This window comes from Paenibacillus sp. GCM10023250, assembly GCF_042653205.1.
Classification (GTDB): Bacteria; Bacillota; Bacilli; order Paenibacillales; family Paenibacillaceae; genus Paenibacillus_Z.
This window is the reverse complement of the sequence record NZ_JBHSHY010000037.1, coordinates 1-46333: the sequence shown is the minus strand read 5'-3', so window position 1 is coordinate 46333 and position 46333 is coordinate 1. Positions and strand designations below refer to the sequence as shown.

The following is a 46333-nucleotide window of genomic DNA, read 5'->3' as shown; positions in this document are numbered from 1 at the left end:
CGCAACCGGCACCTACAGAAAAATATGTCACAGCTACATGCTTTCTCCATCTCTCGAAATGGTGGATGGTTGAAAATCTAAGAACGAGTGAGAAAACGTGAGAAAACATTAAATTATAGTGGGAGGGATGCCCATCGGTCGTCACGTTTGCTTGCGAGGTTCGATATGAAATCAAGCTGGGCCTCAGCCGGCCCGGCACAAACCCACGAGGAGGAACTAATTATGTCTTTCGCACGAAACGTTCAACGCGGCAAGAAGAAGCTGCAGCTCGCCGCCACGGCCTCCATGGCCGGTTTGGCGCTGCTCGCCGTCATCAAGCCGGCGATGGCGGACACGCCGGATGCGACGGTGAACGGCGTCGTTTTCACCGATAAGAATGGCAACGGCAAGCAGGAACCGAACGAGAAGGGGCTTGCGGGCGTTCGCGTCTCCGACGGCTTGTCGATCGCGACGACGGACCAGCGCGGCCGGTACTCGCTGTCGGTCAACCCGGATCGGCGGGCGACGGATATCGTGTTCGTCACCGTGCCGACCGGGTACAAGACGAAGACGAACCCCTACCAGATTCCGCAATTTTATCAAAACCTCGGGCAGCTGCAGTTGAACGAGACCCGCGAGGCGAACTTCGCGCTCGAGCCGGCGCCGGAGTCGCGCAATCCGAACTTCGAATTCGCCGGCATCGCCGACGTGCACGTGCAAGCCGGAACGACGAACAACCGCGAGCGGTTCACCGGGCAGCTGGCGCAGCTGAACGCGCTTACCGGCTCGCCGGCGTTCATTACGATCAGCGGCGATATCACGAACGGCGCATCGGACGGCGAATTCAGCGACTTTCTGGCAAGCACGGCGACGTCCAAGCTGCCGGTGTACCCGGCCGTCGGCAACCACGACTTCACCGGCGGGGCGGATTTCTCGGCCCGCATCGACCGGTACCGCACGTACCTGGGGCCGGAATGGTACTCGTACGACTACGCCGGCAAGCACTTCATCGTGCTGGAAAATAACCTGGGCATGCGGGAAGCGGATCAGCTGAATTGGTTGAAGGCGGATCTGAAGCTGACCGGCAAGAAGCAGGAGATCGTCGTGATCACGCATCGTCCCTTCAACAATCCGCAGACGCCGGACGCGGCCGAAGCGAAGAAATACATCGATTTGCTGGGGCAGTACAATACCCGTCTCGTCTTGATGGGGCATACGCACGTGAACGACGTCGCGACCGATACGATCCCATCCGCGAATCACGTCGTCACGAACTCCAGCTCCTACACGATCGATCAGACGCCGAACGGCTTCCGCGTCGTGTCGTTCAAGGGCGGCCAGGAAACCCACCCTTACAAAATGTACGGCGTCGATAAAAACCTGGTCATCGTCAACCCTGCCCCAGGAAGCCGCGTGCCGCAGGGCAAGGTCGCGATCCAAGCCAACGCCTACAACACGACGAGCCGGGTGACGGAAGCGAAGTACCGGATCGACGGCGGCGCGTGGCATTCGCTGAAAAGCAGCGGCGAGATGACCTGGTCGGCGGAGTGGAAGGCCGGCAAGGAGAAGCTCGGCACGCATACGATCGAGGTTCGCGTCACGGACGACGGCCGGCAGACCTGGTCCGAGAGCAGCTCCTTCACGCTCGTCAAGGCGAGCGCGGCGGCCGACGTGCCGGCGCAAGGCGCGGACTGGCCGATGTTTCACGGCAACGCCCAGCATACCGGCGAGGCGATCGACGCGCTGGCGCCGGATCTCCAGCTGGCCTGGAGCCGCCTGACGGAGGGCACGATCCTGACGTCGTCGCCGGCCGTCGTGGGCGGCAGCGTCTATATCGGCACGCGCGACGAGAACGGCACGGAGCAGAACAGCGTTCTGGCGCTGGACTTGCAGACCGGCGACAAGAAGTGGAGCTTCAAGCCGGACGCGCAGATTCAGTCTTCCCCGGCCGTCGAGAACGGCATCGTCTACGCCTCCTCGATTCGCGGCACGCTGTATGCGCTCGACGCCAAGAAGGGCAAGAAGCTGTGGGAGAAGACGATCGGGCAGGCCGACGTCAATCGGGCGTGGATGTACTATTCGCCGACGGTTGCGGACGGCGTCGTCTATCAGGCGTACAGCTCGCAGGCCGGAGGCGAACTGATGGCGTTGGACGCGAAGACGGGCACGACGCTCTGGACCGCCAAGCTGGCAGGCGGCTGGATCGTCGAAAGCTCGCCGGCCGTCAAGGACGGCAAGGTATTCGTCGGCGCGGACGGCGGTTATCTGATCGCGCTGAATGCGAAGGACGGCACGGAGCTGTGGCGCAAACAGCCGGCGGGCGGCTGGATGCACGCCATGCCGGCGGTGGCGGACGGCAAAGTGTACATGGCGTACGGCGGCGGGCTGCTCGTCGCGCTCGACGAAGAGACGGGCACGGAGCTGTGGCGGTACAAGAGCGCTGGCACGTCCTATATCGCCGGCGACACGACGGGATCCTCGCCGGCGGTGGCGGACGGCATCGTATACATGGGCTTCCCGAACGGCAGCGTAGAGGCCGTCTCGGCGGAGACGGGCGGGAAGCTGTGGAGCACGCCGACGGGCGGCGGCATCATCTCGTCCCCGGCCGTGTCCGGCGGCACGGTGTACATCGGGTCCAACGACGGCAAGCTGTACGCGCTTGACAAGCAGAACGGGCAGGTCCAGTGGTCGTACAAGCTCGGCGCCTGGGTGGCGTCCTCGCCGGCGATTACCGGCAACACGCTGGTCGTCGGCGCGTTCGACGGCAACGTGTACGCGTTCACGTCCGCGGGCAAATAATAACCGGAAGCCTTCAAAAAGTCCCGGGCGTCTTCGGCGCCCGGGGCTTTTCGCGCCCGGCGGACAGGCGCGGGCGAATTGGATAGGACGCTTCCATTATGCATAGACAGCGCTTTCATGCTGTGCTATATTGCGAAGTGAAACGGCTTGGGCAGGATTGAACCCTATTAGATGCGCGGAGGGGAAGCGAATGTCGACGAATGCGGCTTTGCCGGGATTGAAGGTCAGCGAGAACCGGCGTTATCTCGTGACGGAGGACGGCGCGCCGTTCTTCTGGCTCGGCGATACGGCGTGGGAGCTGTTCCACCGGACCACGCGGGAGGAAGCGGCCCATTATTTGCGCAATCGCGCGGAGCGGGGCTACACGGTCGTTCAAGCCGTCGGCCTGGCGGAATTCGAAGGCTTGACGAAGCCCAACGCGTACGGGAGGGTGCCGCTGCTCCGATCGGCGGACGGCGCTTACGATCCGTCGGCGCCCGATACGGCCGCGGAGCCCGGGGGCTATTCGTATTGGGATCATGTCGATTACGTCGTGGACCAGGCGGCGGAGCTCGGCCTCTATATCGCGCTGCTGCCGACTTGGGGGGACAAGTACCATATCGCCTGGGGCAAGGGACCGGAGGTCTTCACGCAGGACAATGCCCGGACGTACGGCCGCTGGCTCGGCGAGCGCTACCGCGACCGGCCGAACGTGATCTGGGTGCTCGGCGGCGACCGGGCGCTGACGAAGCGGCGCCATTTCGAGATCGTGAACGCCATGGCCGAAGGGCTTGCGGCAGGCGACGGCGGCCGCCATCTGCGGACGTTCCACCCGATGGGCGGACACTCTTCCTCCCACCATGTGCATGACGAGCCGTGGCTCGACTTCAACATGATTCAATCCGGCCATGGCCTCGGCGAGCAAACCAACTACAAGCTCGTGGCGGCCGACTACGCGCGGACGCCGGTCAAGCCGGCGCTCGAGGCGGAGCCCTGCTATGAGGACCATCCGCGGGGCTTCAAATCCGTGAACGGCTATTTCGACGAGGCGGACGTGCGCAGGGCCGCGTATTACGCCGTGCTGGCCGGCGGGCTCGGCATCACGTACGGGCATCACTGCGTCTGGTCGATGAACGCGGAGCCGGGAAGCACGTTCATCATGACATGGCAGCAGGCCATCCTGCGGCCCGGCGCGGCGCAGATGCGGCATGTGCGCGCGCTCGCGGAGTCCCGCCCGATGCTGGAGCGGGTACCGGACCAAGGCTTGCTCGCCGCGAACGAAGAAGGTGCCAACTACGCGGTCGCTGCGAGGGGCGAGCGGCACGCGTTCCTGTATACCCCGAACGGGCTCGCGCTGCGCGTAGTCATGGGCCGGATCGCCGGCGAGGAAGTCGCCGCCTCCTGGTTCGATCCGCGCACGGGCGCGACGACGGCGATCGGCCGGTTCCCGAACGCGGGCGAAACGACGTTCCTGCCGCCGCAGTCGGGAAGGGGCAGCGATTGGGTGCTCGTGCTGGATTCCGTCTAGAACGTCCGGAAGCGGTCCGGCGCCGCGGCACGCGCAGCCCGGCATGCGGGGCTCGACACGCGCAGCTCGGTATGCGCAGCCTGGCAAGGTAGCAGGCGCACTCCCTGCCGGCGTTGTCCGCCGTCGTTGAAGCAAGCTCCGGGGCCGCCGCCCCGGAACTTTTTTTTGCCAGCGGGGACCCGAAAGGCCGCGGGGGCGCGCCGCCGCATGGTATAATGAGGCAAAAAGCGCCGGGGGGATCTATGCGAATATTTCGATGGCGAATTGTACCGCTGCTTGGACTGTTGGGTGCCCATTTGCTGCTCGCCGCTTGCAGCGGCGCGAACGATCCCGGCGCCGGGGCGGACGGCGGCGCGAAGGCGCCGGCCGATAAGGAAGCCGGAGCGGGCGGCGCGGGAACCGGCGATGCCGATGCCCGGCCGAATGCTCTCGCCGGCCCGGGCGGCGAGCCGTCCGGACCGGCGGAAGGCAGCGGCGCGATCGGCGTCGCGGCCGACGGGACGCGGACGATCACCGACATCGCCGGCTGGGACCATCCGGCCAAGGCAATGCTGCAGGACGCGCCGTTCTTCGTCACCAAGGTCGAGCTGACGCTGGACGCGAGCTACTCGGCCTATTACGTCGGCTATCCCGGCGATAAGGATCTGGCGGACCATGCGTCGCTGTGGCGCACGCTGCGGGAGCTTGCCCGCGTGAACGGGTATCAGGACTTCAAGCTCGTGAACGGGCAGGATGGCGTGACGGTCGAGATCGCATGCGATCGCGCCGCGAAGGCGGTGACCGGGGTGAAGGTCAACGGCGTCGACTACCCGGAAGCCGCGGCGGATGCGTCGCAGGCCGGGCCGAAGTTGCCGCAGGCCTACCTCGACTTCATGGCGGACCGCCATCCGCTGCCTAGCGGGAGCGAGATCGGCTTCTTCGTGGAGACGGACCTGAACGGGGACGGCGCATCGGAAGCGGTGCTGGGCGTGAAGAACAACGCCCGGGACGAGGACGGGTTGTACAGCGCAATCTACGTGCTGGAGCAAGGGGAACGCGGCGTTGCGCAGCTCGGAGGCAATCTGGCGGAAGGCACCGGCTACGGCGTCTACGAGGTCGAGCTCGTGCGGCTGTCGGACCGGAAATCGCCCGTCGTGGAGACCAAGCTGACGAACGGCGTCTCGCTGGAAGGCTTCGAATTGATCGCCCTTCCGGGCAAGAAGCCGATCCGGCTCGTGAGCAGCGCTTCCCCGAGCGGCGTCGGCGAGGATGCCTTGATCGACGCGGACCAGAACGGCGATTACGACGGCTACGTGCAGCGCCGGACCAGCTACGACGTGCTGTTCTACGACGTGACGCGCACGTACTCCCTGCAGCGCGGCGCTTTCGTGCACACGGGCACGATCGTGGCGCTCCCGGATTACCCGGCGGATGCCGAGGGCGTCGTGCGGCAGTATATGTCCTTGAAGGCGCTGGCCGGCTTCGAGGACGCCCCTGAGGCGGATCAGCGGCTGGAGGCGCTGTGCCCATCCTGTCCGAAGGCGCAGACGGACCTCGTCGGCGGCCCTTGGCTGGAGGCGTTCAGCGGCTCGGCTCCGCTCGCGGAGGACCTCTTCGACATTCGGATCGAGGGCGGCGGCCAGACGGACGCGACCGCGAGCGTCGCCTACGCCAAGGACGGCGGGCGTACGTACCGGCTCGAATTCCGTCTCGCGCGGCCGGACGGCGCGTGGATCATCGACGCGATCAGGCGGCCGTCCGCCCAATAAGCGAAGCGCCGGACGATTATGCTATAATGGCCCAGAGAAACCAAGCAAAGGCGGTCTTACGCATGTTAGTGAACATCGCATCGCGGCTGGACGAGGAGGCCATCCGCGAGCTGCTGGAATGGTCGGTCTTCCCCGATCCGGAGCATCTCCGGCGGGCGGTCGAGCTTTACCGCAATGGCTCCGGGCATACGCTGCTCGGCTACGAATCGGAGGGCGACATCATCGGCCTCATCGGCTACCATCGGATCGACGGCGGCACGATCGAGATCGATCATATCTCGGTGACGCCGGAGGAACGGTACAAGGGCTACGGCAGAGGGATGATCCTGGAGCTGCTGGCGTTGGAGAATCCGACGGCGCTCGTGGCCGAGACCGACGAGGACGCCGCGGACTTCTACCGGAGCAGCCGCTTCACGGTGGTCAGCCTCGGCGAGAAATATCCCGGAACGGAGCGGTTCCGGTGCACGTACGAAGCCGCCGAGACGGAAGAGGAAGACGATTAAGGCGCCGTTGCGGCGCCTTTTTGCATTGCCGATGCTTAGTCAAATATGGGGGAGTCACGCGGACGCAGGCAAGGTTGCCAGGCGGCTGCGGGAAGCACGGCGAACGCCCCTGTTCCGGCCTCCAGATGTTGTGCACGCTTCCAAATCTTGATTCCCGGCGACTCGACGCCGTCCGTCCCGCGACCGATGCCGCGCGCGGCGAATGGGACTACAATGGACGAATAAGCACTGCACCGAAGGGGGTGATCCTCATTGTTCGAGCTTCATGACGCGCTGCTGTACGCGATTTCCATCTGCACGCTCGTATCGCTGGCCTACCTGTGCCTATTCGCGGTTCCGGCATCGGCGGCGAAGGGCTGGACCGCGTACCGCGAGACGGCGGGCGGTCCGGCGCTGCCCAAGCTGCCGGCGATCGCAGCGCCGGTCCCGAGCCTGCGGCTTGTCCGGCTGACCAAACGCAAGGAAGCGCCCGACGATGATTCATCCCCGTGCACGACCCTGTTGATGACGATAGACGCACACCATCAACAGGGAGGATGTTCACGATGTCCAGTACGTACGCGCAAATCGCGGTATTCCATGATTATTTCGTCTCGCCGTTCACTTGGCTGATCGACCATTTCGCGGGCTGGTTCGACGGCAACTTCGGCCTCGCGCTCGTCGCGATCACCGTCTTGGTCCGGCTCGCGCTCATGCCGTTCATGGTCAACCAGTACAAGCGCCAGCAGGCCATGCGGCGGAAGCTGGCCGCCATGCAGCCGGAGCTCGAGGCCGTCAAGCGCAAATACGCCGCTAGCGCCGCCCCCGACAAGCAGCGCAAGCAAACCGAAGAAACGATGGCGGTCTACGCCAAGCACGGCTACAGCCCGCTGAACGCCGGCTGCCTGCCGATGCTGCTGCAAATTCCGATATTGTCCGGCCTCTACTTCGCGATCCGGTCGAATCCGGAGCTGGCGCATCATACGTTCCTATGGTTCCAGCTTGGAAGCCCGGACCCGGTCCTGCCTTTCGTGGCCGCGGGCATCTACCTGATTCAGGCGCGCTTGGCGCAGGCCGCCCAGCCGCCGATGAACGGCGCGAAGGGCATGGGCCTGCTCCTGTACCTGTCCCCGGTCATGATGGGCGTGTTCTCGTTCACGGCGCCCGCCGCGCTGCCGCTCTATTGGAGCGTCGGCGGCCTGGTCATGATCGCGCAGACGTGGATCTCCAAGCGGCTGTATCCGCAGGATGACACTGGCGCCGCGGTCGGCACGGCGTAAGGAGCCGGCGGCGGCTGCCAGCAGCCGGCTAGCGTCGAAGCCGGCTAGCGTCGAAGCCTTCACCCCTTATCGGGGGCGAAGGCTTTTTGTCGCGGCTCCGGGCCGGGGATTCCCGGACCATTGCGGCTTGCCGGCGCTTCGCCGTGCTTGTTATAGTGGGACCAGGTGTTAGAAGATTCGGGCCGGCGAGCCGGAGGTACGGCTCCCGAGCCGATAAGGGGAGAGGCGAAGAGATGGCGAGCGTCATGGAGGATTTTTTGTCGCAGGGGGGCATGGCGGCGATTTGCGAGGCGGCGCGGTTGCCGGCGGATATCGCGGACGCGCTGCGGGACGCGGCGGAGGCGGTCCGCGCCGGCGATGAGCTGGCGGTAGCGGCGGGCAGGTTCCGGCGGGCTTTGTTCGAGGACGCTGTCCGGCCGCCGGACGAGGTGAACCGGGAGCTGCTCGCGTTCGGCGCGGACGGCGCGCTGCTGGCGGCGGTCGTCTACGCGGGCGCGATTCCGCTGCTCGCGGCACGCTATGCCGCGCGCGGCTGGCCGCACGAGGTGCTCGTCGACACGGTACACGATCTTGTCATCTGGATGCGCGTGCATCGGGGCCGTCACGGGCGCTGGGGACTGAGCGAGCTCGGCTGGCTTCATCAACATATGAGGGGGGAGCTGTTCCGGCTGGGGCGGCTGCAGTTCCACTTCGTCGCCAGTCCGTTCCCGGTCAAAGCGTTCCGCCGCCGGGCAACAGGCGACGTCGCCGTGCTGTCGGAAGGCGGCGTGCGCTATCGGAGCGACGGGCAGCTGGACGGCACGTGCGGCATCTTCGACGCCGAGGGCGGCTGGGTATCGGCGTATGCGTTCGACGGCGCGCGGCATGAGGGTCACTCCATATCCGCGCTCGGCGCGGCGGATCGCAGGACGGTCCGGCTTGACGCGGACGAATGGGAGCTCGCGCTGGAGAAGGGCGATCCCGTCCTGAATGTCCACGTTCCCGAGGGCGAGCGGCTGTCCCCCGAAGCGTGCCGCGATTCGTACGCGCGGGCCGCGGCCTTCGCGGCGGCGCATTTCCCGGACCATCCATACCGCGCGTTCGTCTGCGATTCGTGGCTGCTCGCGCCGGCGTTCCGGACGCTGCTGCCGGAGTCGTCCAACATTGCCGGGTTCCAGCGCGATTATCACTTAGTGCCGGTCCTGTCGAACGAATCGCAGACGCTGGAGCGGGTGTTCGGCTTCGGCACGACGCTTGCCGACCTGCCGAACGCGAAGACCGAGACGTCCCTGCAGCGCATCGTGCGCGGCCATCTCGCCGCCGGCGGGCGAATGCATAACGCAGGCGGTATTCGCCTGGCCTAGTCGCTGTTCGTGCCCGTGCTTAACGCAGATCTGACCGAAAGAACGCGATGACGCCGGCTCAACCCCGCGCATGAAAAGGCCGCCATCCGGTCGTGACCGGACAGCGGCCTATTCGTGTTCGTGTCATTAATTCAGCTAGCCTTCAACTAGTTGATAAAATCGAATGTCGCCTTTTTCGGTTTCGGCGATCAGGATGTCATTTCGCTCTTTGACACGGAATATCTTTGTTCCCGCTTCCAGCTGATTTGCCGTTCCGTTTTGAAAGTCTGTCCCAACCTTGCTTTGGCGACGGATTTCAGTTAATTGTACGTCTTTGGTTAACTGTAACGCCTCTACCCATGGAACTCCTGCATGATAGATGGTGTCTTCATACATCAAAATATTAGCATTCGCATCCATGCTTAAAACGTCTTGAGCAGTTGGATTTCCAATTGCATTCATCTCACTCTGCTGGTCTGACATCTGCTTGGCGGGTTCTTTTCCGCAACCCATCAACAAAGAGAAGCTGAAGCTGCAGAGTACCACATACATCATCATCCTTTTCACCAAGCTGCCCCCCTTTTTTTAGAAAATCCATTGATTGGAAATTAGACGCGGAAATCCTTGCGAAGGTTGCAGCCTTGATTCAACGCTCTTGCCCGTTAACGTGTCCGGCAGTTGGCGTGCACGCGAATGAACGTCAAATAAATTTCACTTGAGGCGGCGTATGGAGCAGCTCCTTCATCGCGTCAGCTATTTTTTGGACCCCGGCTTCGATTCGTTCCTCCTCCACCTGCGACACACTCAGGCGGATGACCGAATCTTGCTCGAACTCGGGCAGGTACATCTTTTGGGCGTTGTCCACCTGCACGTGATCCTTGTTCAGGTGCTCAATGAACGTCTTCGCCTTCAGCGGATTCGGGAGCCGGATCGTCGAATAGAATCCCGACAGCGAACCCGAATACGCGGCAGAGGGCGGCAGCTTCTCTTGATAGGCCTGTTGCAGTAAAGCCGCTTTCCTGCTGTAGATCGACCTCATGCGCTGAATGTGGGCCTTGAACATGCCGCTCTTCAAATAAATTTCCAGTGCCCCTTGCGTAAGAACCGGCGTATGCAGATCCGAAGCGAATTTGGCGGTTAAGAACATGTCCCGCATGAACTCCGGGATCACCGCGAGCCCTAATCTTAAGCCGGGCAGCATCACTTTGGAGAAGCTCTTGGTATAGATCACTCTTCCCGACGGGTCATAAGCAAACATGGGGTCTTGACGCGTGTCGGGGTCGAGATCGCCAAGGTAGTCGTCTTCGATGATATAGACGTCATATTTTTGCGCCAGCTCCACGATTTTCCGTCTTTCCGCGTTCGAATAGCTATAGCCGGTCGGATTATGAAATCTCGTCACGGTGTAGAAGAATTTGATGTCGCAATGGTGGAACAGATACTCCAGCCGCTCGAGGTCTAACCCGCTAGACGTAATTTCAATCCCATAGGCCTGAACCTGCTGATACTTGATCGATTCGATCAGACTGATATGCGTGGGCTGTTCGACGCAAATATTCCGCTTGCCGTTGGGGAACCGCAGCGAGATGAAGAGATGAAGCGCTTGCTGCGATCCGGATACGACGCATATGCGATCGGGTACCGTAAACACCTGCAGCTCCCGCAGATGACGGGCCAGCTCCGTCCTTAACGCGTACAGCCCTTGAATCTCCGAATACGTAAACATTTCCTCTTTATACACTTCGATGGCTTGATTGATGCAATGCTGGAAGTCCCGGTAAGGCATGGCGGTTTTGTCCGGTCCCGCCGACAGAAAATCGATGATTCCCTCGTCCGTGGAACCTGAACGGCGGGAGGGAGCCCGCTGCACAACATAGTAGCCGCTCTTGGGGACGGCATAGATTTTATGCTTCTTTTCTAATTCGGCATACGCTTTGATAACGGAGTTGACGCTGCAATCGAACTGCTTGGCAAGCGATCTGATAGACGGCAGCTTCACCCCTGGTTTTAACGCCTCGCAATCGATTTCCCGTTCAATATTTTTCATGACCTCGGCATAGATCATTTGTGCTCCTCCTTCTGCATCTGTACAGGTACAATCCGTAAATATCGCGATTTACATGCCGTTCCGGCATCAGTAGACTCATAGTATCAACATGCATGTTGGTGTTGGGAACCGATTCTGTTCGATGGCCATCGAAACCATTCCCGAATAAAAAGGATGTACTAGGAGTGATACAGGAATGTTTCGGATACAAAAAGTAAACCGTCTATCGCATATGATCGCTGCAATCTTCACGGTTATATGCTTATTGGGATTCTCCACAGGAGCTCATGCCAAGCCGAACTTCCATCAGCTCGCACTGGAAGATGTATTTCATGACACCCAAGGGACGCTGGTCCTCAAGAACCTGAAGACCAATCAAGTATATCTTTATAATCCTGGAAGGAGCAAAGAACGGTTTACCCCGGAATCCAGCTTTAAAGTGCCGAATGCCTTAATCGGGCTGGAAGTAAAGGCGGTATCCAACGAATACGACGTCAAGAGGTGGGACGGGATCGTAAGAGAGTTCCCGGTCTGGAATAAGGATCACACGCTCGCTTCGGCTTTGAGGGAATCCGCGATTTGGTATTACCAGGCAATGGCTCGCGATATCGGCCAAGCACGGATGCAGGATTACGTGAACCGAATCGGCTACGGGAACCGTGACCTATCCGGAGGAATCGATACATTCTGGCTGAACAGCAGCTTGAAGATCTCTGCCCAGGAACAGGCGGACTTTATAGAACGGCTGGTAGAGGAGAGGCTGCCCTTCCAGAAACAAACGATGAAGACGGTCAAGCGGATAATGATCGATGATGAAGAGGACGCGTATACGGTTCATGGCAAGACGGGTACGAGGCTGTCGGACATGGGTCTGGGCTGGTACGTCGGCTACGTGGAAACGGATAAGGACAAATGGGTATTCGCCACGAATGTGGCCGGCAGCGGCGCAACCGCCAAACAATTAACGTTGGAAACGCTGAAAAAAATGAAGATCGTGCATGATTAATTTCTAGTCGGCAGCCGATCGCTCTAAAGTCTGCTGCAACAACCATGAACGCTGACAAGCAAAACGAACGGCTCAGTCCGATAGGGTACAGGACTGAGGCCGCCTTGTCGTCGGGTGATAACGAAGCTTATTTTTTATTCAGTTCTTGATACAGCTTATCGAGGGCAAGCGCGCTCTCATAATCTGTGGCTGGAGCCATCACCTCTAGATCCTTGCCTATACCTTGACCTGTCCCAACCGGTTCAGTAAGCAGCAGCTTTACACTTTCAAATGCTCCAATCTTCCAGACCGAACCGAACCCGAGTAAGGATGGAACCAATATAGCACCTGTTTTTGTATTCCCATTCAGGTAAGTGAGACTGCTCCAGCCTTCATGAAGATCTTCATAGAAGGTAACCGGGAACAGGGTCGATTTCGTTATCTCATACTTCGCGATTGCAATACTCCCTGTAAAGCGCTGGTTACGGAACAGTTTGCGATGCAACGTTCCTTGGATCGTAACGGTTGTTCGATCAACCGTCGAGGGGTCTCCCGGCCTGAACTCAACGGCGGGATACGTCAAATTAATCGACTTCGGAAAGTCGTACTTCCATACCACGAGTCCACCAATGAAGAGCAATAATAGCGGTACCGCAGCAGCTATTTTATACAATCGGAGGTTCATTCGCTTTTTTTCTCCCTTTTTTCGTGCTGTGATCCTTGACCGGCTGCCGTCGTATCCAGTTAGTTCATCAACAAACTGTCTAGGACAACTTGGCTTATAGCGCGGCGGAAACCCGTTAGCTCCCTCGCTAGCTGCATTCCGGTTTTGTTGAACTTCACCAAACATTCAACGGAATATTGTAATTCCTAAAGCAAAAAGTCCAAATCCCAAAATAATCACCATAAAAATGTACCAAAAAATTCGTAACGGACGCGGCAAGGTATTTAAGTGAATTCTCTTAGGAGATCCACCACCTTCTATATTCTGCATTTGGCGAAGATTTTCATCTACATAACCTTCAGAACGGTATTGCAACGGATTTTCGGTTGATGTTGTTTAGTGGGTTTTCGGTTCATTCATATCGAACACCTCCACAAATAATTACCGAAATTACCCTTGAGGTACTTTCATCCTTTAAAAGAGCCAACTTAATTAAACTGTAAATTTATTCCTAACTAATTATTATGACGATAATAATCACTTTTAGTTGCGCTGCCCGTTACTTTAATGGCGGCAGCCGATATTTTCCTAGTCTACTGCTGTTTTATTGAACTAACGCCCCAACAGTCCAATAACAATCTAATCTTGCATGTTGCTCTTGACTTGGAGTGAACTCCAAGTTGTAGAGTGATCGTGAGTCAAGTAACTATCACTTTTAGGAGGCATAATCATGAGCACATCAAAAATCGTTTTGATCACTGGCGGAAACAAAGGAATCGGCCTTGAAACTGCTAGGCAACTGGGCAAGCTAGGATTCACGATATTGCTCGGTTCAAGAGATGAAGCAAGAGGGCGGGAAGCGACGGCTGCCCTGACGGCCGAGAACATACATGCAAAGGCAATAACTCTGGACTTAACAAACTTGGATACCATACAATCCGTAGTGGAGCAAATTGAAGATCAGTATGGAGCGCTTGATGTTCTGATCAATAACGCTGGCGTGTGCTTTGAAGGAGTTCTTCCTCCCAGCCAACTGGAATTAACGGTTCTAAGGAAAACGTACGAGACAAATGTTTTCGGCACTTTTTCTGTCATGAAGGCCATGCTCCCTTTGATTAAAAAATCGCCTGCCGGCAGAATCGTAAACCTTTCAAGCGGCTTGGCTTCCTTGACCGAGTACAATACCCCGAACTCGGATGCCGAAAAATACGGATTGAATTTGCTCGCCTACATGAGTTCGAAAACGGCCGTCAATGCGCTAACCGTCTTGTTTGCCAAAGAATTAAAAGATACACCGATCAAGGTAAATTCAGCCGATCCAGGGTACACGGCTACGGATTTGAATGGGCATACGGGTTATCGTACCGTTGAACAGGGCGCTTCCATCATCGTGAAACTCGCCACCCTCCCGAGCGATGGACCGAACGGCGGTTTTTTTGATGAGAATGGCGTGATACCATGGTAATACGTCAGGAGGTGCGGCAAAGCGATGGACATTCCCGAAACCGCAAGCTCAATTAAACAGGCGGCTGAATTCACGGGCCTATCGGAAGATACGATCCGCTATTACGAGAAAATCGGCTTGCTTCCGTATGCCGACCGCAAAACAAGCGGACACAGAACGAACAGTAAACATCATTTGGATGGCATGGTCTTTTTAACGAGACTCAAAGCGACCGGAATGACGCTTGATGAAATGAAGCGTTTCCGTAAGCTTTACGAAAGGGGTGAAGCCACGCTCCCCGAGAGAGTCTCCCTTCTGATCGAACACAAGAATAGAATTCAGAACGAGATCGACAGCTTATTGGAGACGCAAAGGATGATTGATTACAAAATCGACACGTATAAAGAGGTGCTTGTAAATCCGGATTCAAACAAAAAATGGAAATCTTTCTTGCCGATTGAGAGCCTTCTTATACTTTCTTATTGTTCTTATTGAACGTTTCTGCCCTTTAATCAACGTGTGACAGTCTAATGTAGTGTAGTGCTTCAGGCCTGTTGATTAACCACAAAATGGTAGAAAAAGAGTCGTCAACCCGGTAAAATGTTTGTACCCCTACAAACCAACCGAAAGGTGACGACTCCATAAAAAAGTCTATCACGATTCCTACAATCCTTCTTCACTCCAGAAGAAGTCGCACTTGTTGTCCAAGCCATGGATTACACGGACAAAGCTCGAAAATTTACCGTCTATCACTTGCTACAATACTGGTGCGCCGCAACAAGCGAAGAATGGTCGTGTTACCGTTTCGGCGCAGATTGTGCAAGCCGTAGCGGTTTGCTTAAAGTTCACTATTCCTGTTTTCTTGTTCGCAAATGTAATCGAGCATGTAGCCCTGCAGGATCGAAACATGCAACCGCTTAGCGTTAATTCTTCGGTGATTCGTGATATTACCTGTCAATTGGGCACGCCACCGTCTATCGAATGGAGCGATCCGCTTTTACGAAAGAAAGGGACTGTTGAAACCAGCTGCCCGAAGCGAGCAGAATAACCGTCTTTATACGGATGATGATCTAACCTGGCTGGTTTTTATCAAATGCCTTCGCGAAACCGGGATGAGCGGAGGACATCAAAAAGTATTATGATATGGTGAACGAAGGAACCTCAACCCTGCCGGAGAGAATCAAACTGATTGAGGATCAAAAGCAAAAGCTGCTGAAAGATATTGAGGAGAAGGAAGCGCAGCTCGTTCATTTGGAAGAAAAACTGAAGCGTTATTATCGCGGGGAAAACTATTAATATAAATGAAAAAACGCCGGTTATTGTAATCGAAATCTGATTATGGTTCATTGAGGTCATTTGCCCGTTAGCGCAACGACGGCAGCCTACATTTGATATGCTCCCCTTACGATAACAGGTTTTATTATTTCAGCTGTCTACCGTACGGGGTGCATATCTAGGACCGCCTGCCGTCGTGTCAAGATTGGTTAAGCTTCAATCGTGAGGACGAGGATAGCGATTAACGCAGTGAAGACGAGGGCTGGCGCCGTTTGTGCAAATGAATCCTTGACCCTGAGATGCGCGAGACAGGCCGCTAGCATGACCATGCCAAGCCAAATTCCTCCCCATACGACCGCCTCTGCAACCCAGTAGCCCACTAGGAGTACGGCGGCTCCGATTAACTGGACGAGACCCGTGATGACGCGAAACCAACGAGGCAAGCCCAAGTTGTTGAAGATCTCCGCCCAATAGTTGGCTCCTGCGACCTTTGCGGAGCCTGAAAACACATAGTAGGCGACTAACAAACTTTGAAGAACGATCGAAAATACAGTCATTCGGATTTCCTCCCTTTGTTTATGCATGAATCGGTTTCCCTTCTCACTAACGATGTCGTAAGCCAGCAAGGAAACGTGACCGATTCGGCGAAAAATTTTTATAAGGATAGGCAGTTCGAGAAAGCATTCAGATCTCGTGCATTTCCTCGTCACATCTGTGGCGCTTCGCAAGACAATGAAGTAAAAGGGATGAAGGAAGGAAGGCGACGTATGAACGATGTTAGTGGGCTTGTGGAACAATTCGAGGCGCATCGGAAGCACCTGCATACGGTGGCGTACCGGATGCTCGGATCGTCAAGTGATGCGGATGACGCCGTACAGGAGTCATGGATACGACTTAGCCGCACCGATACCAGCGTGGTCGAGAATATGGGAGGCTGGCTGACCACGATCGTCTCCCGGGTATGTCTGGATATGCTGCGATCGCGCAAAGCACGCCATGAGGAGCTTGCGCCGGTGACGGTTCCCGAGCCGGTGGCTGCCCGGCAAGACGGAAGCGATCCCGAGCACGAAGCTTTGTTGGCTGATTCGGTTGGTCTGGCGATGCTGATGGTCCTTGGCCATTTAAGTCCCGCCGAACGCATCGCATTTGTACTGCACGATATTTTCGCCTTGTCTTTCGCGGAGATCGCCCCGATCATCGGGCGCAGCGAGGTTGCGGCAAGGCAGCTGGCAAGCCGTGGGCGCCATCGGGTTCAGGGGGCGAAGGCGAATGCGGAGTCGGAGGCATTCAAGCGAAAGCGGGAGCTCGTAGAGGCATTCCTAGCGGCGTCGCGTTCCGGAGATTTCGAGAAGCTTCTTGCGGTATTAGACCCCGATGTTGTCCTCCGACAAGACCCTGCATTCCCGCCGGTCAAAGCATGGCCGCTTGTTCGCGGCGCGGAAGCCGTGGCCAGAGGCTTCGCCGGCCGCGCCCAGGGCGCACGGCCGGTGCTCGTCAATGGAGCCGTCGGCGTAGTCGTTGCGCCCCGCGGTCAACTGCTATTCGTACTCGAACTCCAGATGATGGATGGCAAGATCACCGAGATCGATATGGTCGCCGATCCTGCGCGGGTTCGTCAGCTCGACTTGGCGGAACTGACGGATTGAACGGCCATGATCATAAAATCAAATCCACCAACAAAAAAACGCATTGTCGCAAACTCGCAGACAATGCGTTTTTGTGCTTGCCGAATTTGGCCGTTTAGTTCGCGTTCTCCTGCAGGGCGCTTGCGCCCTTCCGGCTGTACTTTTCCTCCAGATGGACGATGTGTTTCTCGCCCCAGTCGTGCATGAGACTGATGATCGGAAACAGCGTCTGGCCGTACTCGGTGATGGAGTATTCGACCTTCGGGGGAATTTGCATGTAAATCTCGCGGTGCACGATATCGTGGAATTCGAGCTCGCGCAGCTGCGAGGTCAGCATTTTTTTCGTGATTTCCGGAATGGCCTTCTGCAGCTCGCTGAACCGCATCGTGCCGCCCCTGCCGAGATGGTAGAGGATAATTGGCTTCCATTTGCCGATGAGAATGTCGAGCGCCGTGTTAGCTTTGCATTCGTCCATATCGCAATCCTCCTCGATGGTTTCCTAAAGGACACTAGTGCACGCGGATAAGCCTACGTACTCAAAGTGAATCTATTGTCGTATTATAACCCTAAAGCCATGCCCCGCACAAGGGACCGACGCGGGAGGCGGGACGCCCCATGACGGTGGCGCGCGTCACGTTCGAGGGCTTCCAGATGCAGAGGCGGCCCGGCCCGGAAGCGAAGTGCCGAAAACGAAGTCCCGTAAATACACTTATACACAATGTTATCCCCAGCGTGCACAACATCCAAGTGTTCATAGCCATGCGATCGATGCGCTCATAAACATATCCACAGGCGGGGTTATCCACATTTGAATGCGCGAGAGGGCTTTAAATATGATATGATAGGGGGTAATCTTACTTTCAATGTGCAGGGGAGGCGCCATGATTCAGGAAGTCCAGCAGTTCAAGGCCGATTTTTTCAAGGCGCTCGCGCATCCGCTGCGGATCCAAATTCTCGAGGTGCTGTCGGAGGGCGACCGGACCGTCAACGAAATTCAGGTGCTGCTCGGAAGCGAAGGCTCGGCGGTCTCGCAGCAGCTCGCGGTGCTTCGGAGCAAGAACGTCGTCGTCGGGACGAAGGACGGCACGTCCGTCATCTATGCGCTGCGGGATCCGCTGATCAAGGACCTGCTGAAGGTCGCGCGGCAGATCTTCGACAATCATTTGGTGAATGCGATATCGCTGCTCGAGAACATCAAGAACCAATAGCATCCAGCAAAAGGGCAACACGGCCGCCGTACCGTCGAGCCTTTTTTGTTTTCCCGGCGAAGGGGCGGCGGACAGGGCAAAAGTGCGGTTGACAGGGGGCGAAACGCGGGCGTATCATTTTCCTTATATTCAAATAACCAAATATTCAAAAGAAAAGAGATGTGATTCATGAAGCTGGACGGCAGATTCCAGAACTACGGCCTGCGCTCGCTGCGGCAGGACGCGACGGCGGGCCTGATCGTCGGGATCGTTGCGATTCCGCTCGGCATGGCATTCGCCATCGCTTCGGGCGTGAAGCCGGAATACGGCTTGTTCACCGTCATCATCGCCGGGATTTGCGTGTCGCTGTTCGGGGGTTCGAGGTTTCAAATCGGGGGCCCGACGGGCGCGTTCGTGCCGGTTCTGTTCGCGATCGTGCTGCAGTACGGGTACGAGAATCTGCTGCTGGCGGGCTTCATGGCCGGCGTGCTGCTGCTGCTCATGGGCCTGCTCCGCCTGGGCAAGTGGATCGCTTTCATCCCGCGGCCGGTCACGGTCGGCTTCACGGCGGGGATTGCCGTTACGATCTTCGCCGGGCAAATCGCCAATTTCCTCGGCCTGCGGGACTTGAAGAAGCACGAGGCGTTCCTCCCCAACATGAAGGAGCTGGCGCTGCATCTCGGCGACACGAGCGGCTACAGCCTGCTGACGGCTGGGATCTGCCTGACGTTCATCCTGCTTGCGCCGAGGCTGCTGCCCGGCGTGCCCGGCTCGCTGGCGGGCCTGCTTGCCGCCACGGCCGCCGCTTCGCTGTTCTACCCGGGTCACGTCGCCACGATCGGCACCGCGTACGGCGCCATACCGAACAGCCTGCCCGCGATCCATTGGCCGGCGCTGTCGCTCGACCGTATCGTGGAATTGATCCGGCCCGCGCTGGTCATCGCGCTGCTCGGCGGCATCGAGTCGCTGCTGTCGGCCGTGGTCGCCGACGGCATGGCGGGCACCCGCCACAACAGCAACCGCGAGCTGATCGGCCAAGGCATCGCGAACATGGCTGCGCCGCTGTTCGGCGGCATCCCCGCGACGGGCGCGATCGCGCGGACGGCCACGAACATCAAGTGCGGCGCGGTCTCGCCGTTATCCGGCGTGATTCACGGCATCGTGGTTCTGCTCGTGCTGTTCCTGCTCGCCCCGTACGCGTCCGCCATTCCGCTGGCCGCCATGGCGCCGATTCTAATGGTCGTCGCCTGGAACATGAGCGAGCGCCGCGCGTTCGCCCGGCTGCTGAAGACGGGAGGGCTCGAGGCGATCGTGCCGGCCGCGACGTTCCTGCTGACCGTCTTGATGGACCTGACGACTGCGGTCGAAGCGGGCCTCGTGTTGTCCGGCTTGATCTTCATCGTGCGGATGAGCGGTGCGATGACGACGGTACGGCTGCTCCCGGAGCCGCCGGGGGCTGGGGAAACAGCGACGGCGACGGAGGCGGAGACGGCCGGCCGGGAACCGCATACCGGCCGCATCGGCGCGGTGGCGGTGGAGGGCGCGCTGTTCTTCGGCTCGGCGCACCGGCTCGAGCGGATGCTCAGGGAGGAGATCGACGCCGGGAGAGACGTGCTGATCCTGGATGCGGGGCGGGTCCCGTACATCGACGCGACGGGCGAGGCTTGCCTGGCCGCCGCGCTGAAACCGTTCGCGCATAACGGCGGCATCGTGCTGGTCGCCGGGCTCCCGCCGCAGCCGAGCCGGGTGCTCGCTAGGCCCGAGTGGGAGCGGCTCGTGGCTCCCGGAAGGCGGTTCGCGCGCGTCGACGAAGCGTTCGCGTACGCGCAGGCGTGGCAGGCTGGCGCCGGAAGCGCGCGCGGACGGAGCGGGGAACAGCCGGCTGCGCGCGCCGCGTCGGCCGTATCGGCCGCCGCGGGCGAGGTCGAAGCCTGAACATCTTCACCGGCTGATTTATACACAGGCTTATCCCCATTGCACACAAGCGAAAGCGGAGGAATTCCACGTCTATCGGAATGCGATGCACATATCCACAGGAGAAGTTGTCCACAGCAGGACATTGGTCCTTCGCCGCCTGCCGCCGCACCGGACCAATGGCGGATCGCCATGCGCGAACCGGGATGATCATGCGTCGGCGCCCCTGCCGGAAGGCCATGCTCCGTCCAAGACGAAAAAGCGCGAGATCGCCGCACAGGCGGTCTCGCGCTTTTTTCGTCACGTACGCTCGCAGGGGCCGAAGAGTTCGCAAGCCCCGCAAGGCTCGCAAGGCCGGAATGCCGGCTGCCGCTCGTCATGCTAATTCGCCAGTTTCGCTCCGCGCCTGCTCCAACGCTTACTTCGCGCCTACTTCCGCGCTTACTCCGCGTACCGGATGAACGACAGCACCAAGTCTTGCCGGTGGTCGCCGAAGTCCGAGCCGAACAGGTTCAGCCCGCGGCGGTTGACCGCGTCCTCGCGCACCTCGAGCCGCACGCGGATCGGCTTGTTGTACTGCAGCCCGAGCGCGTCGATCGTCGTCGGCGACGAGGCCGCGCCGTTCACCCGGCTGCCTTCCCCGGTCACGCGCCATTCCGTCAGCTCGCCGTACTCCGTGCCGCTGCGCCATTTGTCCGGGGTCAGCTTGCCCTTGCGGTCGCCGAGATCGCCGGGACTGGTATAGGTGCCGATGAGCCTGTCGTTGATGTAGAGCGAGATGTCGGAGGGCCAGTCCATCTGGAAGGAGGACGCCTCGGCGCAGAGCTCCGCGCTGAAGCCGAGCTCGTCGATCGTCACGCCCGGCGGCATCGGATTGGCGAAATAATATTCCACGTACCCGGCGCCGGAGAACCAGAGCAGCGACGCTTCGAACCGTTCCGGCATGTAGAATGAGCGCGGATCGTCCACGGAGCCTACGTGCACGCATTCCTTGGTCACGATGCCGCAGGTCGGCTGGACGGAGCAGTGCGAGAACATGCCGATCGGCATATGCAGCTCCTCCGTGCGGTGCAGCCCTTCGCCGAGCTTCACCGGCAGGTCGAGCTGGATGGACCGGCAGGTGGCGGTGCAGATTTTCTCCCGGTTCGCGCCGAGCGCCGACGAGACGAGGTCCACGTTCTCGAGAATTTGCACGTTGATGGAGATCGTCGGCTGCGCGACGCCGAGCGCCTCGGCCAGCTGGCTGATGCTCATCGGTTTCTCGCCGAGCGCTTCGAGGATGCGCACGCGCACGTCGCCGGACAGCGCTTTGGCCACGTCGACGATCCGGGTGGAGGGGAAACGCAGCAGGTCTTGCCTGGATTCATTACTCATGGTGGCGTCAGCCTTTCATCGGTCGATTCGGATACGTCCAGTGTACTCGAAAACCGTTATATTGTAAAAGTATAATACATATTGATTAAATTATATACCGGTGCTAGAATCAGTGCTAGAAGACAACTCCTATCCGAAAGGTTGTGCTCCCCACATGGCAGCTCAAGCAGTGCAAACGTCGGCGGCCTCCGTACCCCGCCCCGAATACCCGCGTCCGGATTGGCAGCGCCGGGATTGGCTGAACCTGAACGGCGTCTGGTCGTTCCGTCTCGAGACCGAAAATGAGAGCGGTTCCGCGGACTTCGACGCCGAGATCGTCGTGCCCTTCTCGTGGGCCAGCCCGCTGTCCGGCATCGGCCGCGACGAGCGCGGCATCGGCTGGTACAAGCGCGAGGTCAGCTGGACGCCGCAGGCGGCCGGTTCGCTCGTGTTCCTGCGCTTCGGCGCGGTCGACTACCGCTGCGACGTCTGGGTGAACGGCACGCTCGCCGGCTCTCACTCCGGCGGCTACGGCGATTTCGAATTCGACGTGACGGCGGCATGGCAGCATGACGCGCCGAACACGATCTTGGTGCGCGCGGAGGACTTCGACCGGAAGCCGCAGACGCGCGGCAAGCAGGGCTACGGCGAGATCCGCGGCATCTGGCAGCCGGTCTGGCTGGAGGCGCGCCCGCAGGCTTACGTGCAGCAGGCGAAGTTCATCACGAAGCTCGACGGCACCGTGCAGGCGAATCTGACGATCGCGGCGGCCCAGGCGGGCGAGGCTTCGCTGCAGTTCAGCTTCGGCGGCGGCGCGGTCTGCCATGCGGAGAACGTGGCGCTGGCGCCGGGCGGCAACCGGGTCGACGTGACGTTCAACGTGGAGGACCCGCAGCTGTGGAGCCCGGAATCCCCATATTTGTACGAGGGCGAAATCAAGCTTGCGGCCGGCGGCGGCGGCACGGATACGGTGGCCACGTACTTCGGCATCCGCGAGATCGGCACGGCGCGGTTCGGCGACCGCAGCTACCGCTGGGTGACGCTGAACGGCAAGCCGGTGTACCTGAACGGCACGCTCGACCAATCGTTCCACGAGACGGGCTTCTTCACGTACCCGACGGACGACGAGATGCGCGACGAGATTTATTTGGCGAAGCGCCTCGGCCTCAACTTCGTGCGGATCCACATCAAGCCGGAGGAACCGCGCAAGCTGTACTGGGCGGATAAGCTCGGCATGCTGATCATGGAGGATATGCCGTGTTTCTGGGGCAATCCCGACGCGCCGACGCGCGAAGCCTACGAGCGCGAGGCGAAGGAGATCATCGACCGCGACTTCAACCACCCGTCGATATTCTCGTGGATCATGTTCAACGAAACGTGGGGCCTGCGCACGGACGCCGAGACGCTCGCGCTGACGGGCCAGGCGGGCGACCGGGCCGTCGCGACCTACCTGCCGGAGACGCAGGAATGGGTGCGCGCGATGTACCGCTGGGCGAAGAGCGTCGATCCGACGCGCCTCGTCGAGGATAACTCGCCGTGCAACTACGACAAAGTGGAATCGGACATCAACACGTGGCACTTCTACATTAACGGCTACGAGCAGGTGCGGGCGCATGTGACGGAGGTCGTCGAGAAGACGTATCCGGGCTCGACGTTCAACTATGCCGGCGGCAACGTCCAGTCCGACGCGCCGCTGCTGAACAGCGAATGCGGCAACGTATGGGGCTTCGTCAGCGGCGCCGGCGACAGCGACCTCGCGTGGCACTACCGCTACATGATGAACGAATTCCGCCGCCACGACAAAATGTGCGGCTTCGTCTTCACCGAGCTGCGCGACGTGACCAACGAATTCAACGGCTACTATCGTCTGAACGGGGGCGAGAAGTTCTTCGGCTACGAGGGCTACGTGCCGGGCATGACGCTGGCGGACCTGCACGCGCCGGACTTCATCGTGATCGACGCGCCGCCTTGCCAGACGGCGAAGGCCGGGACGCGCCTGTCCGTGCCGCTGCTGCAATCCAGCTACTCGGACCGCTACCACGGGCAGAAGCTGCTGCTGAGCTGGGAGCTCTGGCACGACAACCTGGGCACCCGCGTGACGGGGGACCGCGGCGTCGTCGAGCTGGATTGGAACGGCTTCGGCGTGAAGCCGATCGAGGCGCCGATCGCGTTCGACCTGCCGAAGCAGGATGCGCTCGCGGTGCTGGCGCTGACGCTGCGCGCGGCGGACGGCACGGTCGTGACGCGCAATTTCGTGACGTTCGACGTGCGCGGCGGAGGCGAGACGCCGGTGTACGACGCGGCAGGCCGGTTCGTCGCCGTGCCGGTGACGGGCTTCGCGGAGCAGACGTTCCCGTACCAGTGGAATGCGATTCAGGGAGGCAAAGCGAACGGCGGCAAGGCAGGCGCCTTCGTCTACGACGTGCAATTGCCGGACGCGGGCGAGCTTCCGCTGCTGCAGCGCGCGCACCTCTACTTCGAGGCGAGCGCGAAGCGGCTGCTGGCGCGCAACGTCGAGGGCGCGCGGGAGAAGGCGCACGGCATCGACTTCATGCACGGCGCGGACGCGGCGGTGGAGTACAACGCCAACACGTACTACATGACGGACGACGAGCGCCACGAATCGCGGATCAGCGTGCTCGTGGACGGCGAAGAGGTCGCTTCGTTCCTGCTGCCGGACAATCCGGCGGACAGCCAAGGCGCGCTGTCGTACCAGTACCAGGAAGTCCACAACAAGCTGGACGAAGCCGGCTCCTACGGCTACCTGTGCAAGGTCGTGCTGCCGAGCCGCGTCGTCGCGAAGCTCGACCGCAGCCGCGCGTTCAGGCTGACGGTGGAGGCGGACGAGGGCGGATTGGCGCTGTACGGGCGCAATGCCGGCCGGTATCCGATCGATATTGTGGTGAACGCGAACTAATCGGCGCGAATAGCGAGGGCGGGGCGGCTGCGGCTGCCCCGTTTTTTTGCGGTTCGCGCCGCGCGTCGCGGTTTGGTAGGGAGGCCGAAGCTGCGCGGGAGGGCACCCATGCGCGGACGCTTGGCGGAGGCCGGACGAGCCGCGCGGATCGATCGGTTCGCCGGCAGGAATTCCGGCCGGCCGCGGGGAAGTTAAGCGGTACGAAAATGGTATCGCTTGCACGCACGAAGGGAGAGAGGAACGATGAACCGATTCATTCGCGCGGTGCGGAACGTTGACTTGGACGCTGTCCGCGGCTTGCTCCGGGAAGAGCCGAAATGGCTCGACTGGTCGGAAGAGGACGGGAAGAACGCGCTGCATCACTTGTGCGGGCTCGACATGTCGGGTGATCCGCGTAAGGCGGCGAACGGCCTGCCCCTGCTGAAGCTGCTGCTCGGGAGCGGCATGGATCTCAACGCCGTGCACCGCATCGCGTCCAAGTCCGGAGGGTGCGACTTTTTTCCCGCGACGCCGCTCTGGTACGCCTACACGCGCGGCCGCAACGAGACGCTGGTGAATTACCTGCTGGCCGAAGGCGCGAACCCCGGCAACTGCCAGTTCGCCATCGCCTGGAACGACGACGTCGCGGCGGCCGAGCGGTTCCGCCGGTACGGCGCCGAAATCGACGACGGCGTCCTGCTCGCCGCGTACATGTGGAAGCGGTTCGCCATTGCCGAATGGCTGCTGAAGCACGGCGCTGACGTCAATGAAGCGGACGAGGAGGGGAACACGGCGCTGCATCACGCCATCAAGCGCAAGGACACGGGGGAGCTGCTTCAGCTGCTGCTTCGGTACGGGGCCGACCCCGAGCAGCCCAACAAGGCGGGCATCACGCCGAGAGCGCTGGCCGAGGCGAACAACCGCAAGAAGGCGCTGAGTCTGTTCGCGGCGCCATAAGGTATAGGAAGGCGGTATAAGGTTTATATTAAGGGCAAATTTTGTATAGGGTGGCGATACAACGCATGATCATAATCAAGCCGACATCCACAATGCCGTTAATGCCCGAAACCGCCGCCGAGGAACCGCTAACGTCCGCCGAGCAGGGCAAGCTGTGGACGACTTATATGGGGAACACGATGGCGACCGCGATGCCTTAGTCCGGCGCTGATGCTGCGACGCCTGGCCAGGCCGCCATATGAATGGGCGGCCTTCTTGTTGCGCCGAAGCTGACGGCAGGGAGGACAGGCGCGGACTCGGCTCGGGAGACTTGCGGCCGGGCACGATCGGAGAGCGACAAGATAAGCGAAAAGGAGGCGAACGCGCATGTCCTGGATATCCGACGCCGGCGCCGGGAGGCGGTACAACCTGCGGCGGCACGCGTTGCCGGACTTCCGGTTCTCCATGCAGCTGTACGGCACGCACGGGCGCACGGTCGGCGAGGGCTGGACGTATCCCGATCACGACCACCCGCTGTTCGAGCTGAACCTCGTGCTCGAGGGCCGGCAAACGATGACGCTGGACGGGGTCGATTACGAGCAGCGCGAAGGCGATCTGCTGCTGATTCAGCCCGGCGTCGTGCATCGGAGCCGAATCGGGCCTTCGCCGTTCATGACGTATTTCTGCCTGCATCTCGACGTCGACGACGCCGTCTGCCACGGCCGCCTCGCGCGTCTCGGCAATCGGCGATTCGACGCGGATTCGGACGTGGCGCGCAGGCTGCGGCCGTACTTCGACGGACTGGCTTCGCGCGCGGAGCAGGAGGGCGAAGCGGACGACGGCTTCGCCCAGCGCGCGGCGGCGCTGCAGATGCTGCTGACGCTTGCCGGGGAAGCCGGGGATGCGGAGGACGGCCGCGCCGCGGATGGTGCGGAGCGGCCGCCGGCGCGGCTTGAAGCCGGGCGGTCCGGCGGGGAGGCGTCCGCCGTGCAGCGGCTGCGCGAGCGCAACGCGCTCGAGAAGCGCATGCAGGAGCTGCTTCGCGCGCCGGATGGGGACGGCGGGCCGCTCGGGAGCGCGCTGCCGCCGTTTCGCTGGGCGGGCGTGTTCTCGGTCATGATCCCGGACCGCGGCTTCTGGACGAAGCCGGAGCGGTTCTGGGCGAAGGTGCTGCTGGAGGATGCGCTCGCTCCGCACGGCAATGCCGCCATCATCGTCGGCGAGCAGCTGATGACCGCGGTGCTGCTGTCCGACCGGCTGGCCGTGCCGCCGATCGAGGAGCACGCCGCGCGCAGCAAAGCGCTGCTCGAGAAGAACCTCGGCGTCGCCATCCGCCTCGGCATCGGCGGCATCGCCGCGGGAGCCGGGGAGCTGCGCGGCTTGTACAAGCACAGCCTGTGCGGCTTGGGCGCGGAGGAGATGTTCCCGGCGCCGGCGCGCGACGCCGGCTTCGTCGGCCGCATCGTCCGGCTCGCGCTGCTGATGATCGAAGCGGACCATGCCGATCCCGGCTTGACGCTGAACCTGCTCGCCAAGCGGCTCGAGCTGACGCCGAATTACTTGAGCGCGCTGTTCACGGCGGAGACGGGCCATCCGTTCACGCACCATCTGACGCGGTATCGCATCGACCGGGCGAAGGCGCTGCTGCGCGAGACGAACATGAAGGTGTACCAAGTTGGCAAGCAGGTCGGCTATGCCGACCAGGCGTATTTCAGCCGCTTGTTCAAGGCCGTCGTCGGCGTCAGTCCCGGCGAATACCGAAGCGGCGCGCCCGCGGACTAGCGGGCCGCCGCCGCAGGCGCCCTGCCGCAAGCGCGCCGCCGCAGTCGCTCCGCCGCAAGCGTGCCGCCGTAAGCATCCCTGCAAACGCGCCGCGGGGCGGGCGCGGCCGCATGGTTGTAAAAGCGCTTTCAATATGACTGTAGAAAACGTCAAGAAATCGTAGCTCCGTCCATTGTCGCTCCCGAAGCCGCGTGACATACTGAACGTAAAACCTACCCGGGCAGGTGACGCGCATGTACAAGGTGCTGGTGGCCGACGACGAGCCGCTGATGATCGAAGGCTGGAAAACGATGGTGGACTGGCAGGCTTGCGGCTACGAATTATGCGGCACGGCGACGGACGGCGAGGAAGCGATCGCCGCGATTCGGGCGTGCCCGCCGGATCTGGTCATGACGGACATCCGAATGCCCGTCCTAGATGGGCTCGGCCTCATCCGCGCGATGAAGGAGGAGCTCGGCTTGACCGCCAAGACCGTCATCGTCAGCGGCTATTCCGAGTTCGGCTACGCGCAGCAGGCGCTGCGCTACCAGGTGGATCATTACTTGCTCAAGCCGCTCGTGCCGGAGGAAGTGCACCAGGTGCTGCGCGAGCTGGCCGGCCCGCTCGCGGAGCGGCGCCGGGAGGAGGCGTCCGCCGGCCGGGAGCGGGACGCCGCCGCCGCGGAAGCGGTCGCGGCCGCGCTGCGGCACGGCGGGCCGGCCGCGCTCGAGGCGGCCGGGCGGCTGCTCGGCGCGAACGCGCGTACCCGCTGCCGGCTGCTGCTCGCCGAGACGCTCGCAGGCTCCTCCGGCGGCGAGGCCGCGCACGTCCGGCTGCGGCGGCTGCTCGAGGCCGCCTTCCCGGCCGGGCTCCGGACGGTCGCGTTCGCGGAGGCGCCCGGCCGGGGCGGCCTGCTCGTGCTCGACGAGCACGAGACCGGCGGAGACTTCGAGGCCCGGCTCGCCGAGGCCGCTGAGCGCCTGCCGGACGCGTTCGCGGGGCTGGCCGCGTACGCCAGCGAGCGCGGCGAAGGGCTGGCCGCCCTGCCCGCGCTGTACGGGCAGGCGCTCGAAGCGCGCCGGCACGCCCTGCTGGGCCGCCGGGCCGGGCTGCACCTGTACCGGCGGCCCGGCAGGGCGACGGAGGGCGATTGCCGCCTGCCCGACGTCGCGGCGGGCGCCGAACGGCTCCTGCGCGCCGTCGAGGCGGGCGACGCGGCGGCCGTGCGCGCGGCGCTCGACCCGCTGCACGGCCTGTTCGCCCGCTGCGGCGCGAAGGACGAATGGGCCCGGCTCGCCGCGCAACATATCCGCGGCGCGCTGCTGCGCCGCGACGCGGCCGGCCTCGCCGAAGCGGGCGGCCCCGGCCCGGATGGCCCCGGCCTGGACGGCGCCGGCGGAGCGCCCGCCGGGCCGCGGGCGCCGCTCCCCGCGGACGGCGCCGCGTGGGACCGCGAGACGCTCGAGGCGCTCTGCCTCCGGGCCGCGGCGTCGTTCGCGGAGCGCCGCTCGGCCCGCGATTGCGGCGGCGCCGTGGCGGACGCGGTCGCGTACTTGAACGGGCATTTCCGCGAGAAGGTGCTGCTGCAGGAGCTGGCGGAGCGCTTCCGCCTCAGCCCCGTCTATTTCGGCCAGCAGTTCAAGAAGGCGACGGGCTATCCGTTCCACGATTACGTGCACCGGCTGCGCATCGACGAGGCGCGGAAGCTGCTTCGCCGGACGGACATGAAGATCTCCGCGATCGCCGGCGCGCTCGGGTACCACGACACCGAGTATTTCACCGGCAAGTTCAAGGCGTTCACGGGCGAACTCCCGTCCGCTTATAAAAACAAAATCAAGGGTGAAGGCCATGCGGAGAGGTAGACCGTTTATCCATATCGTGAACGACATCCCCCTCAACATCAAGTTCCTCCTGATCTACCTGCTCTGTGTGCTGCTGCCCATCATGACGATCAATCTCTTTTTCTTCCACCAGAACTCGGAGAACATCCGCGTCCGCGAGCAGGATAACCTGCGCAAATCGATCGAGCGCGCGTCCGGCGAGCTGCTCGGCATGATCGACGAAAGCGTCGCGCTCAGCCATTCGATCGCGAGCGACGATTCGATCTACGCGGCGCTCGACCGCGCCTACGCCAGTCCGGTGGACTATTACGCGGCGTACGACGGCTTCCTGCGCGACAAGCTCAAGCGCTACATGTCGTCCTACCCGAACATCGTGGAGATCCGCGTCTATACCGACAACCCGACGATCCAGACCGGCGCGAACTACCACGTCATCGGCGACCCCGCGCGCGACCTGCCGTGGCTCGGCGAGCTGGAACGGTCGGCGAGCAACATGACGGTGGTGGCCTACTATGAGAGCGGGGGCTTCAGTCCGGGCAGCCGGATCAGCGTCGTGAGCAGGCTGAACACGTACGCGTCGTACGCGACCTATACGAAATATTTGCGGATCGACCTGAACACCGATAAGATCCAGACCATCCTGAACCGGGAAATCGACAGCCTCCAGCTGCGGCTCATCGACGACGACAACCGCGTCGTGGCGGCCGGCGACGGGGCGCCGGCGCCGCAAGCAGCTGCGCAAGCGCCGGCGAATCAGGACGCTGCCGTGGACATCGCCGCGGACGAGGCCGCCGCGCAGGCCCGGCCCGGCTACGCCATGGAGCGGCCGCTAGGGGATTTCGGCTACGTGAAGGGCTGGAAGCTCGTCGGCATCGCGGATACCCGGCGGGTCGACGGCCTGATGAACGACGCGCGGCGTTCGATTATTTGGCTGGCGGTCGTGAGCACGTTCATCCCGTCCCTGCTTATCTACGTCATTCTCCGCTCGTACCATTACCGGGTGAAGAAGCTCGCCCGCCACATGCAGAAGGTGCGCAACGAGCGGTTCGACCCCATCGACCTGCACGAGGGGCGCGACGAGATCGGCGGCCTCATCCGCACGTTCAACGTCATGACCGCGAAAATCACATCGCTGATCAACGACGTCTACAAGCTGGAAATCCGCCAGAAGAGCCTGGAGCTGGAGCGGGTGCGCACCGAGCTGTCCATGCTGCAGAGCCAGATGAACCCGCACTTCCTGTTCAATACGCTGAACGCGCTGCTCGTCGTCTGCACGAAGAACGGCTACTCCGACGTGACGGAGATTATCCGGAACTTGTCCGTGCTCATGCGGCAGCTGCTCAGCCGCGCGGACGGGCTCGTCCCGCTGCAGGAGGAGCTGCAGTTCACCTCGATGTATCTGCAGATTGAGAAGTTCCGCTTCGGCGAGCAGTTCGAGTATGCGTTCGACGTCGATCCCCGGGCGCTGCCGCTGCGCATTCCGCGCATGAGCATCCAGCCGCTCGTCGAGAACGCGTGCAAGCACGGGCTGCAGGCGCGCAAGGGCAGGCGGACGATCCGGGTGACGGCGGCCGCGGCGGACGGCGCGCTCGACATCCGCATCGCCGACAACGGCGTCGGCATGGAGGAGGAGCGGCTGCGGCAGCTGCTGACGGACGTGCGGTCCGAGCAGAATCCGGACGGCCAGCATGTCGGCATCCGCAACGTGCTGCGGCGGCTGGAGCTGTTTTACGGCGGGGCCGTCCGCTTTCGGATGACGAGCGGCCCGGAGACGGGGACGGAGGCGGGGTTTCAGATTCCGCTCGTCCGGCTGGAGGCGGAGGAATGGAAGAAGGAGGCGTGACGATGTACAAGGTGCTGCTAGTCGACGACGAGCCGCTTGCCATTCAAGGGCTGGAGCTGCTGGTCGATTGGGAGAAGCACGGCTTTCGGGTGTGCGCGTCGTGCGCGGACGGCGAGGAAGCGCTTCGGCTCATGCGCGCCGCCGCGCCCGATCTGGTCGTCACCGATATCCGGATGCCGGCGCTCGACGGGCTTGGGCTGATCGAGGAGACGCGCCGTTCGGGCGACCGGTCCACGAGGTTCGTCATTACGAGCGGCTACGACGATTTCGATTACGCCCGGCGGGCGATGCGCCTCGGCGTATCGCATTATTTGACCAAGCCCGTCGTCCCCGAAGAGGCGGATGACGTGCTGTCGCGGCTGCGAGAGGAGCTGCGCGGCCGGGAGCGGAGCCGGGCGATCCGCGACGGCGCGGACCGGCACGCGCTCCGGGAGGCGCTGTCGCGGCTGCTCGCCGGCGGCGCGGACGACGGCGAGCGGCCGGAGGCGGACCCGGCGCTGGCCCGGCTGTCCGGCACGGCGGGCCGCTGGGTCTACGTGCACGTCGAGACGGAGCCCGGGGAGACGGGCCGCGCATTTGAAGCGGCGGAGCGGTTGGCCGCCGCCCGCGGCGCCTGCTGCGCGATCGATGGCGGGCTCGGCGCGTTCGGCCTTGCCCTCGGCCTCGCGGCGGCCGGCGAGGAAACGGGCGAGCGGGAGGTCCGCGTGTTCGCGGAGCGGCTGCTCGCGGCGCTTCGGGACGAGGCGCGCGGCCGCATCGGCCTCGCGGTCGGCTCGGCGGCGGATCGCCTCGACGGGCTCGCCGCGTCGTACGGAAGCGCCGCGGAGGCGCGCCGGTTCCTGTTCTTCGGCGGCGCGGACATCGTCCATTACGCGGATATCCGCGGCCGCACGCTCTCCTGCGACCCGGCGGCGTTGCGCATGGCGGACGACATCCTGGACGCGGTGGAGGGCGGCGATCCGGACGCGCTCGCGGCCGCCGTCGGCGGCGCGTTCCGCGCCTTCGAGGCGCTGCTGCCGCTGCCGGAGCTGGTCGGCGTCTTCGCCGCCCAAGTGGTCCTGCGCTGCGCCGTCCTGTGCAAGGAGCTCGGGGGCGACCCGGACGAGCTGCCCGGCGTGCCGGCGGCCGTCGCCCGCGGCCTGGACGGCGCGCAGCTGGCGGACGTCGAGCGGGAGCTCGCCGGCTTCTGCCGGCGGAGCCAGGCCGTCGTCGCCGGGCTGCAGGCGAAGCGGACCGGCGGCACGCCTGCGAAGGTCGCCGAGTACTTGCGGGCGCATTACAAGGAACCGCTGACGATCAAGGAGCTCGCGGAGCGCTTCTACGTCCACCCCGTCTACCTGGGACAGTCGTTCGCGCGCAAATTCGGCACGGGCATCCTCGACTTCGCGCACGACCTGCGCATCGCGGAGGCGAAGCGGCTGCTGCGGGAGACGGACGCCGCCGCGGGGGCGGTCGCCGAGGCTGTCGGCTACCGGGTATACCAGCAGTTCCTGAAGCAATTCGAGAAGCGGCTCGGCATGAAGCCCGCCGAATACAAGCTGTCGCCCAAGGCATAACCGCGCGATTCCAGCTCGGACACCTTAGATTAGGGGGGCCAAATGCTTAAATCTGATTATGTTGCAAGCGCATACATTCCCGCATAATAAGGAGGCAAAGCCAACCACCGATAACCGAAGGAGGAGCACGAATGGGGGTTTACAAGAGCAAAAGGCTGTGGGGGCCGCTGTCGCTTGTCCTTGCGCTGAGCCTGGCGATCGTCGGATGCAGCAACGGCAGCAACGGCAATAACGCGGGCGGCAGCGGGGCCGGCGCGATCCAAGGGACGACGAATGGGGATCAGCCGGCGAACGCCTCGGGCGGCGAAGGGAACGCGGCCCAAGCCTCGGACGATCTGAAGCCGGTCACGATCTCGGCCTTCATCGGCACGCCGAACCAGGCGCCGACGCCGGACAACCGGATCTACAAGAAAATCAAAGACGAGCTCGGCGTGACGCTCAACATGGAGTTTCTCGTCGGCGACCTGCAGCAGAAGCTCGGCGTCATGATCGCCGGCGGCGACTACCCGGACCTCATCACGGCCGATCCGAAGCTCGTCTCGGCGGGCGCGGTCATTCCGCTCGAGGACTTGATCGAGCAGCACGCGCCGAATTTGAAAGCGCATTACGCGGCGTACTGGAACCGGATGAAGGACTCCAGCGACGGTCATATCTACTGGCTGCCCAACTACGGCGCCTACACCGGCGAATACCACGCGACGAATTACTCCGGGCCGGCATTCTGGATACAGAAGGACGTGCTGAAGGAGGCGGGCTATCCGACGCCGAAGACGCTCGACGATTACACGAAGCTGATCCGCGACTACGCGGCGAAGCATCCGACGATCGACGGCCAGCCGACGATCGGCTTCACCTCGCTCGCGTACGACTGGCGGACGTTCCCGCTGCTGAACGCGCCGGAGCATCTGACGGGCCATCCGAACGACGGCGGCGTCGTCGTGGACAATGGGGTCGCGTCGGTCTTCGCGGATAAAGACTCCGCTAAGCAGTACTATAAGACGCTGAACGGCCTGTTCAACGAAGGGCTCATGGACAAGGAAGCGTTCGTGCAGAATTACGATCAGTACCTGGCGAAGATCTCCACGGGCCGCGTGCTCGGCATGTTCGACCAGCATTGGAATTTCCAGCAGGGCGAGGACACGCTCGTCTCGCAAAACAAAATCGGCCAGACGTACGTCGGCTTCCCGCTTGTCTACGATACGAGCATCAAGGATTACTACCTCGACCGTCCGGTCATTAACCTGAACAACGGCTTCGGTATCAGCAAGGACGCGAAGGATCCGGTCCGCATCATCAAGTTCCTCGACGCGCTCATGGACGAAAAATACCAGAAGCTGCTGTCGTGGGGCGAAGAGGGCGTCGACTACATCGTCGGCACGGACGGCAAGTACGCACGCACGCCGGAGCAGCGCAAGCAGCAGGAGGATCCGACCTGGAAGCTGGCCAACAAGGCGGAAGCTTTCTACGGCGCCGCGCCCAAGATGGAAGGCACCTTCAGCGACGGCAACGCGACGTCGGCGGGCACCCAGCCGCAGGAGTTCTTCGACTCGCTCAAGCCGCAGGATAAGGAGCTGCTGACGGCCTACGGCCACCAGACGTGGACGGACTTCTTCTCGCCGGCGCCGGAGAACCCGGTCTATTACCCGGCGTGGCAGGTCGATCTGATCGACGGCTCCGACGCTTCCGTCGCGAACAAGCAGATGTCCGACGCCTCGCTGAAATATTTGCCCAAAGCGATCATGTCGAAGCCGGACCAGTTCGACGCGGTGTGGAACGATTACGTGAACGCGTATAAGAAGATCAACGTGAAGGCGTACGAGGACCGCATCAACGATCAGCTGCAATGGCGAATCGAGAACTGGGCCAGCCAATAACCGCGCCCGCGGAGCGTATCCCGGCAGAAGGCGCCGGCGGATCGCCGGCGCTTCCGCCGCCCGTTCCCGGAGCCGCGCCCACGACGAAGAGAGGAGGAACCTGACATGGCGAGCGCCGAGAAAACCGTGCGGGCCCGCGCGGTTGTACGCGCGGAAGCATCCGTGCCGAAAGCGTCCGTCTTCAAGCGGATGCGCGGCCAGAAGCAGCTGATGCTCATGTCGCTGCCGATCCTGGCTTACGTCGTCCTGTTCTCCTACTATCCCATCTGGGGATGGACGATGGCGTTCCAGAACTACAAGCCGGCGAAGGCGTTCGCCGAGCAGGAATGGGTCGGCCTCAAGCAATTCCGGTTTTTGTTCAGCGACGACATGTTCCTGAACGTGCTGCGCAACACGATCGCCATGAGCTTCATCAACATGGTGCTCGGCTTCGTCACGGCCATCGCGTTCGCGATCCTGCTGAACGAGATCAAGCACCGGCTGTACAAGCGGGCGATCCAGACGATATCCTATCTGCCGCACTTCCTGTCGTGGATCATCGTCACGGGCATCGTCGCGAACTCGCTGTCCGTCGACGGCGGGATCGTCAACGTCCTGCTCATGAAGCTCGGCTTCATCGACGAACCGGTCATGTGGCTCAGCATGCCGCATTATTTCTGGGGCATCGTCGGCGCCTCCCACGTCTGGAAGGAAGTGGGCTGGAACGCGATCATCTATCTGGCCGCCATTACGTCGATCGACCCGTCGCTGTACGAGGCCGCGGAGATCGACGGCGCCAACCGGTATCAGAAAATGCTGTACGTCACGCTGCCGGGGATCAAGTCGATCGTCATCATCCTGCTGATTATGAACATCGGCTGGATTCTGGAAGCGGGCTTCGAGGTGCAGTACCTGCTCGGCAACGGCGTCGTCGTCGACTGGTCGCAGACGATCGACATCTTCGTGCTGAAGTACGGGCTGCAGATCGGCAACTATTCGCTCGCGACCGCCGCCGGCATCTTCAAGACGGTCGTCAGCATCACCCTGATCTTCGCCGCCAACACGATCGCCAAGCGCTTCGGCGACGACAGACTGATATGAGGAGGGGCATCCGATGAGAACGAAAGCGCCGCGGCTGGAGCCGGTCGTCTTCCATACGTTCAACGCCGTCGTCATAATCGTGCTGGCCGTCGTCACGCTGTATCCCTTCCTGAACACGCTCGCGGTCTCGTTCAACGCCGGCAACGACACGATCCGCGGCGGCATCTACCTCTGGCCGCGCGTCTGGACGGAGCAGAATTACCGGGCGATCTTCGCGGGCGGGGCGATCTTCCACGCCTTCTGGATCTCGGTGGCGCGGACGGTGCTGTCGACCGTGCTCAGCCTCTTCCTGACGTCCATGCTCGCGTATACGGTCAGCCGGCGGGAGTACGTCTTCCGCAAGCCGATCACGATCGTCATCGTGCTGACGATGTATTTCAACGCCGGGCTGATCCCGTTTTATTTTCTGATCAAAGACCTGCATCTGCTGAACCATTTTCTCGTGTACGTCGTGCCGGGGCTGATCAGCGCGTTCAACATGATCGTCATCCGCACGTACATGCAGACGCTGCCGGAAGGGCTGATCGAGTCGGCCAAGGTGGACGGCGCCGGCGACTTCCGGACCTTCTTCTCGATCATCCTGCCGCTCTGCCAGCCGGTGCTCGCCACGGTGGCGCTGTTCGTCGCGGTCGGGCAGTGGAACTCCTGGTTCGATACGTTCCTGTTCGCGTCGTCGAAGCAGAATCTGAGCACGCTGCAGTACGAGCTGATGAAGCTGCTGTCCTCGTCGATGAACACGAACAGCAGCGCGTCCGTCGCGAACGGCGCGGACCTCGGGGCCGCGCGCAACCTGGTGACGCCGATGTCGATCCGGGCGTCCGTCACGATCGCGGCGTCGCTGCCGATTCTCGTCGTCTATCCGTTCCTGCAAAAATATTTCGTGCACGGCCTGCAGCTCGGCAGCGTGAAGGAGTAGGCGCGTGTCGGACGCGCAGACGGAGGCGTCGGCGTCGGCGTCGGCGGCTGGGCCTTTGGGGATGCAGGGATTATAGGGCCGAGCGGCTGCCCGTTCGCGGCAGATCGCGGGAAGGCATGACTCGGCGTCCGGCGGGCGCGAAAGGCGCCGGCAGGACGCCTACTACAGAGCAAGGAGCTGAAGAACGCATGACGCTGCGCGTGCTGGCTGCGGAACAGATCGAACAATTCATGGTCAAGGGATACGTCGTCGTGAAGGGGGCGTTCCCGAGAGAGCTCGCGATGGAGGCGCAGTCCTTCCTGTGGGAGAGGCTGGAGGAGAAGGCCGGCGTGCTGCGCGGCGATCCGTCCACCTGGAAGGAGCCGATGGTGAACCTGCGGGACAATTACCGCTCGCCCGCGTTCGACGCCTGCAACACGGCGCGCTTCGCCGACGCGATCGAGGATCTGGCGGGCGCGGGCCGCACGGTCCACCGCTATGTCGCCGGCGAGACCGATGCCGGGCTGCTGCCGGGCTGGGGCTGGTGGCCCGTCAACTTCCACGTCGGCCGCGGCGAGCCGTGGACCGTGCCGACGAGCGGCTGGCACTGGGACGGCATCCACTTCCGGCATTACGTCGACGCGCCGGACCAGGGGCTGCTCTGCCTATGCCTCTTCTCGGACATCGGCCCGCGCGGCGGCGGCACGCTGGTCGTCGAAGGCTCGCACCGTCCGGTCGCGCGCTACCTGGCGCGGCATCCGGAAGGGGTCGAGCTCGGCGACGGCATCCGCGGCCTGTTCGCGGAGCATCCGTATTTCGCCGGGCTGGCGGGGCGGGGCGAGCCGATGGACCCGGAAGCGCGGAACGCCGCCTTCCTCGAGCGGGCGTACGTCGATGAGGACGGCACGCGGCTCCAAGTCGCGGAGACGACCGGCGAAGCGGGCGACGTCATCCTGTGCCACCCGTTCTTGATCCACGCCGCGTCGCCGAACCATGGCGGCAGCGTGCGGTTCATGTGCAACCGGACGTCGCCGCTGAAGCAGAAGCTCGCGCTCGGCCGGGACGCGCGGGAGGACGAATCGCCGCTGGAACGGAGCATCCGGGCGTCCGTGTTCGCCTGAGCATAGGCGCGGGAAGTTTAACGGGATGAAGCAATAGACATGCCTGTCCGATGGAAGCGGCGGGCGCATGGAATGGCGGGCCAGCGCGGCAATGCGCGGGCCCGCTTGGCGTTCCAGGGCCTCGCGCGGCTTCGTCCCGCAGCGGAAGCGAGTCGTGCAGGCGATCGTCGACGACGTCCGCCTGCATCCCGCCATCGTGCGGCTGCTCTATCGGGAGAAGGGCGCGGACCGTATGGTGCTCATCACCGTCGCCCTGCAGGCGATGGGGCTGGGCGACGGCGCGAACCGGTTCGGCGGGCATGACGTCACCGTCGCGCAAGGCGCGGCCACGCTGCGGGACGGGACGCGTCGTGCCGCTGCGCCGTTTCGCCGTCCTCCGCCGCGGCAATACTGGCGAATAGCGCCACTATCGCCTAAGCCGCGACGGAGAGGAGGAACCCCGCATGCTGTTCGAGCCCGTGCCGCCGATGATCGTATCCATGGGGCGCGAAGCGTTCGACGACGACGGCTATCTGTTCGAGCCCAAATGGGACGGCTGGCGCATTCAGCTGCATAAGCAAGGCAGCCGCATCGAGGCGTACACGCGCAGCGGTCTCGCCGTGACGGAGAAGTTCCCGGAGCTCGCCGAAGCCGCGGCGGCGATCAAGGCGCCCGAAGCGATCCTGGACTGCGAAGGCGTCTGCCTGCGCGGGGAGCGCACGGTGTTCGACGACTTCGCCTACCGCGGGCGCTTGGCCGATCCCAAGCGCATCGCCGCCGCCGCGCAGACGCATCCCGCGACGTTCGTCGCCTTCGACGTGCTGCAGACGGCGGAGCCGCATCTGCGCGAGCCGCTCGCGGCCCGCAAGGCGCGGCTCGAGGAGCTCGTCGCCCCGAACGCCGCGCTCGCGGTCTCGATGTTCATCGAAGGCCGCGGACGTGCGCTGCAAGACTGGACCGTGGAGCGGAACCTCGAGGGCACCGTGGCCAAGCGTCTGGACGGCGCCTACCGGCCGGGCGTCGCCGCCAAGGACTGGATCAAGGTGAAGAACGTCCGGACGATCGACGCCATCGTGCTCGGCTACCGCACCAAGCCGCGGTTCGCGCTGGTGCTCGGCCTGCACTTCCGGACCGTCCGCTTCAAGCCGGTCGGCACCGTCGAGTTCGGCTTCGCCCCTCACGAGAAGCAGGCGTTCCTCGAGATCGCGCGGCAGCTGCATACGTCGGCGGACCGGAAGACGCAGTGGATCGAGCCGAAGCTGTGCTGCCGCATCCAGTACCTAGAGCGCACCGACCGCCACCAGCTGCGCGAGACGGTGTTCCGGGGCTTCCTGTTCGACAAGAGCCCGGAGGATTGCTGGTGGACGTATTGACCGTCATCGCCGGTCGACGGCCTGTTCCTCGCCGAGGACGCCATGAAGAACGAGCCCGCCAAGCGCGGCCAGACGGCCGGAGCGAGACGGGCAAGCCGCTCGAAATTCGTCATCGTGCACGATTTCGGGAAGGAAGTCGACGCGTACGCGGCGAAGCAGAAGTGGATGGCTTCGATCACATCCTGAGGGTAACGCAGACGCAAATCGACGCGTACCTGGCATCGCAAGCGAAGCAAGCCGGGATCGCCGGCAATCCGGCGGCCCGTGCCGCAAAACCGCATAGCTATCCAGAGAGCAAGCCGCCCCGCTGACAAGCAAGCTTCGGAATTCCGCCGAAGAGGGGCGGCTTTGCTGTCGGGATGGAAGACACGAGGAGGGAATTGAGCGGTGATGGCCAATCGAATTCGAAAGCGGTTACACATGTGGATGGCGAGCCTGTTGGTGCTATCGTTGGCGGCGTGGACCTTGGCGTGGGCGCCGGCTCCGGCGCGCGCCGCGGCGGGCGATCCGCAAAGCGTCAGCATCGAGCTCGGCGCGGCGCCGGTCGAAGCGGGCATGACGGCCCGCGCGGGCGACGGCGCGACCGGCCTGCAGACCGGCGAGCTGGACGGCCGGACGTACTGGAAGACGAACAAGTCGCAGGACGAGAATTCGCGCATCATTTATTTTTACTTCGACGTGGACGACGGTTTTACCGAGAACATCGCGAACTACGATGTGGATGTCTCGGTCGACTACTATGACGCGGGCAGCGGCAAAATGGTGCTGCAATACGATGCCCAAGGCGCGAACAACAGCTTCAAGGACGCGCCGCTGTACGCGTACGGCGACACCGGGTCGTGGCAGACGCACGCGTACCGGCTGACCGACGCGAACTTCGCCGACCGGACCGGAGGCGGCGATTTCCGGCTCGGGATCGAGGGCGGCGCCGCCAGCTGGTCGACCAACGCCGACCTGTCGGTCGCGAAGGTGACCGTCACCAAGACACTGAAGGCGGCGCCGGCCGACCAAGTCGGCATTACATTCGGCGCGTCGCCGATCGAGCAGGGCATCACGGCCCGCGCCGGCGACAATCCGGACGGCCTCGTGACGGGCGCGCTGAACGGCAAGGGCTATTGGCAGACGAACAAGGCCGCGCCCGGAGACCGCACGCTGTACGTGTACCTGAGCGTCGACGACGGTTATTTGTACGACGTGCAGGATCAGGACGTCTACGTGACGGTGGAATATTTGGACCGGGGCAACGGCAGCTTCGTGCTCCAGTACGACGCGCTGTCCGCGCCGTTCAAGGACAGCCCGCTGTTCGCGTACAAGGATTCGGGGCAGTGGAAGACGCACACGTTCAAGCTGAGCGACGCCAAGTTCGCCAACCGCACGAACGGCGCCGACCTGCGCATCGGCATCAGCGGCGGCGGCAACCCGGACGACAATCCGGATCTCGCGGTCGCCTCGGTCACGATCAGCAAGCAGGAGCGGCTGTCGGCCGATGCGCAGCCGAAGGTGTACGTGCCAAAGAATCCGGCGGATGACGTCGTCATCGCGGACTTTAGCGTCAAGGACTTCGGCGCGAAGGGCGACGGTACGACCGACGATACGGCGGCCATCCAGTCGGCGCTGACCGCGGCCGGCAATAACGGCGGCGGGGTCGTGTTCGCGCCGGCGGGACATTACCGGGTGAATGGCAGCCTGACCGTGCCGACCGGCGTCACGCTCCGCGGCGACTGGGCGAGCCCGGACGATACGGGCGGCGCGGTCACCGGCACGGTGCTGGACGCGTACGGCGGCAAGGGGCAGGCGGACGGCCCGAGCTTCATCCAGCTGCAGCCCGTCAGCGGCGTGACCAACCTGTCCGTCTGGTACCCGGAGCAGTCGCTCGACCAACCGGCCGCGTACCCGTGGACGTTCGAGCAGCTGTCCGGGGACAGCGCGACGATGGCGAACATTACGCTCGTCAACGCCTATAACGGCATCAAGATCGGGCCGGTATGGAACGAGCTTCATTACGTGAAGAACCTGTACGGCACGGCGCTGCATACGGGCATCTTCCTCGATTACACGACCGACATCGGCCGGCTGGAAGGCATCCATCTGTCGCCGTCGTACTGGTCGGGCTCCGGTCTGGCCGGCGCGCCGGCGGCGGACGCGCTGCGCGCGTACTCTACGGCGAGCGCGGAAGGCATCGTCATGGGGCGCTCCGACTGGGAGTACATGTCCGACATTCACATCTCGGGCTACAAGACGGGCATGCGCGTCACGACGCGGACGGATTCGCTGGAGACGGCGAACGCGCAGCTGTACCGCATTCAGATCGAGGACTGCAACGTGGCGCTGAAGATCGAGGGCGTCAATGATTTCGGCCTGCTGATCACGGACAGCAGCTTCCAGGCGAGCGCCGGCGAGGCACCGGTCGCGATCCACGCGACGCCGGGCTTCCATTCGATCGTGCAGTTCAACACGGTCACGGTCGGCGGCGCGCCGCTGACCGCGGTGAAGAGCGAGGGCAACGGCGTCCTGTCGTTCGAGAACAGCAGGTTCGAGAACTGGGACGCGGCCAGCGGCGGCTATGCCATCGACCTGTCGGGCGGCTCGCTGACGCTGGGGCAGTCCGATTTCGCCAAGGCGGAGAACCAAGTGAGGCTGACCGGCGCGGTGCAGACCGTTAACGCCGTTAATTCAGGCTACCAAGGCAGCCTGAACGTGAAGGACGAGAGCGACGGCGCGGAAGTGAACGCGACGCAGGACGCGCGGTATGCGCTCGAGACGCTGCCGGCCGTCGGCGAGACGGACGCGGCGGTCCGGCCGAAGCCGGCGACAAGCGAATTGTTCGACGTCACGGCGGAGCCGTACCAGGCGGACCGAAGCGGCGGCAGCGACGCCTCGGCGGCGATTCAGCAGGCGCTGGACGCGGCGTCGGCGGCGGGCGGCGGCACGGTGTATCTGCCGGCGGGCACGTACCGCGTGAATGCGCCGCTGACCGTGCCGTCCGGCGTCGAGCTGCGCGGCTCGTGGGACGTGCCGCATCATACGATCGGCGGCGGCACGGTGCTGTTCACGACCTACGGCGAGGACGCGGCGGACGATGCGCCGGGGCTCATCACGCTGATGGCAGGCGCGGGCACGCGCGGCTTGTCAGTCTACTACGACGAGCAGGATTGGAACGACGTCAAGCCGTACGCCTGGACGATCCAGGGCCAAGGGCACGGCGTGTACGCGATCGACACGACGCTCATTAACTCGTACCGGGGCATCGATTTCGGCACGTACGACACGAGCGGCCACTATATCGACTACGTGGCTGGCTCGCCGCTGAAGGAAGGCATCTTCCTCGGGGGAGGCGCGTCCGGCGGCTTCATGCGCAACGTACAGTTCAACCCGCACTACTACGGCCGCAACAACTACGTCAACCACCCGTCGACGGATGCGGATTTCAACGCGGTCTGGACGTACCAGAAGGATCATCTGGACGCGTTCCGCCTCGGCCATGTCACGGACGAGACGGTGTTCAACACGTTCGTGTACGGCTCGCAGTATGGCATTCATTTCGTCAAGCAGGGCGGGAGCGGTCCGGAGGCGGTCGTCATCGGCCACGGCACGGACGGCAGCAAGAAGGGCGCGTACCTCGAGGGCGCGGGCGAAGCCGGCCTGTCGCTGATCAACACCGAGCTCGTCTCGCTCAGCACGACGGATAAAGTGTACGTCACGCTCGGCGAGGACTTCGATTCGAAGGCGACGCTGTACAACAGCTCCATGTGGGGCGACACGACGCGCTCCTTCGACGTCTACGGCGGCAAGCTGAACGTGCAGCAGGCCAACCTGACGAACGTCGGGGAGACAGGGCTGAACGCCCTCGGCGGCGACATCGCGCTCTACGATTCGTACTTCCAGCAGCCGCGGACGACGCATGTCTACGCCGCGCCGGGCATCGATAAGCTCATCCTGACGAACAACCTGTTCAAAGGCGGGCTGCAGCTCGTGAACGAAGCGGGCACGAAGGTGAGCGGCACGAACCTGGCGCCATTGGCGATCGGCCTCGAGACGCTGCCTCCGGATCCGGCGCACGCGGACCGGGCGGGCGCGAGGCTGTCGCTGATGAACGTCTCCGATCCGGAGCCCCTCGGCGGCAAGCTCGAGCTGCTGCAGCCGGCACCGTACGCGGCGGCGGCGGTGCCGATCCGCTTCTCCGGCATCGCCTACGGTGAGGAGCAGGTCATCGACCTCCCGGCGATGGCGGCGGATTCGCTCAAGTATAAGGTGACGCTGGACAACGGCGCGTCGTACGCGGCTTCGGTGAAGTCCGGGCAAGCCTACGCCAGCCGCAAGGACGCGGGCGCGGCGGACGCGCCGACGATCGACGTCTCCGCGCTCGACGAATTCGGCGGCGGCGCGTGGGGCGGCCCGAACGGGCTGAGCGCCAAGGCGAACGTCGCCTGGGACGACGAGAAGCTGTACGTGAACGTGGACGTCACCGACGACGTGCAGGCGCAATCCTTCAAGGGCGGGGATATTTGGCAGGGCGACAGCATTCAGATCGGCCTCGATCTGTCCCGGCAGGACGGCGCGGGCAGCCGCAGCGTCAGCGAGCTCGGCTTCGCGCTGAACGACGACGGCTCCGTGCAGAAGTGGCGCTGGAAGGCGCCGGGCGGCCTCGCGGCGGGCGCGCTCGACGCTTCGGCGGAGGCGGCGGTCACGCGCGACGACGACGCGCGCGTGACGCATTACGCGATCGCGCTTCCGTTTGCGATCCTGCACGGGCCAGGCGCGGCATTCGATCCAGGTGCGGGGCCGCTCGGCTTCTCGCTGCTGCTGAACGAGAACGACGGCGCGGGGCGCGCGGGCTACATGGAGTTCAACCAAGGCATCGGCACAAGCAAGGACTTCACGCTGTACGGCGACTTGTACCTGCTGAACGCGCCGTTCGGCGATTGGGCGGTGCCGGCGGCCGAGGCGGCCGTGAACAAGGCGAAGGCCGATCGGGACGCGACGTCGATCGACGCGGCGCGGAACTTCGTCAACCTGCTGCCGGAGGGGGCGGACCGGACGGCGCTGACCGCGCAGCTGGACGCGCTTGATAATGGAAATGGCAACGGTAGTGGTAATGGAAGTGGAAATGGCAATGGAAATGGCAACGGCAATGGCAGCGGTAATGGTAATGACAATGGAAACAATGGCAGCGCCGTCGTGCTTCCGCTGACCTCGTCGCTGGACGCGGCGGGCAAGCTCGCGACGGCGGCCGTCGGCGAGGCCGCGCTGAAGCAGGCGCTCGCAGACGCGAAGCCGGGCCAGGACGGCAAGAGGCGGGTGCGCGCCGAGGTATCCGCGGCGCAGGGAGCGGCGGGTTATGCGGTCGCATGGCCGAGCTCGGCTTTCGACGGTGACACGAAGCGTATCCTCGAGATGAAGACGCCGCAAGGCACGATCACGGTATCCGCCGACATGTTCGGCGCGGATAAGCCGCAGGGCGACACGATCACGTTCGTGCTGAAGGCCGCGGATGGCAGCGCTTGGAGCGATGGGAGCGCGGGTGGTTCGAGCGGCGGCCGCCCGGCCGTCGAGCTGTACGCCTTCTCCTCCGGCGCGGCGCAGTCGCGGGCTATCGCCGCGGTGCCGGCGGCCGTCTCGGTGCCGTACGAACCGGCGGCGCAGGAAGCACCGGGACGGCTCGTGATCCGGTACATCGACAGCAGCGGCAGCGCAGTGCCGGTTCCGAGCGGCAAATACGACGCGGCCGCGAAGCAGATGACGTTCCGCGCGGCGCACTTCGGCACGTACGCGGTCGCCTATGCGGCCTCGGCTTCGTTCGGCGACTTGGCCGGCGCGCCGTGGGCGCGCGAAGCGGTCGACGCGCTGGCGGCCAGAGGCATCGCGCGCGGCGTGTCCGCGGACGCGTTCGCGCCGGGCCGCGCGGTCACGCGGGCGGACTTCCTGCTGCTGCTCGTCCGGACGCTGGAGCTGCATGCGCCGGCCGGCGGCGCGCAGGGCGCGGCGTTCGCGGACGTGCCCGCCGGCGCGTATTACGCGGACGCGGCGCGGATCGCGAGCGCGCTCGGCATCGCGAGCGGCACAGGCGATGGGCGCTTCCGGTCGGACGCGCCGATCAGCCGCCAGGACGCGGCGGCCTTGGCCGAGCGGGCGTTCCGCGCCGCGGGCCGGACGCTTCCGGCCGGCGCGGACGACGCGCTCGCCGGCTTCATAGATGCCGCGGACGTGGCAGGCTATGCCCGTTCGAGCGTCGAAGCGCTTCTTGCGGCAGGGCTGCTGCAGGGCAGCGGCGGCAAGCTGAACCCGCGGGAAAGCTTGACCCGTGCCGAAAGCGCCGTTCTGCTTTACCGGCTTTACATGAGCTAACTTGAATCCGGCATCGGTGGTTATGGCTGCGGCATATTGCGGTACCCGCGCCTCCCGCCCGCCATGGACGAAAGGCCATCCCATGAAGAAGGAGCGTGCGTCATGCATGCTGAACCGGGCACAGATTGGAACGGGACGGGCTAGCATCGGCCGTACAAGCCGGGCCGCAAGGCGGACGGCACGCTAATGCGGCCGTGAGGGCCCGCAGATAACCGAAGGAGGAGAAGCGACATGCAAACGATCGCGGTAACGGGGGGCGGCGGCAAGCTGGGGCAGTACGTCGTCCGGGAGCTGGTCCGCCGGCAGTACAAGGTCGTCTCGCTCGACCGGGTTCATACAGCCGGCCTGCCCTGCCGGCAAATCATCGTGGACACGAGCGATCTCGGTCAGGTGGCGAGCGCGATGCAGGGCGCGGATGCCGTCATTCACTTGGCGGCGGTGCCGTCGCCGACCGGATTTCCGGTGCCGGCGATCTTCGCCAACAACGTCATGGGCAGCTATAACGTGCTGGAGGCGGCGTCTATGCTCGGCATCCGCCGGGTCGTCATGAGCTCGAGCACGTCGTGCTACGGTTTCGCGTGGGCGGTCAAGCCGTTCGCGCCGCTTTACTTTCCCGTCGACGAGGCGCATCCGCAGTTGACGCAGGAGGGCTACGGCTTGTCCAAGACGGTGGGCGAGCTGATCGCCGAGATGTATCACCGCCGGAACGGCATGTCGGTCGTGAGCCTGCGCTTCTCGCTGATCGCGGCGCCCGAGGAATACGCGAGGCTGAAGCGCGGCGCCGGCAAGGCGGACGAGTTCGCCAAGATCCTGTGGAGCTACGTCGACATCCGCGACGCCGCCGACGCCTGCGCCGCCTCGCTGCGCGCGGACGTGGACGGCGCGGTGGCGCTGAACATTACCGGCGACGATACGCTGAGCGAGATCGAGACCGCGGAGCTGCTGCGCGCGTGCTATCCGGAGGCGACGGACCTGCGCCAGCCGCTCGAAGGCCGGGCGCCGCTGTTCAGCAACGCGCTGGCGAAGGAAATGCTCGGCTGGCGGCCGCGGTACCGGTGGGCCGACGAGCTGGCTTGACGCGAGGGCAGGAGAAGCCCGGGACTGCCGGAAGCGGCGGGCCCGGGCTTTTTTGCCGGTTTGGAGGGCGGCGGGGGAAGCGGCGCGGCCGTGCCGGGGCCGCCGCCACGCCGCCGCCGCGCCGCGGCCGCGGCTTGCGGGGGCG

General features: G+C 63.2%; 36 protein-coding genes. 30 read left to right on the top strand and 6 right to left on the bottom strand.

What is annotated here, in order from left to right; genetic code table 11:
• Positions 1–222 precede the first annotated feature (222 nt).
• From ACFPB1_RS21970 to ACFPB1_RS21940, 7 genes are all read left to right on the top strand, one after another.
• Positions 223–2778, top strand: coding sequence for a PQQ-binding-like beta-propeller repeat protein (locus ACFPB1_RS21970; protein WP_379228254.1), 2556 nt, complete (start codon positions 223–225; stop codon positions 2776–2778).
• A 190-nt stretch (positions 2779–2968) separates the two neighbouring features.
• On the top strand, positions 2969–4285 hold the full coding sequence (locus ACFPB1_RS21965) for a glycoside hydrolase family 140 protein (RefSeq protein WP_379228253.1): 1317 nt from the start codon (positions 2969–2971) through the stop codon (positions 4283–4285).
• A gap of 242 nt (positions 4286–4527) precedes the next feature.
• Positions 4528–6033, top strand: coding sequence for a hypothetical protein (locus ACFPB1_RS21960; RefSeq protein ID WP_379228252.1), 1506 nt, complete (start codon positions 4528–4530; stop codon positions 6031–6033).
• Positions 6034–6095: 62 nt separating this feature from the next.
• Positions 6096–6536 (top strand): GNAT family N-acetyltransferase, encoded by a 441-nt coding sequence (locus tag ACFPB1_RS21955; protein WP_379228251.1) that lies wholly within the window; start codon positions 6096–6098, stop codon positions 6534–6536.
• 252 nt (positions 6537–6788) lie between these two features.
• On the top strand, positions 6789–7148 hold the full coding sequence (locus tag ACFPB1_RS21950) for a hypothetical protein (protein WP_379228249.1): 360 nt from the start codon (positions 6789–6791) through the stop codon (positions 7146–7148).
• Positions 7082–7795, top strand: a complete 714-nt coding sequence (gene yidC / locus ACFPB1_RS21945; RefSeq protein WP_379228248.1) for a membrane protein insertase YidC — start codon at positions 7082–7084, stop codon at positions 7793–7795. Before ACFPB1_RS21950 ends, yidC begins: the two co-directional genes overlap by 67 nt.
• Before the next feature lie 233 nt (positions 7796–8028).
• Positions 8029–9138 (top strand): acyltransferase domain-containing protein, encoded by a 1110-nt coding sequence (locus ACFPB1_RS21940; protein WP_379228247.1) that lies wholly within the window; start codon positions 8029–8031, stop codon positions 9136–9138.
• A gap of 135 nt (positions 9139–9273) precedes the next feature.
• Here the strand turns inward: ACFPB1_RS21940 and ACFPB1_RS21935 are convergent, their stop codons facing one another.
• Positions 9274–9684, bottom strand: coding sequence for a hypothetical protein (locus tag ACFPB1_RS21935; RefSeq protein WP_379228246.1), 411 nt, complete (start codon positions 9682–9684; stop codon positions 9274–9276).
• A 133-nt stretch (positions 9685–9817) separates the two neighbouring features.
• The gene (locus tag ACFPB1_RS21930; RefSeq protein WP_379228245.1) at positions 9818–11182 is read right to left on the bottom strand and encodes a PLP-dependent aminotransferase family protein; all 1365 of its coding nucleotides are present in this window, start codon (positions 11180–11182) and stop codon (positions 9818–9820) included.
• Between the two features lie 178 nt (positions 11183–11360).
• Here ACFPB1_RS21930 and blaOXA point away from each other — a divergent pair, with 178 nt between their 5' ends.
• Positions 11361–12170: a class D beta-lactamase gene (gene blaOXA, locus ACFPB1_RS21925; protein ID WP_379228244.1), complete on the top strand. Its 810-nt coding sequence runs from the start codon at positions 11361–11363 to the stop codon at positions 12168–12170.
• Between the two features lie 127 nt (positions 12171–12297).
• Here the strand turns inward: blaOXA and ACFPB1_RS21920 are convergent, their stop codons facing one another.
• Complete coding sequence (locus tag ACFPB1_RS21920; protein ID WP_379228243.1) at positions 12298–12834, bottom strand: hypothetical protein; 537 nt, start codon at positions 12832–12834, stop codon at positions 12298–12300.
• A 709-nt stretch (positions 12835–13543) separates the two neighbouring features.
• Here ACFPB1_RS21920 and ACFPB1_RS21915 point away from each other — a divergent pair.
• From ACFPB1_RS21915 to ACFPB1_RS21895, 5 genes are all read left to right on the top strand, one after another.
• Positions 13544–14278: an SDR family oxidoreductase gene (locus tag ACFPB1_RS21915; protein WP_379228242.1), complete on the top strand. Its 735-nt coding sequence runs from the start codon at positions 13544–13546 to the stop codon at positions 14276–14278.
• Between the two features lie 24 nt (positions 14279–14302).
• Complete coding sequence (locus ACFPB1_RS21910) at positions 14303–14752, top strand: MerR family transcriptional regulator (RefSeq protein ID WP_379228241.1); 450 nt, start codon at positions 14303–14305, stop codon at positions 14750–14752.
• 205 nt (positions 14753–14957) lie between these two features.
• Positions 14958–15305, top strand: coding sequence for a hypothetical protein (locus tag ACFPB1_RS21905; RefSeq protein ID WP_379228258.1), 348 nt, complete (start codon positions 14958–14960; stop codon positions 15303–15305).
• On the top strand, positions 15247–15399 hold the full coding sequence (locus ACFPB1_RS21900; RefSeq protein WP_379228257.1) for a MerR family transcriptional regulator: 153 nt from the start codon (positions 15247–15249) through the stop codon (positions 15397–15399). The genes ACFPB1_RS21905 and ACFPB1_RS21900 overlap by 59 nt, the downstream gene beginning before the upstream one ends.
• Position 15400: 1 nt before the next feature.
• Positions 15401–15553 carry a hypothetical protein gene (locus tag ACFPB1_RS21895; RefSeq protein ID WP_379228240.1) on the top strand — a complete coding sequence of 51 codons (153 nt, stop codon included), beginning with the start codon at positions 15401–15403 and terminating at the stop codon, positions 15551–15553.
• Between the two features lie 188 nt (positions 15554–15741).
• On the opposite strand, the gene ACFPB1_RS21890 is transcribed toward ACFPB1_RS21895, so the two are convergent.
• Positions 15742–16089, bottom strand: coding sequence for a DoxX family protein (locus tag ACFPB1_RS21890; protein ID WP_379228239.1), 348 nt, complete (start codon positions 16087–16089; stop codon positions 15742–15744).
• A gap of 210 nt (positions 16090–16299) precedes the next feature.
• Between ACFPB1_RS21890 and ACFPB1_RS21885 the strand changes: the two genes are divergently transcribed.
• Positions 16300–17178: a sigma-70 family RNA polymerase sigma factor gene (locus tag ACFPB1_RS21885; RefSeq protein WP_379228256.1), complete on the top strand. Its 879-nt coding sequence runs from the start codon at positions 16300–16302 to the stop codon at positions 17176–17178.
• A gap of 94 nt (positions 17179–17272) precedes the next feature.
• On the opposite strand, the gene ACFPB1_RS21880 is transcribed toward ACFPB1_RS21885, so the two are convergent.
• Positions 17273–17632, bottom strand: coding sequence for a winged helix-turn-helix transcriptional regulator (locus ACFPB1_RS21880; protein ID WP_379228238.1), 360 nt, complete (start codon positions 17630–17632; stop codon positions 17273–17275).
• Between the two features lie 406 nt (positions 17633–18038).
• On the opposite strand from ACFPB1_RS21880, the gene ACFPB1_RS21875 reads away from it, so the two are divergent.
• Positions 18039–18365, top strand: a complete 327-nt coding sequence (locus ACFPB1_RS21875; protein ID WP_379228237.1) for an ArsR/SmtB family transcription factor — start codon at positions 18039–18041, stop codon at positions 18363–18365.
• A gap of 168 nt (positions 18366–18533) precedes the next feature.
• Positions 18534–20279, top strand: coding sequence for a SulP family inorganic anion transporter (locus ACFPB1_RS21870; RefSeq protein ID WP_379228236.1), 1746 nt, complete (start codon positions 18534–18536; stop codon positions 20277–20279).
• A gap of 420 nt (positions 20280–20699) precedes the next feature.
• Here the strand turns inward: ACFPB1_RS21870 and ACFPB1_RS21865 are convergent, their stop codons facing one another.
• The gene (locus ACFPB1_RS21865; protein WP_379228235.1) at positions 20700–21632 is read right to left on the bottom strand and encodes an ArsR/SmtB family transcription factor; all 933 of its coding nucleotides are present in this window, start codon (positions 21630–21632) and stop codon (positions 20700–20702) included.
• 154 nt (positions 21633–21786) lie between these two features.
• On the opposite strand from ACFPB1_RS21865, the gene ACFPB1_RS21860 reads away from it, so the two are divergent.
• The 14 genes from ACFPB1_RS21860 (at position 21787) to ACFPB1_RS21795 (ending at position 46188) form a co-directional block, all read left to right on the top strand.
• Positions 21787–24528: a glycoside hydrolase family 2 protein gene (locus tag ACFPB1_RS21860; RefSeq protein WP_379228234.1), complete on the top strand. Its 2742-nt coding sequence runs from the start codon at positions 21787–21789 to the stop codon at positions 24526–24528.
• 243 nt (positions 24529–24771) lie between these two features.
• A complete protein-coding gene (locus ACFPB1_RS21855; RefSeq protein ID WP_379228233.1) occupies positions 24772–25464 on the top strand; it encodes an ankyrin repeat domain-containing protein in 693 nt (230 codons plus the stop codon).
• Between the two features lie 366 nt (positions 25465–25830).
• Positions 25831–27225: an AraC family transcriptional regulator gene (locus ACFPB1_RS21850; protein WP_379228231.1), complete on the top strand. Its 1395-nt coding sequence runs from the start codon at positions 25831–25833 to the stop codon at positions 27223–27225.
• A gap of 233 nt (positions 27226–27458) precedes the next feature.
• Positions 27459–29066, top strand: a complete 1608-nt coding sequence (locus tag ACFPB1_RS21845) for a helix-turn-helix domain-containing protein (RefSeq protein ID WP_379228229.1) — start codon at positions 27459–27461, stop codon at positions 29064–29066.
• A complete protein-coding gene (locus ACFPB1_RS21840; protein ID WP_379228228.1) occupies positions 29053–30888 on the top strand; it encodes a sensor histidine kinase in 1836 nt (611 codons plus the stop codon). Before ACFPB1_RS21845 ends, ACFPB1_RS21840 begins: the two co-directional genes overlap by 14 nt.
• The gene (locus ACFPB1_RS21835; RefSeq protein ID WP_379228227.1) at positions 30870–32444 is read left to right on the top strand and encodes a response regulator; all 1575 of its coding nucleotides are present in this window, start codon (positions 30870–30872) and stop codon (positions 32442–32444) included. The genes ACFPB1_RS21840 and ACFPB1_RS21835 overlap by 19 nt, the downstream gene beginning before the upstream one ends.
• A 131-nt stretch (positions 32445–32575) precedes the next feature.
• Positions 32576–34318 carry an ABC transporter substrate-binding protein gene (locus tag ACFPB1_RS21830; RefSeq protein WP_379228225.1) on the top strand — a complete coding sequence of 581 codons (1743 nt, stop codon included), beginning with the start codon at positions 32576–32578 and terminating at the stop codon, positions 34316–34318.
• Between the two features lie 105 nt (positions 34319–34423).
• The gene (locus ACFPB1_RS21825; protein ID WP_379228224.1) at positions 34424–35398 is read left to right on the top strand and encodes an ABC transporter permease; all 975 of its coding nucleotides are present in this window, start codon (positions 34424–34426) and stop codon (positions 35396–35398) included.
• Between the two features lie 13 nt (positions 35399–35411).
• On the top strand, positions 35412–36314 hold the full coding sequence (locus ACFPB1_RS21820) for a carbohydrate ABC transporter permease (protein ID WP_379228223.1): 903 nt from the start codon (positions 35412–35414) through the stop codon (positions 36312–36314).
• Between the two features lie 188 nt (positions 36315–36502).
• Positions 36503–37414, top strand: a complete 912-nt coding sequence (locus ACFPB1_RS21815) for a phytanoyl-CoA dioxygenase family protein (protein WP_379228222.1) — start codon at positions 36503–36505, stop codon at positions 37412–37414.
• Between the two features lie 443 nt (positions 37415–37857).
• Positions 37858–38766, top strand: a complete 909-nt coding sequence (locus ACFPB1_RS21810) for a DNA ligase (protein WP_379228221.1) — start codon at positions 37858–37860, stop codon at positions 38764–38766.
• Positions 38767–38808: 42 nt separating this feature from the next.
• Positions 38809–38952, top strand: a complete 144-nt coding sequence (locus tag ACFPB1_RS21805) for a hypothetical protein (RefSeq protein ID WP_379228220.1) — start codon at positions 38809–38811, stop codon at positions 38950–38952.
• 255 nt (positions 38953–39207) lie between these two features.
• On the top strand, positions 39208–45111 hold the full coding sequence (locus ACFPB1_RS21800) for a glycosyl hydrolase family 28-related protein (RefSeq protein WP_379228255.1): 5904 nt from the start codon (positions 39208–39210) through the stop codon (positions 45109–45111).
• Positions 45112–45342: 231 nt separating this feature from the next.
• Positions 45343–46188, top strand: coding sequence for an NAD-dependent epimerase/dehydratase family protein (locus ACFPB1_RS21795; RefSeq protein WP_379228219.1), 846 nt, complete (start codon positions 45343–45345; stop codon positions 46186–46188).
• Positions 46189–46333 lie beyond the last annotated feature (145 nt).

Bases quoted from the DNA above. Each gene is read 5' to 3' on its own strand.
- ACFPB1_RS21970 (WP_379228254.1), top strand. From the start codon at position 223: ATGTCTTTCGCACGAAACGTTCAACGCGGCAAGAAGAAGCTGCAGCTC.
- ACFPB1_RS21965 (WP_379228253.1), top strand. From the start codon at position 2,969: ATGTCGACGAATGCGGCTTTGCCGGGATTGAAGGTCAGCGAGAACCGG.
- ACFPB1_RS21960 (WP_379228252.1), top strand. From the start codon at position 4,528: ATGCGAATATTTCGATGGCGAATTGTACCGCTGCTTGGACTGTTGGGT.
- ACFPB1_RS21955 (WP_379228251.1), top strand. From the start codon at position 6,096: ATGTTAGTGAACATCGCATCGCGGCTGGACGAGGAGGCCATCCGCGAG.
- yidC (WP_379228248.1), top strand. From the start codon at position 7,082: ATGTCCAGTACGTACGCGCAAATCGCGGTATTCCATGATTATTTCGTC.
- ACFPB1_RS21940 (WP_379228247.1), top strand. From the start codon at position 8,029: ATGGCGAGCGTCATGGAGGATTTTTTGTCGCAGGGGGGCATGGCGGCG.
- ACFPB1_RS21930 (WP_379228245.1), bottom strand. From the start codon at position 11,182: ATGATCTATGCCGAGGTCATGAAAAATATTGAACGGGAAATCGATTGC.
- blaOXA (WP_379228244.1), top strand. From the start codon at position 11,361: ATGTTTCGGATACAAAAAGTAAACCGTCTATCGCATATGATCGCTGCA.
- ACFPB1_RS21920 (WP_379228243.1), bottom strand. From the start codon at position 12,834: ATGAACCTCCGATTGTATAAAATAGCTGCTGCGGTACCGCTATTATTG.
- ACFPB1_RS21915 (WP_379228242.1), top strand. From the start codon at position 13,544: ATGAGCACATCAAAAATCGTTTTGATCACTGGCGGAAACAAAGGAATC.
- ACFPB1_RS21910 (WP_379228241.1), top strand. From the start codon at position 14,303: ATGGACATTCCCGAAACCGCAAGCTCAATTAAACAGGCGGCTGAATTC.
- ACFPB1_RS21895 (WP_379228240.1), top strand. From the start codon at position 15,401: ATGGTGAACGAAGGAACCTCAACCCTGCCGGAGAGAATCAAACTGATT.
- ACFPB1_RS21890 (WP_379228239.1), bottom strand. From the start codon at position 16,089: ATGACTGTATTTTCGATCGTTCTTCAAAGTTTGTTAGTCGCCTACTAT.
- ACFPB1_RS21885 (WP_379228256.1), top strand. From the start codon at position 16,300: ATGAACGATGTTAGTGGGCTTGTGGAACAATTCGAGGCGCATCGGAAG.
- ACFPB1_RS21880 (WP_379228238.1), bottom strand. From the start codon at position 17,632: ATGGACGAATGCAAAGCTAACACGGCGCTCGACATTCTCATCGGCAAA.
- ACFPB1_RS21875 (WP_379228237.1), top strand. From the start codon at position 18,039: ATGATTCAGGAAGTCCAGCAGTTCAAGGCCGATTTTTTCAAGGCGCTC.
- ACFPB1_RS21870 (WP_379228236.1), top strand. From the start codon at position 18,534: ATGAAGCTGGACGGCAGATTCCAGAACTACGGCCTGCGCTCGCTGCGG.
- ACFPB1_RS21865 (WP_379228235.1), bottom strand. From the start codon at position 21,632: ATGAGTAATGAATCCAGGCAAGACCTGCTGCGTTTCCCCTCCACCCGG.
- ACFPB1_RS21860 (WP_379228234.1), top strand. From the start codon at position 21,787: ATGGCAGCTCAAGCAGTGCAAACGTCGGCGGCCTCCGTACCCCGCCCC.
- ACFPB1_RS21855 (WP_379228233.1), top strand. From the start codon at position 24,772: ATGAACCGATTCATTCGCGCGGTGCGGAACGTTGACTTGGACGCTGTC.
- ACFPB1_RS21850 (WP_379228231.1), top strand. From the start codon at position 25,831: ATGTCCTGGATATCCGACGCCGGCGCCGGGAGGCGGTACAACCTGCGG.
- ACFPB1_RS21845 (WP_379228229.1), top strand. From the start codon at position 27,459: ATGTACAAGGTGCTGGTGGCCGACGACGAGCCGCTGATGATCGAAGGC.
- ACFPB1_RS21840 (WP_379228228.1), top strand. From the start codon at position 29,053: ATGCGGAGAGGTAGACCGTTTATCCATATCGTGAACGACATCCCCCTC.
- ACFPB1_RS21835 (WP_379228227.1), top strand. From the start codon at position 30,870: ATGGAAGAAGGAGGCGTGACGATGTACAAGGTGCTGCTAGTCGACGAC.
- ACFPB1_RS21830 (WP_379228225.1), top strand. From the start codon at position 32,576: ATGGGGGTTTACAAGAGCAAAAGGCTGTGGGGGCCGCTGTCGCTTGTC.
- ACFPB1_RS21825 (WP_379228224.1), top strand. From the start codon at position 34,424: ATGGCGAGCGCCGAGAAAACCGTGCGGGCCCGCGCGGTTGTACGCGCG.
- ACFPB1_RS21820 (WP_379228223.1), top strand. From the start codon at position 35,412: ATGAGAACGAAAGCGCCGCGGCTGGAGCCGGTCGTCTTCCATACGTTC.
- ACFPB1_RS21815 (WP_379228222.1), top strand. From the start codon at position 36,503: ATGACGCTGCGCGTGCTGGCTGCGGAACAGATCGAACAATTCATGGTC.
- ACFPB1_RS21810 (WP_379228221.1), top strand. From the start codon at position 37,858: ATGCTGTTCGAGCCCGTGCCGCCGATGATCGTATCCATGGGGCGCGAA.
- ACFPB1_RS21805 (WP_379228220.1), top strand. From the start codon at position 38,809: ATGAAGAACGAGCCCGCCAAGCGCGGCCAGACGGCCGGAGCGAGACGG.
- ACFPB1_RS21795 (WP_379228219.1), top strand. From the start codon at position 45,343: ATGCAAACGATCGCGGTAACGGGGGGCGGCGGCAAGCTGGGGCAGTAC.